The following is a 55472-nucleotide window of genomic DNA, read 5'->3' as shown; positions in this document are numbered from 1 at the left end:
TGAAGCCGATGCCGAGCATAGGCAGCAGCCAGCCGGCGAGGAATGCGCCGATGATGCCGACCACGATATTGCCGAGCAGGCCGAAGCCGAAGCCGCGCACGATCAGGCCGGCGAGCCAGCCGGCAATCGCGCCGATAAGCAGAAAGACGATCAGGCCGGATAAAGTCATCATGAACTCCCAGGTTTGCACAGGCGGTGCCGGACGGCGCCACATCGGGCCAAGCGTCCGTGTTCCGCTGTGCAGTGATCGTGATCGAATGGTGATCTGCCAGCTCATTGCCGTGCACGAGATGCCGTGATCGGGGATTACTGCCGTCACCACCCGGGCTATTGCAAGGTGCCGCATTACATGCGTTTCGTCGATCCGCGCTACCGCTCGAGGCGATCGTGATTGAGTGGATCCCTGCCCTCGCGCAACCGCATCAGGTCGTATTCGGACAGGCTGTCGCTGCGTGAACTGTCTGCAATGCGGGCCTGCGCGAATGCAAGTGTGGTGGCGATGACGCCGCTGAAGCCCGCCAGCAGCCAGAAGCCCCAGGCACCGGCACTGTGGCGGGTGAAGCACAATACGAAAGCGAACAAGGTAAGCACGAGTAACAGCCAGCGCATGATGAGCCCCTAACACGTGGAACACGCCGCCTGCCGCGGCCGGTCGGCCGCATCATAACGCCGTCGATGTGCGTCCGGCAGGCGCTTCATCACGTGGGTGAAAGATGTCGCGGCGGCTGAGACATCGTCGCGGCAAACTGTGGCGATGGATGATTCGCTACCGCCGCCAACCACACATGATCAGGCTCAAACGAGTCGGATGATCAAGGGCCGCGGTGCCGCCTCCAATCCCGAGGGTCGCTTCGAGAATATCCGCCACCAAGCCGAGGACGACGGCTGGCAGAGCGCGTTGCTGGACGAGGATGCACCACGCCCGCGCACCGAGGTCACCGAGGAACGCGCGCGCAGCGTGATCAGCCGCAACGACTCGCCGGACATCGCTTTCAGCCAGGCGATCAACCCCTATCGCGGATGCGAACATGGATGCGTTTATTGTTTTGCGCGGCCATCACACAGCTACCTCAACCTGTCGCCCGGTCTCGACTTCGAAACCAAGCTGCGCGCCAAGGGCAATTTCGCCGAGGTGTTGCGTGCGGAGCTGGCCAAGCCCGGTTATGTGATCAGCCCGATCAATATCGGCAGCAATACCGATCCCTACCAGCCGATCGAAAAACGCTGGCGGCTCACCCGCGCCGCGCTGGAGCTGCTCGCCGAATGCCATCACCCGTGCACCATCGTCACCAAGAACGCGCTGGTCGAACGTGACCTCGACATCCTGGAGCCGATGGCACGCGAACGGCTGGTGCAGGTATTCGTCTCGGTCAATTCGCTGGACAACCATCTGGCCGCGAAACTCGAACCGCGTGCCAGCGCGCCGCATCGCCGGATCAAGGCGATCCGAACGCTGGCCGACGCCGGCGTGCCGGTAGGCGTACTGGTGGCGCCGATCATTCCGGCACTCAACGACAAGGACATGGAGGTTGTCATGGCGCAAGCCGCTGATGCTGGCGCGCGCTGTGCCGGCTACACCACGCTGCGCCTGCCGTACGAGTTGAAACAGTTGTTCCGGGAATGGCTCGCGTTGCACGCACCGCAGCGCGCCGAACACGTGATGAGCCTGGTGCAGCAGATGAACGGCGGCCGTGATTACGACAGCAACTTCGCCACCCGCATGCGCGGGCAGGGCGTGTTCGCCGACCTGCTGCGCCGCCGCTTCGAGGTGGCCTGCCGCAAACACGGCTTCGGCCGTGCGCGCGAATTGCAGCTCGATACGTCGCATTTCGTGCCGCCACGCAAAGCTTCGCCGCAGGGTGAGCTGTTCTAACGGCTGCGCGGCTATCCGAACCGTCGGGTCAATACATCATTTCCCCGAGCGGAAACGCAGAGCGCCGAACAGGGTTCCCAGTGCGACACCGATACCTGCGCCGAGCGCGAGGTTGTGCAGCGCGACGCCGAGCGCACTGCCAATTGCCACACCAATGGCGATGCCGGAACCCATCGCGTGGCCACGCGAACTCTTGGGATCATTGGGTTGTTCGTCCATGGGTGATACCCAGTTGGTTTGATTTGATGGTTACGAAGAAATGCACTGGTGGCGCGTTTGCCGGCAGCATCAAGGATCGCATCATGTGCCAGTACCCGTAGCGCCACCATACCGGCGACGAGCACGAGGATGCCAGACAACCGCAAGAGTGCCGCGAGCCAGCGTTGATCGGGATCGATCAACGCCAGCAGGACAGATGGCAGCAATAGTCCAGTGATGGTGCAGATCGTGGGAAGTCAGTGACGCAGCCATAGCGAATGAGACTGCTCGCGAATCAGATTTTCTGCCTCGGCCCACGGCAGCCCGAACTCGTCCTGCAGCTTCTTCGACGTGATCCATTTCATGCGCTGGTATTTTCCCTGATGTCGATGCCAAGTCGCCACATCTTGGCTACAGCGGCTACCTGCAGCCGTCGGAAGTCATGCAGTCCATCGGCGATCGCTCAGATTGAAAGAAACGGATGCGGACGCAGCATCAATCCGCGCCAGCCGCGCCGGCCGAGCCAGCCCATGGCACCAGCCAGCAACAGCCAGCCCAGTACCAGCGGAGGCAACATGGCGCCGGCCCAGCCGACCGGATGATGGCCCCAAGCCATGGCCGGCAGCATCGCGCTTAGCACGGTGAGCACGAAGGCAGCAGCCAGAGTCAGTCCGGTGGCCCAGAGTGGCAGCGCAAGACCGCCAAACAGATTGAGAAGGGTGGTAGCGGTCACGGTGGCAGTGACCAGTTGTGCAAGCAACAGGAACGAAAGCGGCTGCGCATACTGACGCCAGTAGAGCATCGCCATCACCACAAGCAACGCGAGCAAGCCATGCATGAGCAGCGGCAGGCCAAGCCCAGCACGTAGCAGTTCACGTTTGGTGCGTGCGGAATCGCCAAGGCCAGGCATCAGCGCCAGCAAGGGAAGTTCGGCATTCGCCCGCTGCCAGCGTTTACTCAGCCACGCCAGACTGAAGATGCCGATCATCGGGCCGGCCATCACGGCAAGCGTGCCCAAGCCCCCGACGAGGGCTCCGGTCAACGTGCTGGATATTTCCTGGCTGTGCCGCCCGAACCTGGCGATCGCCACAAAGCCGAGAATCGGCAGCGCGAAGAGGCCAAGCATCATGCCAAGTTGCCTGGCATAGCTGCGCAGGGTCTGCGGCATGTACCAGCCGCCAAGCGCGACCCGCAGAGTCTTGCACGGCGTGGCCGGCCCGATACCGGCGAGACTGGCATCTGCCTGCAGCCATACCGGCCGCAGGCGGATCTGGCGGTTCTCGCCAATGCCGCTCCAGTGACCCCAGCTGCCGTTGCGCAACTGCAACACCATCGGCGAGGACCAGCCTTGCGGCTGGTTGGTGCCGGCTCGCACCAACTGCTGCCAGCGCCAGCTGATGAGCAGCACCAGCACAACAACAGCAAGCGAACCGGCGGTAGTGAAACGAGGGTCATCAGGACCGGGCAGGTGGAAGCGATACCACAGTGCGTTGATTAGCGATGGCGCTATTCCGAGCAGTGCGGCCAAGTAGCGCGGCATCAGTGCGAAGGCGATGCCCAGAATGCTTGCCAACGACAGCAGAATCACGACGGGTACCACTGGTTCACCCAACAAGCCAAGCAGCGCAGCCGGCACGCCGATGGAAAGCACGCTACACAGCAGCAAGCTGCGGATGATCTGTTGCTGGATGCCCGGTACGCGCAATTGCCGGGTGTCGATGGCCAGCAACAAAGTAGTCGAGAGAAAGAAGGCCCACAGGAAGAACAGGCCAAGACCAATCAGGCCAGCGATACCTTTCCATTGAGCGGGTCCGGGGGCAAATATGCCGATCGCGATGGCGCCCATGCAGCAGCACGCAAGCACGAACACCATCATCCAGCGCATCGAGCGATGCGTGGAAAACCAGGGAATCCGGAGCAACTGCAACGGGTTCATTCGGCGATCTCCACAAACAGATCCTCCAGTCCCAGCGCGTCGACGCGCGCGCCGGGCAGCTTTGCCGCTTCCGGCCACTGGCCGTGCGCATCGCGTTCCACCACCAAGCTCAGGCTGCCGTCGTCGTGGCGTCGTCGGCTCAACGCCGGCGCGGGCGCTGCGGCACTCATTCGTGCCGGCAGCCACAGTCGTGCGTAATGCTCCTTGGTCTCGTCGACGCTACAGCGCATAAGCAGTTTGCCCTGATGCAGGAAGGCAATCTCCGAGGCGACTCGCTCAAGGTCCGACACGATGTGGGTGGAGAACAGCACGGTGGTGCCGGACTCGCCGGCGCGCAGTGCCACTTCGCGCAGCAGCTCGCGGCGCGCGACCGGATCGAGCGCCGCGGCCGGCTCGTCCAGCACCAGCAGCTCCGGCTGCGAGGCGAGCGCGCGGATCAGGTCGACGCGCTGACGTTCGCCCGGCGACAGCTTGGCCAGCAACTTGTTCGGTGCGATCTGCCAACGTTCCAGCATGCGCCTGGCAAAGGCCGCATCCCAGCGGGGGTAGAAGCGTCCGACGAAGTCCAGCATCTGCTGAGCGGTAAGCCACGCCAGTGCCTCGGGTTGCTGCGGCACGTAGGCGATGCGCGCCTTGGCGGCATCGTCGAGCTTCAGGGCTGGTTTGCCGAATACGAGGGCTTCGCCGGCCAGCGGCTGTAGCAGGCCGAGCATGATGCGGAGCAGGGTGGATTTGCCGGCGCCGTTGCGGCCGATCAATCCGAGCACGCTGCCCGGCTCCAGCGTCAGGTCGACGCCGGTGAGCACGTTGCTGCCTTCGTAGCAGTGGACGAGTCCGCTCACGCTCAGCGGCGCGGTGGTGGCTTCCATTTCACGTAATACGGCGTTCATGCGTTTTCCCCTCGAAATTGTTGAAGCCCGGCGATGCAGCGGCAGTTGCTTTGGTGTTCCCGCACCGGTGGTGGCTGGGTTGTGCCGAGATGGCGCGGCGAAACAAAGCGGTTGCTCATGTCGTCGACCCTGCGGTGGCCGATGGAGCGGTCGGAATCAGCAAAGCGCGCAGATCGAGCAACGCATGCAGCAGCATCGGCAGCAGCAGGCTGCCGGTGGCCAGATACAGGCCGGCCATCAGTGCACCGATCAGGCCGGTTGCGAGCATGCCGACGAGACCCTGGTACAAATGCGCCCAGCCGAAGCTCACCGCCAGCAACACGATCAGCAGTGCCGTCGACGCATGCGGCAGCCACAGTTGCAGGGCACCCAGCCCAAAGCCGCGCCAAACCAGTTCTTCACCGATGCCGGCCGTGATCGCCAGTGCGGCAAACGCCCAGCGCTCGCGGCGTGTGCGCGGCAACATGCGCAGGACCTTGTCTCCACCGGCCACACGCGACGGAGCCTTGACCACGGGTGTGCTGGATGACTTGCGTGCCATCACCACACCGGTCAGCGCACCGGCCAGCAAGGCCGCGCATACGCCAGCGACCAAGCCGAATGGAAGTTGTGCGGCCAGCTGCGGCACGCGCAACCCCAGTTGTGCTGGTGTCCAGCGGCATACGCCAAGCGTCAGTGCGAGAGTGACCAGCACCAGCACCCAACCCTGCCAGGTCCAGCTGAGATAGAAGCGTCGGCGCGCATCGGCATCCCCGTTGTCCAGTGCGGTTAGCAGCCGGCGATGCGCGGCGCGCCCCAGCAAGGGCTCGGCAAGCAGCAGCCACATAGTCAGCGCAGCGATGGCGATCATTGCGATCATTCATTCCCCCAGCAGTTTGGTCAGCCGCCGCAGTACCGGTTCGGCGGGCAGTTCGAGTTCACGGGTCTGGCGCACCAGTGCCTGCAATTGTGGTTCCAGCAGGGCGAGCCGATGGCTGGCGGCCTGGGTGGTCTTGTGCGTGCCAGCCACCACCATGCCCTTGCCGCGCTGGCGCTCAAGCAGGCCCTCGCTTTCGGCGATGCCGTAGGCGCGCGACACGGTCATTGGATTGATTGCGTGGAAGCCGGCGACGTCGCGCACGGACGGCAGCGAGTCACCGGCGGCGAGCTGGCCGCCGGCAATCAGCCGACGCAGTTGCTCGACGATCTGCCGGTAGATCGGTTCCGGCGCGGCAGGTTGAACGGTAAGCAGAGAAGCATCCATGTGTATTAGTACAGCAATACACATGGATCTGTGTCAAGCATGACTGGTGGCAGCGAGCATGAATCATGGCTGTAGTGGCCATGGATCACGCCATCAGCAAGCTTTGCAGTGCAAACTATTTCGTTGCCGGCAAGTACTTCCCGAACCAGCCCAGCGCGCGTTGCAGCACGTCGCGTTGGTGGGCCGGATCGACGAAATGATGCCCCTCGTTCGGATACACCACCAGCGAGGTCGCTACGCCCTGTGCGCGCAACGCATGCCACATCTCGAATGATTGCGGCGCCGGGCATTCGGCGTCGCGGTCGCCGACCACGATCAACATCGGCGTCTTCACCTGCTTGATGAAGTTGATCGCCGAACTCTTGGCGTATACCGCCGGGTCGTCGTAGACGCTGGCACCGAAGAACGGCGGCATCCACTGGTCGATCAGGTTCTGGCCGTAATAGCTCTGCCAGTTGGAGATGCCGGCGCCGGCGACAACGGCGCGGAAGCGCTGGGTCTGGGTCGGCGCGAACATGCTCATGAAGCCGCCGTAGCTCCAGCCGGTGAGGCCGAGGCGCTTGTCGTCGACCGGGAATTTCTTCTCCACGGCGTCGATGCCGGCGAGTGTGTCACGCAGGTCGCCATAGCCGAAGTCACGGCGGTTCGCCTGCACGAACTTCTCGCCCTGGCCGTAGCTGCCGCGCGGGTTCGTCATCAACACGAAATAGCCCAGCGCCGACAGCGGTGCACCGCCGTAGCCTACGCTTGGCCAGCTCGGGATCACCGCGCTGGAAGGGCCACCGTGCACCACCACGATCATCGGATAGGTCTTCTTCGGGTCGTAGTTGGCCGGGTACAGCAACCAGCCCTGTACGTGGAAGCCTTCGTGGTTCCATTGCACCGACTCGGATTTGCCCCAGGCCGGTTTCAGTGCAGCATTGATCATGGTGACCGCCGGCGGCGGTGTGTTGTCGAGTGCGCCGGCATGCACTTCGGGCGCGGCAGCATAGGAACTCTGGATGAAGGCGATCTGCTGCTGGTCGCGCGACTGCGACAGCGCCAGTGCGGCCGTACCATCGCCGACGCTGGCCGGCAGGATAAACCACACTTTCTGCTGGGTCGCACGGTCGCCGTGCACGGCGTAGTCGGCGAGTTGTGTCTGGCCGTTGCTGATCTGGTTCACCCGCAGCGCTTGCGGACTGCTCCAGCTAAACCATGACGGCGTGACATGGATGCCGGGCGTAAGATTGCTGAGCATGCCGCCCGCGCTCGACACCGCATAGATGTCGCCGCCGGTGGCGCCCTGGTCGCTCATCAGGCCGCCGATGAAGGCGATCCGCAAACCGTCAGGCGACCAGCGTGGCAGCGCGATCTGCAGACCGTGCAGCGATCCGCTGTCGACATGGGTCGGGTCGACCAGCACGGTGGCAGCGGCATCCGGCTGCGCCGGCTGCACATACAGTTTGGCAATCCACCAGTTGTTGTCGCCCGGCGGCAACGCGGCGGTGTAGGCGATCCGTGTACCGTCCGGCGACCAATTGAATTCGTACGCGTACATGCCGACCGGGGTGAGTTCGTGCAGTGTGCCACTGGCGATGTCGATACTGGCCACGTGCTGCACTTCCACGCCGGTCACACCCACTTCACCGGCCGCCGGCTTCGCCGCCGCCAGCGCACTGGCATGGCGGGTGGCGCCGGGCACATACAAAAAGCCGAGCGACTTGCCGTCGGCAGTCCATTGCAGCGCGCGCGCATAACCCTGCAGCTGGGCCAGTCGTGTGGGCGGTGCATCGTTGCCGGTGGTGTCGTCCAGATAGATGTCGTTCTGCATCACCTTGGTGCTGGTCATGTCGATGCTGCAGTTGGACACGAACGCAAGATGACGCGAGTCCGGCGCCCATGCAATGCCGGATTCGGCGCAGCTGCCCGGTTTCGCCGCCGCACTCACCGCATGCACTTGGCTGCCATCGACCGCGGCCACCTCGATCGCCGACTTGCCTTGGCGCTCGATCACCCAGGCCAGTTGCTTGCCATCCGGCGAGATCGACACCGCCTCGATCGGTTGCGTCCTGGTCAGCTGGGTCAGCAATTGATCGATCCGTGGATCGACATTCGCCGGTTCCGCGAAAGCCACGGGCGCGAGCGCCATGATCATCAACAACATGGAGACTGGCAGGTGCGTGCATTTGATCATGGTTGGCTCCGGCGTAAACAGGGCCACACGCTACAACCCGACTTCACATGCGCCAAGTGCAGGAAGGCACGGCGTGTTCTTCCGACTGTGCGGAGTGCGAGTCAGTGCTGTGGCGGTGCCGACATGGCAGCGGCCTGACGTGCCGAGGTCATTGCTGCGAGCTTGGCGCGAATGGCCGGAATCGCCGCGAGCGCAGCCTTCTCGCCTTCGAGGATGGCCTGGTTCTTCTGCTCGAAATCGGTTGGGCCGATGCCGCCGATGTTCGGCCGGATCACCACATCGGCGCGTGCCATTTCCTGTGCGCCGAGTTGCTGGCCCATGATCGCAATGGTCTGGCCAACGATGTTGACCATGCCCTGCGGGTTGCCGCCATTGGGCTTGGTCGAGATGTCCACCGCGATGACGAAGTCGGCACCGAGCTGGCGTGCTGCGTCCACCGGTACCGGGCTCACCACGCCGCCGTCGACATAGTGCTTGCCGCTGATTTCGGCCGGCTCGAACACGCCGGGAATGCTGGATGAGGCACGCACTGCCTGACCGGTGTTGCCACGCACGAACACGGTGCGCTGGCCGGTTTCCAACTGAGTGGCAACCGCGGCGAACGGAATCTTCAAGTGCTCGATCGGCTGCTGGTGCACCAGCTGGTTGACGTAATCCTGCAGGGCCTGTCCTTGCACCAGGCCACCGGAGAACAGCCGCACGTCGCGGATCTTCGTTTCGTCCAGACCGAACGCGGTTTCCTGCAGTGTGAACGCATCCATGCCGCTGGCGTACAGCGCACCAACCACACTGCCCGCGCTGGTGCCGGCGACCACGTCCGGATGGATGCCGCTGGCTTCCAGCATCTTGATTACGCCGATATGTGCGAAGCCTTTCGCGGCACCACCGCCGAGCGCAAGGCCGATCTTGAGCTTCACGGGGGCCAGCGGCGGCACGATGACTGGCGGTGCTGGCACGGGTTTGCTGCCGCTGAAGCACGCACTCAGCGCGAGCGTGGCGAGCAGTGGCAGCAGGTAGCGGCGGAATGACATCGGCGGTGTCGCGCTGAGAGAGTGGATACGGAGGTAAGTCTATGGCTCGGTCATGGCGTAACCGGGGCATGGAACGGGCCGTGCGCTTGCGCCCTCTCCATGGGGAGAGGGCGCTGCTGTATCAGCCTTGCGCGCCGTCGGCTTCCAGGTGGTAATGCGTGGCCACCTCGACTTCCTTCCTCGAACCGAGGAACACCGGCACGCGCTGGTGCAGCCCGGTCGGCTGCAGTTCCATGATGCGCTCGCGTCCCGTGGTTGCCGCGCCGCCGGCCTGCTCGATGATGAAGGCCATCGGATTCGCTTCGTACATCAGGCGCAGCTTGCCGCCCTGCTTGAGGATCTTCGCGTCCAGCGGGTAATAGAACACGCCGCCGCGGGTGACGATGCGATGCACGTCGGCCACCATCGAGGCGACCCAGCGCATGTTGAAGTCCTTGCCGCGTGGACCGTCCTTGCCGGCCAGCAGCTCACCGACGTAACGCTGCATCGGCGCTTGCCAATGGCGCTGGTTCGACATGTTGATGGCGAACTCGGTGGCTTCCTCGGGTATCCGGATACCGCGCCGGCTCAGCATGAAGCTGCCGACCTCGCGTTCCAGCGTGAACTCGTGAGTGCCGTGGCCGAAGGTCAGCACCAGCACGGTGGCCGGGCCGTACACCACGTAGCCGGCGGCGAGCTGGGTGGTGCCGGGTTGCAGAAAGTGCTCGACCTTCGGTTCGGTGATGTCGTCCGGGCAACGCAGCACCGAGAAGATCGTGCCGACCGAGATGTTCACGTCGATGTTCGAGCTGCCGTCCAGCGGATCGAACAACAGCAGGTGGTTGCCCTTCGGATAGCCGTCCGGAATCTGCTGCGGGTCTTCCATCTCCTCCGACGCGCAGGCGGCGAGGTGGCCGCCCCAGGCGTTGGCTTCCAGCAGGATCTCGTTGGAGATCACGTCCAGCTTCTTCTGCGCCTCGCCCTGGATGTTCATGCTCAGCGCGTCGCCGCTGCCGGCCATGCCGAGCACGCCGCCAAGTGCGCCCTTGTTGGTGGCGACCGCGATGCGCTTGCAGGCGCGCGCAACCACTTCGATCAGCAGTGAAAGTTCGGCATTGATATGGCCGGCGCGGCGTTCCTCGATCAGGAACTGGATCAGCGAGATGGGCTTCATGTCGGGTCCGGGCAGAAGAATGGCGCATTGTCCCGGCTCCGGCCGAACAGCGCCAGCATGGGGCCGCTGGATGGCCCGAATCGTCATCAGGCCGACTGGTTGCTGACACTACGTTGGCAGCAGGGGCTATGCATGCTGTACCTCCACAGCGGAGGGATACGACATGCGCGATACGGTTTATTTCCTGGTGTTTGACGGCTTTGCCGACTGGCAGGCCGCGCTGGCCCTGTGCGAGATCCGTCGCCCCGGTGACTGGCGGGTACAGGCAGTGGGCTTTTCGCAGGCGCCGGTGGCGTCGATGGGAGGCCTCACCGTGCAGCCCGAGCTGGCGCTGGCGCAGCTCGATTTCCGGCGCGCCGCGCTGCTGATCGTGCCGGGTGGCCACCTCTGGCAACGTGGTGAAGGCGAGGCGGCAGTGGCCGCCATCCGCGAGCTGCATGCAGCCGGTTCACCAGTAGCCGCCATCGACAGTGGCGTGCTGGCACTGGCCCGCGCCGGCCTGCTCGACAACTGCCGCCATACCGGCAACTGGCCCGGCCAGATCGCCATCCAGGTGCCCGGCTATGCCGGTGCCGGGCAGTACGACAGCGAGGTGTTGGCGGTCAGCGACGGCGGCACGATCACGGCCAGCCATCTCGGCAGCGTGGAGTTCGCCCGTGAGGTGATCCACACGCTGGATCTGTACAGCCCCAGCGATCGTGAGCACTGGTACCGGCTGTTCAAGCACGCCCAGCTGCCGCCGTGGTGTGTGGGCGAAACCCTGGCTGCGGCATGAGGACATTTGCATGAATCCGATTCTGCAACGCACCCTGATGGCTTACCGGCCGCTTCATCTGCGCGGCCTGCTCATGGATGGACAGTACCGGTGGCCGGCCGCAGATGCTTCGAATGATCGGCAGGAATCGTCGCCTGCCGCGCGACCCCGCAGGCGCATGCTGCTGGCTGCACTGACGGGTCTGCATCACGGCAACTTCTTCAAGCGGAGCAAGTCATGAACAAGACCTATCGCGGCAGCTGCCATTGCGGCGCGGTGCGCCTCGAGGCGACGATCGACCTGGCTGCGGGCAGCGGCCGTTGCAATTGCTCGATCTGCACCAAGACGCGCTCGTGGGGCGTGATCGTGAAACCGGACGCGTTCCGCCTGCTGTCGGGAGAGGACGCGCTGTCCGATTACCAGTTCGGTTCGAACAGCATGCATCACCTGTTCTGCCGGCATTGCGGTGTGCGACCGTTTGGCCGCGGCCACCTGGATGTGCTCGGTGGTGACTTCTACAGCGTCAACCTGGCTTGCCTCGACGATGTCGAACCGCAGGAGCTGATCGATGCGCCACTGCACTACGCTGACGGTCGCGCCAACAACTGGCAGTCGCCGCCGGCGGAAACGCGGCATCTTTGATCGTCGCATCGCTGACAAGCATCGCGAGGAATCGCCATGAACCCGAAAGTCACGTTCTTCCACGCTCCGAACAGCCGCTCTCGCGGTGCCCGTGCACTGCTTGAGGAACTCGGCGTGCCGTTCGACCTGCACGTGTTGAACTTCAAGAAGGGCGAGCAGCGTGCACCGGCATACCTCGCGATCAATCCGATGGGCAAGGTACCGGCGATCCGGCATGGTGATGCGCTGATCACCGAACAGCCGGCGGTGTTCATGTACCTCGCCGACCTCTACCCCGAAGCGAAGCTGGCACCCCCGATCGGCGATCCCTTGCGCGGGCCCTACCTGCGCTGGCTGGTGTTCTACGGTTCGTGCTTCGAACCGGCCCTGATCGACAAGTCGATGCAGCGTGACCCGGCGTCACCGTCGACCTCTCCGTACGGCGATTTCGACACCATGCTGAAGACGCTCACCGATCAACTGGAGCAGGGGCCGTACATGCTCGGCGATACCTTCAGCGCGGCCGACGTGCTGTGGGGCACGGCGTTGAACTGGACCACGATGTTCAAGCTGGTGCCGGAGCTGCCGGTGATCCGCGCCTATATCGACCGGGTGCTTGCACGGCCGGCGATGCAGCGCGCCGCAACCGCGGATGCCGAACTGGCGGCTGCACAGGCGGCCTTATCTTGACGGGTTCGACGAGAGGAGTTCAATGTCATGAGCCGCGACAGGCGTGACGTTCGGCGCTGTTCGCAGTCGCCCGTCTCGGCGATGATGCACGGATGCGTCGTGCCGACCGCCTGTTCCTCATCATCCATGCCCTGCGCGGTCGTCGCACCGCGCTGCAGGCGCGTTCGCTGGCGCAGACGCTCGGTGTCTCATTGCGCACGGTATACCGCGACGTGGCGGATCTTCAGTTGTCCGGCGTCCCGATCGAGGGCGAGGCCGGCGTCGGCTACGTGTTGCGCAAGGGTTCGGACATCCCGCCGCTGATGTTCAGTGCGAACGAGCTCGAAGCCCTGGTGGTCGGTACGCGTTTCGTACGTGCCTTCGCCGGCAGCCAGCTGGCCGAAAGCGCGCAGTCCGCATTGCTGAAGATCGAGGCGGTGTTGCCGCCCGAATTGCGTGAGCGCTCGGCACGCACGCGCATCTACGCACCGATCTGGCGCGACCAGGGCAAGGCCGATTTTGCCGCGCGAATTGACCAGCTGCATGCGGCGATCGAGGCGCGTCACGTGCTGCAGATCGAATACAGCGACGAGGCCGGCAACACCAGCACGCGCGAGGTCGAACCGTTGTGCCTGGCGTTCTGGGGCGGCAAGTGGACGCTGGGCACGTGGTGCCGGTTGCGTGAGGGCTTTCGCAATTTCCGGCCCGACCGCATCGTTCTCTGCACGGTATCCGGCGAGTGCTTCGATGAGCATCCGGGCCGCAATCTGGATGCCTATCTGCAATCGGTGGGCGGCCACTTCGCCGGCATGGAATAGACCTGCGGTCGCAGGAAATTTCGCGTAGCCCATGACGCCATCATTGTGCTGGCTCGGGTACGCTCGGCAGCACTGTATCCGTCCTTGGGAGTCGTGCCATGTCAGGTGTGCGCCATCCGTTGCTGACGATTGCTCCGGCCAAGCTGCGGCCGACCCAGTTGACCGTGGGCAAGGCCGAGGTGGCGGCCAAGCGCGCGGGTTGGGAAAAGCTCGGCAAGAAGAAGCGCCAGGAGCTGCTTGCATCGCATTGCTTCCCCGGCGTGCTGGGTCCGAAGCACCGCGTCTACATCGTCGATCACCACCATCTCGGCCTCGCCTTGCTGGAGGAGGGTGTGAAGAGTGTGCCGGTGATGATCCAGCGCGATTTCTCCTGGCTGGAGCCGCCGGTGTTCTGGCATACGATGGAGTTCAACCGCTGGGCGCATCCGTATGACCAGCATGGCAACCGCACCGATTACGACGCGATTCCAACCAGCCTCACCGAGATGGCCGACGATCCCTACCGTACGCTCGCCGCACGGGTACGCATGGCCGGCGGTTGCGCCAAGGACGCGATACCGTTTGCGGAATTCCTGTGGGCTGATTTCTATCGCCGCAACCTGAAGCTGCCGGGTGGCAAGGTCACGGCGAAGGCACTGCAGCAGGCACTCCTGTTCGCACACAGCCATGACACGGCGTATCTGCCAGGTTGGAGCGGGACGATCGAATGAACGCCAACCCGGCACCTGCTTCCGCGCCGGGTTCCACCATCGGCGTGGATGTACTGGCCGGGTTGTCGATCGCCGGCCTGTTGCTGCCCGAGGCGGTGGCGTATTCGGGCATCGCCGGATTGCCGCCGCAAGCCGGTGTGATCGCGCTGTTCGTCGGTCTGGTCTGCTATGGCTTGCTGGGTCGCAGCCGTTACGCGATCGTCTCGGCCACTTCGTCCTCGGCGGCGGTGCTGGCGGCCGGCACGCTGGCACTGGCCGGCCCGGATGCGGTTTCACGCGCCGCAGTGGCAGCCACCCTGGTGCTGCTTACTGGCGGCTGTTTCCTGATTGCCGGCGCGGCGCGTCTCGGCGGTCTGTCGCACTTGATCGCGCGGCCGGTGCTGCGCGGTTTCACCTTCGGCCTGGCCTGCGTGATCGCGCTGAAGCAGGTCCCGAACCTGTTAGGTTTGCCGGGCCTGCACGGCGATTTCGTGCCGCTGTTGCTCACCACCCTGGTCAAATCCATCGGCCAGATCCAGCCGGCCACGATGGGTGCCGGTGTCGTTGCGTTGCTGTTGCTGTTTCTCTGTGAGCGGGTGCGGCGCCTTCCAGGCAGCCTGCTGGTGATCGTGCTTGGTGTCGCGGCTTCCGGCTGGTTGGCGCAGCGTGGTGTGACCCTGACCGGCGCGATCAATCTCACGCCGGACTGGGCGCTGCCGACGTGGCCGACGAGCAGTCAGTGGCTGCCCAGCATCGAGCTGGCCGCGGCCCTGCTGCTGGTGCTTTATGCGGAGTCATACGGAGCAATCCGCGCGTTTGCGCTGAAGCACGGCGATCCGGTCGAGGCGAACCGCGACCTGCTGGTGATCGGCATCGCCAATGCGCTGTCGGGACTGTTGCACGGTATGCCGCTTGGCGCCGGTTATTCCGGCACTTCGGCGAACGAGGCGGCCGGTGCGCGCTCGCGACTGGCCGGGCTGGTCGCGGCGGCGGCGATTCTGTTGATGGTGTTGCTGCTGCTGCGCTGGATCGAACGCATTCCCGAGCCGGTGCTGGCGGCGATCGTGATCCATGCGGTGAGCAAGTCGTGGCGTCTGTCGGTGTTCAAACCCTATCTGCAATGGAAGCGCGATCGGCTGGTGGCGCTCGCGGCCGTATTGGCAGTGCTGGCGCTGGGCATCCTCAACGGTCTGCTGGTGGCGATCGCCTTCAGCCTGGTGATGCTGTTGCGCCAGCTCGCCACGCCACGCCTCAGCGTGCTCGGCCAGCTGGCCGGCAGCCATGATTTTGTCGACATCGAGGAGCACCCGAGTGCGCAGCCGCTCAACGGCCTGCTGATCCTGCGACCGGAGGAACCGCTGTTTTTCGCCAATGCCGAATCGGTGCTGGCACTGGCACGGCAGCAGGTGGAAAGCCATCCCGACAGCCACACCGTGGTGCTCAGCCTGGAGGAGTCGCCCGATCTGGACAGCACCGCACTGGAGGCGCTGGCGGATTTCGCCGCGTGGCTTGGCGCTCGTGGCATCGCGCTGCGCGTGGCAAGATTGAAGGACGCCGTGCGTGCGTTGCTGCTGCGGGCCGCCTTGCCCCAGCTTATGCCACAGGCGCTCGACTTCTGGAGCGTGGAAGATGCCGCCAAGGCGGTCGTTCACGCACCGCCACCGACGGGGACATCTCAGCAGTGAAGATCATGATGGGCATGCAATGGCTGGCACTGGGCGCTTTTGTTCTGGCTGCTCCGGCATGGGCTGCGCAGGATGTCGATGCGCATTTCAAGCAGGTCTACAGCGCCGAATGGGCCTGGCGCACCGGCCACGCCGGGGTCAGCGCCTCGGGCGAGTCGCAGCCGAACAATGGTCGGCTCGACGATGTCGACGCGGCCAGCCAGCAGCAGCGGCTTGATTACTGGCAGCATGTGCTCAAGCAGCTCGACGGCATCGACGTGGCGCAGCTGTCGCCGGCCAACCAGGTCAATTACGCGGTGTACCGCGAGCAGATCGGCAACTTCGTCGCCGACCAGAAATTCATGAACTGGCAGATGCCGTTCAACAGCGACTCGGCGTTCTGGTCCGACATCGACTATGACCTGGGCGGCGACAAGCTGCGCACCGTCGACGATTACCGCAAGTACCTCGATCGCCTCGACCAGATCCCCGCCTATTTCGACCAGCAGATCGACAACATGCGTGCCGGCCTCAAGCGTGGCTTCAGCGTGCCGCGTGAAGTGCTGAAGGGGCGAGACGTGTCGATCGCCGCCGTGGCCGAGCTGAAGGATCCGACCCAGAGCAGCTTCTACGCACCGTTCAAGCAGCTGCCGGCATCGATTCCGGCAGATCAGGCGCAAGCGCTGCAGGGCCAGGCGCTGCAGCGCGTTCGCGATGTCGTGATTCCCGCCTATGCGAAGCTGCTGATCTTCTTCCGCAGCGAGTACGTACCGCAGGCGCGTACCACGCTGGCCGCCGAGGCGATGCCGGATGGCAAGGCGTTCTATCGCCAGCAGATCCACGAGTACACCACGCTGGACCTGAGTCCCGATGCGATCCACCAGATCGGTCTGGACCAGGTCGCGAAGATCCACGCGCAGATGCTGCAGGTGATGCAGGACTCGGGCTTCAAGGGCAGCTTCGCCGAGTTCCTGCAGTTCCTGCGCAGCGACCCGCAGTTCTACGCGAAGACGCCACAGGAGCTGCTCGACAAGAGCGCATGGGTGGCCAAGGAAGTGGATGGCCAGATGTCGAAGTTCTTCGGCCATCTGCCGCGCGAGCGCTTCACCATCGAGCCGGTGCCTGATGCCATTGCACCGTACTACACCTCCGGTCGCGGTGGTCCGGACGTCTATCTGGTCAACACCTACGACCTGCCGTCGCGCGGCCTCTACAACATGCCTGCGCTGACCTTGCACGAATCCTATCCCGGGCACTCGCTGCAACTGGAGCTGGCGGACGAGAGTCACGACCAGCCCGCATTCCGTCGCAACGGCTACATCTCCGCCTACGGCGAAGGCTGGGGCCTGTACTCGGAATATCTCGGCAACGAGATGGGCATTTACCAGACGCCGTACCAGAAGTTCGGCTTCCTCACCTACCAGATGTGGCGCGCCTGCCGACTGGTGGTCGACACCGGCATCCACCATCTGGGCTGGACTCGCCAGCAGGCCATCGATTACCTGACCGTCAACACGGCACTGTCCGCACGCGAGATCGCCAACGAGGTGGACCGCTACATCAGTTGGCCGGGCCAGGCGCTGTCGTACGAACTGGGCTACCTGAAGATCCTCGACCTGCGCGCCAAGGCGGAGAAGGCACTGGGATCGAAATTCGACCTGCGCCATTTCCACGACACCGTGCTATCCACCGGCTCGGTGCCGCTGCCGGTGCTGGAGCAGCGCATCGACCGCTTCATCGCCGAGGGTGGTCCGGAACCGGAGTACAGCTGCGACTGCGCGAAGGATGGCAAGGCGACCTCGCCCGGGCCCTGAGCACAGGCGCGGATGTGGTCAAGAATTGATCAAACTCTTCATATGAAGTAAGATTTACTCGAGCTTCATATGGAGAGTTTCGCATGCTGGCTCAATCGCTGCCTGAAACCACTCCCACCGGCGATCTCGGTGGCCCCGCGTTGCGCGCGTTCTTCCGTCTGGCCGAACACTGGAAGTTGCGCATGGCTGACCAGCGCAAGCTGCTTGGCGATCCGCCGGAATCGACGTTCTACAAATGGAAGCGCCAACGCGATGCGGCACTCGCTCGCGACACGATCGAGCGGATCAGCTATCTGCTCGGCATCTGGAAATCGCTGCAGATCCTGTTTCCCGATCCGGCACAGGCCGACGCGTGGCTGCACAAGCCGAATCAGGCGCCGCTGTTCGGCGGCCATTCCGCACTGGAGCGCATGTTGTCGGGCAACGTGGCCGACCTGTATGTGGTGCGCCAGTATCTGGATGCACAACGCGGTTGAGTGAAGTTGTGTGTCTTGTCGCGGTGGGCGAGACCGGAATGCCGCAGGCTTTGTTCCTCCCCTGCAGGCAGGGAAGAGAGCACATCACGGAGTCTTGATGCCAACCGAACTGCCACCGGTCAAACGCATCCGCTGGAGCCAGGCGTACCGCATCGTACCCAGCCGTTTTCCGCCGGTGGGCGTGTATGACCGCATCGCCGATCCGTCCGATCTCGATGCGGCATTCGCGATCGAGGCGCTGACCAATCCGCGCCTGCGTGAGGAGGCTGGAGCACTCAACCTGGTGCCGAAGGAGCATCGCATCAGCGGACCGGGTTCGACACCGGTGATGGCGGCGTTCACCCATATCAATCCGGAAGGCAGTCGTTTCTCCGACGGCACGTGGGGTGTGTTCTATGCCGCGCACAGCGTGGCCACCGCGGTGGAGGAAACCGTGTACCACCGCGAGCAGTTTCTAGCCGCTACTGACGAACCGGCGTGCGACATCGAGATGCGCTGCTACCGCACAAGCATTGCCGGCAAAGTCCACGACGTGCGTGATGGCTGGCCCGAAGTGCATGACCCGCACAGCTATGTCGCCAGCGTGGCGTTGGCAAAACAACTGCGTCAGGTGGGCTCCAACGGGATCGTCTACAACAGCGCCCGCCATGCGGGCGAATGCGTAGCCGTTTTCTATCCGGACCTGGTGGCGCCGTGCGTGCAATCCGAGCACATGATCTATCGCTGGAACGGACAGCGCATCGCGATGGTGCTCAAGGTGTCCGAACTCGCTCGTCCGCGCTAACCTCAGGGCTTGCCCCAGAAATCGAGGTGGAACGATGAAGCGACTGATCATCCTGCTGTTCGCATTGCTGCCGCTGCTGGCACATGCCCGCGACAACGACCACGCACAATGGAATCCGGCCATCGCAGCGTTCGAGGCGACCGACCGGGCGCATCCGCCGGCCGCGGGCTCCATCCTGTTCATCGGCAGCTCGTCGATCGAGCACTGGAAATCGTTGGCGGCGGATTTCCCGGAACTGAGCGTCATCAATCGCGGCTTCGGCGGTTCCGTGATCAGCGACTCGACGTTCTTCGCCGATCGCATCGTGGCGCCGTACCACGCACGCGCCATCGTCATGTATGCCGGCGACAACGACCTGCAAGAAGGCAGCACTCCGGAACAGGTGCGCGATGATTTCGCCGCCTTCGTGCGCAAGGCGCGCGCAGTCGATCCCGGCGTGCCGATCGCCTTCATTGCGATCAAACCCAGCGTGGCACGCGCGGTATTGCTGCCCAAGATTCGCCGGGCGAATGCACTGGTCCGTGCGTATGCCGCGACACAGAAGGGCGTAACTTATCTCGATGCCTTTACACCGCTTCTCGGCAAGGACGGTCGACCACAGCCCGAGCTGTTCGGCGCGGACGGCTTGCACATGAACCGCAAGGGCTATCTATTGTGGATCAGCATCATCAAGCCTTGGGTGGATGCTGTGCCACGCTGAGCCGCTGCGCTCGCTCGCCGCAAACGAGCGTCGAGCATGGCAACATCAATCGCGACTTCGACCCGGCGTCGCGATAGTGATCGCGCCGGCGCCCTCGATGGCCCGGCACGCATCGACAATTTCGGTGAGCTTGCTGAGGGCGATCGCCGTCGCGAAGCGTACGTCCAGGCTGTCATGGCCGTCCTGCTGGCGCCGCAGGAGCATGTATCGAACCGGCGCGTGGAAGTTGTCGAGCACGCGCTCGACGGCCGACAGGGCCGAACCGGTGCTGAGTTCGATCAGTAGCGAGGTGTACTGGCGACGTGGCCTGACAAAGCGCCTTTCGAGTGGCTTGAGCAACGCAAGAATCACCCACAGGATGGTGGTGGCCGCGACAGCTGGGATATACAGACCGGTTCCAGCGGCCAAGCCGACGGCGGCCACAGCCCAGAGTCCGGCGGCAGTGGTCAGGCCCTTGATGACCTGTTCCTTCTGCAGGAACAGGATCGTGCCTGCGCCGAGAAAGCCGATCCCGCTGATGACCTGCGCGGCGATGCGTGAAGGATCGAGTACCACATGGTCGTACGTCAGCGCATGCTGAAAACCGTAGGCCGAGACGATGACGGCCAGCGCGGCACCCACGCTGACCAGCATGTGCGTGCGCAAGCCTGCCGCCCACTCAAGGCGTCCCCGGTTCACTCCGATCACGGCACCAAGCACGGCCGCCGTGAGTAGGCGCATCACCACATCGACAGTACTGATCACGTCCACACTCCCGGTTATCAAAGAAGAACAGCCATGGCAGGCGCGCCGCGAGACGGGAATGCACCTGGCGAGATTTTCCTGCTATCGGCTGGAAGATGACGACAACGACCTGACAGCACCTTTCCATCATTTGCTCGATGGCGAGTGAAGTGAGTGCGAACGATCCGCTGTTGTTCCAGCCAGGAAATGCCCTGAGGGAGCTTGTCGCCAGTGACCATGGAGCACCGCTTGATGTGGGCTTCCTTTCGAACGAATTTGCGATAATAATAATGATTCGCATTTACAATCAAAAGGGAAATCCATGGTCGGCAACCGTCAGCACCTCCAACGGGTACCGCACGAATGGCGGCAAACCGGGCTTGGCAGATCTATGCTGTGGGCCATCTGCGCGGCAACTGCCGTGGTTACCGCCTACCCGGCAGCGGCCGTGATGGCTGTAACGCCATCCGCTTCGCACATTTACTCGATTCCGGCCGGATCCATGCGCGAGGCCCTCGGACGCTTCATCCATGAGGCAGGCATTTCACTCGACTACGACAAGCGGCTGGTGGCGGACAAGACCAGCTCAGGCCTGCATGGCAACTACACGACCCAGGAGGGATTGAAGACTCTGCTCGCTGACAGCGGCTTGCAGACGATCGCGGAGGCGGATAACCGCTTCATGATCTTCGCTGCATCCTCAGGTGCATCCGGGGACTTGAATGCCAAGACGCTGGCCAGCGTGACCGTGCTGGGGCAGGCCAGCACGGTGGGATATGTGGCGAGTGCCGGCGTGGCGGGCACCAAGACGGATACGCCGATCATCGAAACGCCGCAGTCGATCTCGGTGGTGACGCGCCAGCAGCTGGACGATCAACAGCCACAAAGCCTCAACGAAGCCGTGCGTTATTCGCCCGGCATCGTCGCGGAAACCCGGGGAACCGTTTCCAACTTCTGGGGCTCAAGTAGTTTGCAACTGCGCGGATTCACACCCGGCGTGTATCTGGATGGCTTGCAGGACGACACCAGCAGCAACGCCATGGTCGACCCGTATTTCTACCAAAGCGTGGAAGTACTGAGCGGCCCGGCCTCGGTGTTGTATGGTCAAGCCAGCCCAGGCGGTGTCGTCAATGTGGTCAGCAAGCAGCCGGTCGACACACCACTGCACGAGGTCACCTTCGGCATCGGCAACTACGACCGCAACCAGATGGGCTTCGATTTCGGCGGGCCGCTCGACCAGGATGGAAAGTGGCTGTACCGGTTGACCGGTGTCGGCCTCACCCAAGACACGCAGACCGACTGGATCGAACACAAGCGCTACGACATCGCGCCGGCGATCACCTGGCGCCCGAACGAGAACACGAGCCTCACCCTGCTCAGCAACTTCACGTATAGCCCCGCCATGGGCGACTACTCGAGTGTGCCGGCGGTGGGTACCGTGCTGTACAGCCCATTGGGCAAGGTGTCCTCCGACTTCAGTTCCGGCGACCCCAACTTCAACAAGGCCGTGCAGCGACTGGGCATGGTCGGCTATCAGTTCGAGCACCGTTTGAACGACAGCTGGACGTTCGAGCAGAACGCGCGCTTCACCGACAACCGCAACGAAGCCAACATGATCTGGCCGGACGGGTTGGAAGCGGATGGCGCCACGCTCGATCGCTACGCCTTCGTCCGACACATGAGTTCGCGTTCGCTCCTGCTCGACAACCGGTTCAAGACCGAATTCGACCTGGGCGCGCTCAAGAACGCCGTACTCGTGGGTGCGCAATACTCGCGCTACAACGAGAACTGGTCTTGGGGCAGCAGCGACGTGCCCTCGATCAACATCTTCCATCCCGTCTACGGCGTGCCGATCCAGGGTCCCGAGCCCGCAAGCTTCAGTGCGGAAGACAACCACGCCACACAAATGGGCGTCTATCTGCAGGACCAGATCAGCCTGGATCGCTGGCGCTTCCTGCTCGGCGTGCGTCAGGACTGGACCAAGGAAGACCAGACCAGCAACACGCCCAGCATGGTCATTCCCAGCCAGCCCGATCACAAATTCACCTGGCGTACCGGCCTAGTTTACCTGTTCGATAACGGCCTGGCGCCTTATTTCAGCTACTCCACTTCGTTCCAGCCGCAGTTTGGTTCGCTCACCACCAGTGGCACAGCGGCACTACCGACCTCAGGCCAGCAGTACGAGGCAGGCCTCAAATATCAGCCGGCTGGTTCCAATAGCCTGATCACCATGGCGGTCTACAACCTCACCGAACAGAATGTGCCGGAGGCAGATCCGCAAAACCCGGGCTTCGTGACCCAGGTGGGCGAAATCCGTTCGCGTGGCGTGGAGCTGTCCAGTCGCACCAGCCTTACCGATGACCTGAATCTGATCGCCAGCTACGCCTACACCGATTCGCGCTATACCAAGACGCCCGCGTTCGACACCGGCTACAACGCTGTCACGGCGCCGGTGCAAGGCAATTACCAATACGCGGTACCGCGCCAGAGCGCCTCGCTGTGGGCTGACTACACCTTGCACGATACGGCTCTGCAAGGACTGGGCTTCTCTGGCGGTGTGCGTTACATCGGCTCGTCATACGGTGATGACGTCAACTCGTTCAAGGTGCCGGCGTTCACCCTGCTCGACGCTGCGCTTCACTACGACCTGGGCATGGCCAATCCGGCATTGCGTGGCCTCAAGTTGCGACTCAACCTCGCCAATCTGCTGGACAAGTCCTACGTCGCCGCATGCACCAGCAGCACCTCCTGCAATTTCGGTGTGCGCCGCACGATATATCTCAGCGCCAGCTACGACTGGTAAAGCGCGATGATCGCTTCCCACTCGCTCAAACGCTGGTACCTCGTCCACAAGTGGACGAGTCTGGTATGCACAGCCTTTCTGCTGCTGATCTGTCTGACTGGCCTGCCGCTGATCTTCCACGAGGAGATCGATCGTTGGCTGGAGCCGCATGACTATGTGACGCTGCCGAAAGATACGGCGCGGGCGAGCTACGACCGCCTGGCGACGATCAGTCGCCGAATGTATCCCGACCAGGTGATTGCCTCGATGTTTGCCGACGACGAGGAGCCACAGGTCTATGTGTGGATGGTGCCTTCATTCGCGACGATGAAGGCCGATATCGACTCCATGCATTTCATCCGCTTCGACGCCCGCACTGCCGAGGTGCTGGAGACTTCCAGGCCAGCGTCGCAGCAACCCAAGACCTTCATGGACATCATGCTTGCCCTGCACACCGACCTGTTCGCCGGTCTGCCGGGCGAGCTTTTCCTCGGCCTGATGGCGCTGCTGTTCGTGATCGCCATCGTGTCGGGCGTGGTGCTGTACGGGCCTTTCATGAAGAAGCTGGACTTCGGCACCGTACGCCATGGTCGCTCCAGCCGGTTGAAATGGCTGGACCTGCACAACTTGCTCGGCATCGTGGTGTTGGCGTGGACCCTCGTGGTCGGCGTCACCGGCGTGATCAACGAGTTGTCCACCCCGCTGTTTGCGTTGTGGCAGCAGACCGACGTCAAGACCATGCTGGCCTCTTACAAGGATGAGCCGATGTCTGCACAGGACGCGTTGCCCTCAGTGCAGGCGGCGTTCGAGACGGCCCAGCGTGCGGTACCGGGCACCGCGGTAACCAGCATCGTCTATCCCGGCAATCCGTTTGGCAGTCCGTATCACTATCTGTTCTGGGCCAAGGGTGAGAGTACCCTGACCTCGCGCCTGCTCACGCCGGTGTTGGTGGACGCACGCAGCGGTGCGCTGAGTGCGGTGGTGCGCATGCCCTGGTACCTGCGTGCACTCGAAGTGTCCAGGCCACTGCATTTCGGCGACTACGGCGGCCTGGCGCTCAAGATCCTGTGGGCGCTGCTGGACCTCATCACGATCGTGGTTCTGGGCAGCGGCTTGTACTTGTGGATCGCACGGCGGCAAACACAGGCGGCACGGCTGGCGCGTGTAGTCGCGGCCCATGAGGCGGCGGAATTGCCTTCGTCGGCGATCGTGCAGGCTCGCCCATGAGCAAGACATCCCATTTCCGAAAGATCTGGTCCATGCCGCTTCTGCTGGCGGTGCTCAGCCTCGTTGGCTTGTTGTCGGCCTTGCTCGGCGAGCAATTGGCCTGGAAGGCGCTGGCCTGGATCACGCTTGCCGTGCCGATCGTCGTGGGGCTCTGGTACGCCTGCCTGCGACAGCGGGCCAAAGTAAGGAAAATGTTCTCGTCCGCTTCTCGATTCATTCAAGACAGCTGAGCCCGCGTAAGACCGAGTGCAACGCATACGGACGATCACGGTTCGTGGATAAGCGCTGCCTTATGGCTTGAGGTGGACGTTCAGGTATCCGCGTTGGTCGCCCAGCCGTCGCGGGTGCCGCGGGTGAACACGCGATCACCATCAAGCACGTCACCGGCAGCGTGCACAGGCAATTCATGCAGCTTCGCGTAGATCGGCGTGAAGTCGGGGTGCGTCGCATCGAACAATTGCTCGAAGCTGTCGATCACGAAGTAGGTCTGCTGATAGGTATCGATGCGGTAGCGCGTGCTCATCACGCGTTCGAGGCCGAAGCCGATGCGGTTCGGTGACGGAGAATCCAGCGAGTAGATCGACTCGCCCTTGGAGCTGACGATGCCGGCGCCGTAGATGCGCATGCCTTCGTCGGTGTTGATCAGGCCGAACTCCACCGTGTACCAGTACAGGCGGGTGAGGTTCATCAACGCTTCGGGGCCGATCGCGAAGGCCTTCATGCCGCCGCGGCCGTACGCCTGCATGTAGTCGGCGAACACCGGGTTGAGCAGTAGCGGCACGTGGCCGAACAGGTCGTGGAACAGGTCCGGTTCGCTGAGGTAGTCGAGTTGGTCGGGCTTGCGGATCCACCAGCTGACCGGGAAGCGGCGATTGGCCAGGTGATCGAAGAACACCTCGTCCGGCAGCAGGCCTTCCACTGCGACCACTTCCCAGCCGGTGGCGGCGCCGAGGACCTTGTTGAGCTCGGCAAATTTCGGGATGCCGCCGTCGCCGAGACCGAAGCGTTCGACGCCGGCCATGAACTCCTTGCACGCGCGACCGGGCAGCATCTCGCGCTGGCGCTTGAACAGGGTGTCCCATACCTCGTGGTCGGTCCTGCTGTAACTGGCCCACGGCTGCTCGACCACGCCGGTGGCGTAGACCGGCACATAGCCGCGATCGGTCTGTTGATGTTCGACCTTGCGGGGCGTGGTGTTTTCCATGGTGTCGGGTTCCGGCGTGACAGGGGTGATCCGCTTCACAGCATACGGGGGATCCGGCGCATGAAGCTTGTTTTGTTGCCAAGGCAACGCTATTAATTGCATCATCCTTGCGCAACATATGGCATGAATGGAGTTTTATTGCACATGACGTCACTCGACCGTACTGACCTGCGTCTGCTCGCGGTGCTGCAAAGCGAAGGCCGCATTACCAATGCGGAGTTGGCCGAGCGGGTCAGCCTGTCGGCATCGGCCTGTTTGCGCCGGCTGCAACGGCTGGAAGCGGACGGCATCATCACCGGCTATGCCGCGCAGATCGATCCGCAGGCGGTCGGCCTGGGTCTGCAGGCGTTCGTGCGCGTACAGCTGGCCCGGCACGAGGCCGGCGCGATCGAGCATTTCGTCGAGCACGTCAACGGTTGGGATGAGGTTGTCGCATGTCACGCGCTGACCGGTGACATGGACTACCTGCTGCATGTCTATGTGGCCGATTTGCAGGATTTCTCGCGTTTCCTGCTCGACCATTTGTTGAACGCCGCTGGCGTGGCCGATGTCAATTCCAGCTTCGTGCTGCGCACGGTGAAGCGTTCGCCGTCGCTGCCGCTGAGCCAGCTGGAACGTTGAGTACCCGTGGCCATGCCGAGTGACGTTAAACTAATCGACTGATGAGCATCGACACCGCAACGACTCCCAAACGCGACCTGCTGCGCCCGCTGCGTTACCTGTGGCGCGTACCGCTGCTGCTGCTGCACATTGTGCTGGGCGTCCTGCTGTGCGCCTTCATCATGAGCTGGAACCGGCACCGCGTGATGCGAAACGGTCGCGAGCCGTTCGCCCACCGCATGATCCGCTGGTGGTCGGTCGCGCTGCTGCGTATCTTCGGGTTGCGCTCGGTACGGATTGGCCAGCCATTGGCCGATCCGGTGCTGTTCGTCGCCAACCACACCTCGTGGATCGACATCGAGATGCTGCACAGCCAGCGTGCCGCCTGTTTCGTGGCCAAGGCCGAGATCGCCAGCTGGCCGTTGGTCGGCTGGCTCGCTGCGAACGGCGGCACCATCTTCCATCGCCGCGGCAGCAACCATTCGCTGTCGGCCGTGATGCAGGTGATGGTCGAGCGGCTGCACGAGGGCCGTTCGGTGGCGGTATTCCCCGAAGGCGGCACCGGTTACAACGGCGTGCTCAAGGTATTCCATGCGCGCATCTTCCAGGCCGCGCTGGATGCCGAGGTACCGGTGCAGCCAGTGGCGCTGCGCTTTGCGCGAGGTGGCCGTCGCGTCATTGATGCCGGTTTCCGCGAAGACGAGAGTTTCATGGGCAATATCGTGCGTCTGCTGGGTGAAGCGCCGATGGATGCCGAAGTGCATTTCCTCGCGCCGGTACCGGCCAGTCCGGATGCACGCCGTCGCATGGCCGAACAGTCGCGCGAGCGCATCGACGCAGCGTTGCAGGATGTCGTGCCGGACATCCAGCGCGCATGAGCCTGCCGAGCGGAAAGGATTTCCGTCCGCCCTGGCCGCTGCGCAGCGGTCACATCCAGACCATGCTGTCCTCCAGCGGCGTACGTCGCATGCTGCTGCCGCGTGCGGCGCAGACGGTGATGGAAGGTGCAGAGGCAGTTGTGGTTGATGGCGGCGGCGGCGTACGTCTGACCGGCGCCTATACAGCGCAGAAGGTCCAGCCGAAGTCGCGCGGTCTTGCCGTGCTGTTCCACGGCTGGGAGGGCAGCGTCGATTCCACCTATGTGCTGCAGACCGGCAGCCGCCTGCTCGCCGACGGCTGGGATATCTTCCGGCTGAATTTCCGCGACCACGGCGACAGCCACGGGCTCAACGAGGCGCTGTTCCACTCCTGCCGCATTGACGAAGTGGTGCATGCGCTGGGAGATATCGCGCAGCGCTGGCCGGCACGCCCGATCGCGCTGGCCGGCTTCTCGCTGGGCGGCAACTTCGCACTGCGCGCCGCGCTGCAGACCTCGCGCGTGGGCATTCCATTGAGCTACGTGCTGGCGGTGTGCCCGATCATCGATCCCGGCGAGGGTCTGTTCTCGCTGGAGGAATCCGCGCCGTGGTTCTACCAGGCCTACTTCATGCGCAAGTGGCGCCACTCGTTGCAGGCCAAGCAGGCCGCGTTTCCTCAGCATCAGTATTTCGAGATGTCCGAGCTGAAGCAGAACCTGCGCGGGCTGACCGAGGCAATGGTGCTGCGGCATACCGACTTCAAGACACTGCAACAGTATCTGGACGGTTATTCGGTAGCCGGCGATGCCATGCTGGCGATGCAGATTCCCGCCACCATCCTCACCGCGCGCGACGACCCGGTGATCCCGGTCGACGCCTTCGAGAAGCTCCAGCTGCCATCGAACGTGGAGCTCGACATTGCCGACTTCGGCGGCCACTGCGGCTTCATTCGCGGCTACGGCATGACCAGCTTCACCGACGACTACATCGCCGCGCGCTTCAACGCGATCGCCGACCGACATTGAGCCGCGTAGCCGGCTTTATGTCGCACTGCGGTTTGACAGCGTAAATTTAGATCGAGTCAAATCGGATATTCCGGTCAACTTGAGGCCGGCAACCGCCACCATGCCGTTGCTCGCCAGACTTGGCGACGGCTTCAGAGGCCCGGTCATGAAGACTTCGACATGGCGTCGCACCCTGTATCTGGGCATGGCGGCAGTGATGGGAGCCGCCGCTGTCCATGCAGCTGCGCCGCATGGCGAGATCCCGGCTGTATCGAGTCCGGGCCTGTTCCAGACCTCGTTTGAACCCGGCGAACCCACGCCCCTGCCGGCGGCGCCGCATGCCGCATTCGCGGCGCAGGTGGCGGGCGGTCCCGCCAAGGCGTTTGCGCTTGATGCCAAACCGGACGCCGGCTTCACGGGGCTGCATTCGCTGCACTACCAGGGCACGGCGGCCGGCCCTCAGCAGCAGCGCCTGTTCGATGTCGACCTGCCGATACGGGCCGATACGCAACTGTCCTATGTGATTTTTCCCCAACGCGTCGAAGGCGACCTGCGCAACCCGGCCAACTACGTCGCGGTGGATCTGGTTTTCGACGACGGCACGCGCCTGTCCACGCATGGTGCGCGGGATCAGCATCGCATCGCCGCCACGGCACGTGGGCAGGGTGAGGGCCGTACGCTGTATCCGGATCAGTGGAATGTCGTATCGATCGATCTTGGCCACGTTGCCGCGGGACGACGCATCCGCCAGATCGTGCTCGACCACGATGGCCCTGCGGCTGCGTTCGAGGGTTACCTGGACGACCTGCGCATCGGCACCAAACCAGCCGATGCGCGTCAGGGACCGAGCGACTTCGTCGATACGCGTCGCGGCAGCAACGCCAACGCCCGCTTCTCGCGCGGCAATACCTTTCCCGCACTGGCGGTGCCGCACGGTTTCAATTTCTGGACGCCGGTGACCGACGCCAGCGGCAACTGGCTGTATCAGTACCAGGATCACAACGGCCCGGACAACCGGCCACGGCTGCAGGCGTTCGCGCTGTCGCACGAGCCGAGTCCGTGGATGGGCGATCGTCAGACCCTGCAGATGATGCCCGAGGCACAGGCCGATGGCGTGCCGTTGCTCGATCGCATGGCGCGCTCGCTCAGCTTCAGCCATGCCAACGAGACGGCGCATGCGCACGATTACCGCGTGGCGTTCGACAGCGGCATCGTCACCGAGATCGCGCCAACCGACCACGCAGCAATGTTCCGCTTCACTTTCGCCGGGCCGCAGGCGCAACTGTTGTTCGACAACATCAACGACCATGGCAGCATCGCGCTGGACCCCGCCGGGCGCAGCTTCAGCGGCTGGTCCGATGTCAAAAGCCGGCTTTCCACCGGCGCCACGCGGCTGTTCTTCTACGGCACGGTTGATCAGCCGGTGCAGCGCAGCGGCCGGCTGACCGGTGCCGGTCGCGACCATGTCGCCGCATGGCTCGGCTTCGACACGCGTACGCAAAAAGTCGTGAACCTGCGCATCGCAACCTCGCTGATCAGCCTCGACCAGGCCAGGCACAATCTCGCGCTGGAGATCGCGCCTGATGACACGCTGGAAGGCGTGAGTGAGCGTGCGCAGCAGCAATGGGACAGCGTGCTCGGCGCGGTACAGGTACAGGGCGCCAGTCGCGACGAACTCACCACGCTGTATTCCAATCTCTATCGCCTGTTCCTGTATCCGAACGAGGCGTACGAGAACACCGGCAGTGCAGCGCAGCCGCATTACCAGTACGCCAGCCCATTCTCCGTGCCGACCGGCAGCGATACCGACACGCAGACCGGCGCGCGCATCGTCGATGGCAAGCCCTACGTCAACAACGGCTTCTGGGATACCTACCGTACCGCGTGGCCGGCTTACAGCTTGTTCACGCCGACGCAGGCCGGCGAGATGATCGACGGCTTCGTGCAGCAGTATCGCGACGGCGGCTGGATCGCGCGCTGGTCGTCGCCCGGCTACGCCGACCTGATGGTCGGCACCAGCGCCGACGTGGCGTTCAGCGATGCCTGGCTGAAGGGTGTGCACAACTTCGACGTGCGTTCGTTCTACCAGTCCGCGCTGAAGGACGCCACGGTGGTCAGTCCACTCGCCGGCACCGGCCGCAAGGGCCTGCAGCGTTCGATCTTCAACGGCTACACCGACACCGGCGTGGATGAAGGATTGTCGTGGTCGATGGACGGCTATATCAACGACTTCGCGATCGGTAACCTGGCTGCTGCGCTGGCGCAGCGACCCGCGGCGGACGATCCGTATGCAGAGCATTACGCTGACGATGCGACGTACTTCCACAACCGCGCGCTCGACTACGTCAACCTGCTCGATCCCGCAGTGGGCTTCTTCGTCGGCCGCGATGCTGCCGGCCGCTGGCGCTACGACGCCAAGGATTTCGATCCGATCCGCTGGGGCGGGGACTACACCGAAACCGACGCATGGAACATGGCCTTCCACGCCCCGCAGGACGGTGCCGGCCTCGCCGCGTTGTATGGCGGTCGCGCAGGACTGGCCGCCAAGCTCGATGCGTTCTTTGCCATGCCGGGCAACTTCCACGTCGGCAGCTACGGCGAGCCGATCCACGAGATGCTGGAGGCACGTGCGGTACGCATGGGTCAGTACGGCCACAGCAACCAGCCCTCGCACCACATCATCTACATGTACGACCTCGCCGGGCAGCCCTGGAAGGCACAGGACAAGGTGCGCGACGTGCTGTCGCGCCTCTACGTCGGCAGCGAGATCGGCCAGGGCTATCTCGGCGACGAGGACAACGGCGAGATGTCCGGCTGGTATCTGTTCAGCGCCGCCGGTTTCTATCCGCTGCGCATGGGCACGCCCGACTACGTGATCGGCGCGCCGTATTTTCCGCACATGGATATCCGGCTGGAGAACGGCAAACACATCGTGATCAATGCACCCGCGGTCAGCGACAGCAACCGCTATATCCAGAGCCTGCGCGTCAACGGCCAGCCGTGGAACCGGCTGATCCTGCCGCACGCGCTGCTGGCGCAGGGTGCCACGCTGGATTTCACGATGGGGCCGCAGCCTTCGACGTGGGGCAGCGACGAAGCTGCGTTGCCGCCGTCACTGACCGCACACGGCAAGCCGCAACCGTTGCGCGATCTCACCGATGGCGGCCGGGGTGAAGTCAGCAGCTCACCAGCCATCCCGCAGTTGGCGGCGCTGTCCGACAACGACAGCAGCACCGAAGCCGTGCTGCCCTCGGTAGCGACCACGATCAGCTGGCACTTCGCACAACCACGTGAGGTCGCGATGCTCACGCTCACCTCTGGCGCCCGCGCCGCGGCACCCTCGGGCTGGCAGCTGCAGGCATCCGGCGATGGCCAGCATTGGCACACGCTGGATGCGCGCCGACACGAGCGTTTTGCATGGCCGCAGCAGACACGTGCCTTTGCCGTGCATGAACCGGGCAGCTATGCGTATTACCGGCTGCGTTTTGAACCGAATAGCACGAAGCAGGCTCTCGCTGAAATCGAATTGCTCGGAGCGACGCTGTAGGAGCGCACCCTGTGCGCGATGCTCTTTCTGCAATCGCCGGCAAAAGCATCGCGCACAGGGTGCGCTCCAACACGGGTCAGCCGATCGCGCCGAAGGTCCGCTGCCGCATCCAGCAGGCGATGCTCATGCGGTCGCGCGTGGCCGGCAGCACCTCGTGCTCGAACTGCGCGGAGAGAAACAGCAGCAGGGTGCCTGCGTGCGGATAGATGTCGCGATGCGAACCGCCGTCCAGATACAGCCGCACCGCACCGCCATCGGCGTCCTGCCAGTTTTCGTTGAGGTAGAACACCGCCGACACCACGCGCGCATCGTTGTCGCGCAGGCGGTCGATATGCCGCGTGTAACCGGCGCCCGGCGGATACACCGCATAGTGCGATTCGCATTCGACCAGGCCGAGCATCAGCTCGCGGTTGAGTGCAAGGCGAAGCGCGTCGAGGCGATCAGTAAACATCTGCTGTGCCGCGCTCATCGCCCCGGCCTGAAACCAGTGCGTGCTATCGCCGCGCAGTGGTGTAGCAGTGCGTGCGGCACCGACCCGCGCCGGTGTCAGCTGCCGCGCCTCGTGCATGACGCGGCATTCGGCTGCCAACGCCTGCGTCTGCGCGGTCGACAGCAGATCAGCCATCATGCACCAGCCATCGGTGGCCAGCGCGTTCGTCACGCTGCTGAATTCATGGGAGTCGGTATTCATCGGGCGCCAGTGTAACCACGCGCGGCCGTGCTAACGCTTGCGCAGCGGATCAAGCAGCGACGACAACCCGTTGTGATCCAGCTCCAGCATCAATGCCAGCAGCCGACCCAGCTCGCCGTTCGGAAAGCCCTTGCGCGCAAACCACGCGAGATACGCGCCGGGCAGATCGGCGATCAGCCGCCCCTGATACTTGCCATACGGCATGCGCACGCTCACCAGCTTCGGCAGGTCTTCCGTATCCATTACTGTCGCTCCTGCCGTACTACTTCGCGAACAACTGCGCGCGATCCGCGAATGCCTTGAACTCCAGCGCATTGCCGCAGGGATCGAGCAGAAACATCGTGGCCTGCTCGCCGGGCTGGCCCTTGAAGCGGATATGCGGCTCCACCACGAAACGCGTGCCTGCTGCTTGCAGCCGCTCGGCCAGCGCCTGCCACGCATCCATCGACAGCACTACGCCGAAGTGACGCACCGGCACGTTGTCGCCATCCACGTCGTGCGCCGTCACGACACGGGCTTCCTCCGGTGCCAGATGCGCCACGATCTGGTGACCATGGAAATCGAAGTCGACCCAGCTTTCGCTGGAGCGGCCCTCGGGGCAGCCGAGCAGATCGCCGTAGAACGCGCGGGCGTTGGTCAGCGATGTTACGGGGAAGGCGAGGTGGAAGGGTGGAAGATTGCGCATTAGATTCGTCACCGCTTTTTCAACGGTACATCTTCAAGGAACCAAGTCAACGCGAAGGCCAGCACGATGCTGCCGGCGGCCACCAGGTAGACCATGTGCAGCGATCCGCCGAACGCCTGCAGGTAATCCTCCCGCAACACAGGCGGCAACTGGTGAACCGTCGTCGGCCCGAGTGTACGGGGCAATTCGGTCCCGGCGGGAATGAGCTGATCAAGCCGCGCATGCAAGCCGTTGGTGAAGATCGCGCCGAACGCCGCCACGCCGATCGAGCCGCCGATCGAGCGGAACAGCGTCGCGCCGGAGGTCGCCACGCCCATATGCTTGAAATGCACGCTGTTCTGCACGGCGAGGATGAGTACCTGCATCACCATGCCCAGCCCGAGGCCGAGCATGCCGACATACACGTACAGCACCTCGACCGGCGTCGAGTTCTTCAGTGTGCTGAGCAGCGCCATCGCGACAAACGCCAGTCCGGTCCCCGCGATCGGGAAGAAACGATATTTGCCGATCCTGCTGATGATCCGGCCGCTGATGATCGAGCTCACCATGACGCCGCCCATCAGCGGCAGCAGCTGCATGCCGGCCTGCGAAGGCGTGGAGCCCTTGACCACCTGCAGGTAGAGCGGCAGGAAAGTCACCGAACCGAACAGCGACATGCCGATCACCAGCCCGATCAGGCAGCTCAGCAGAAAGGTGCGTTCGCGGAAAAGTTCGAGCGGAATGATCGGTTCGGCCGCGATGCTTTCCTCGTAGATGAAGCCCACGATCGAGATCGCGCCGAATGCGAACGTGCACCAGAGCTGCGCCGATGACCACGGCAGGATCGTGCCGCCCTGGGTCGTGAACAGCACGATGCAGGTCAGCGCCAGAGCGAGGTACGCGGCACCCGGGTAGTCGATCTTGTGCTTCACGTGGGCGACGTGCGGCTTGAAGACCGCCCCGATCACCGCCAGCGCGATGATGCCGAGCGGCAGGTTGATGTAGAAGATCCAGCGCCACGAGAAGTGTTCGACCAGGAAGCCGCCGATCAGCGGCCCGATCACCGTGGCCACCCCGAACACGCCACCGAACATGCCCTGGTAGCGGCCACGCTCGGCCGGCGGTATCACATCGCCGATCGCCGCCATGGTTACCACCAGCAGGCCGCCGCCGCCCAGGCCCTGCAGGGCGCGCATGAAGATGAGCTCGGCCATGTTCTGCGCCAGCCCGCACAGCGCCGAGCCGAGCAGGAACAGCGCAATCGCCACCTGCAGGACGATCTTGCGGCCGAACAGGTCACCCAGCTTGCCGTACAGCGGCACCACGATCGTCGATGCCAGCAGGTAGGACGTGACAACCCACGACAGACTTTCCAGGCCACCCAGCTCACCGACGATCGTCGGCAACGCGGTGGACACGATCGTCTGGTCGAGCGCGGCAAGCAGCATCACCAGCAGCAAGGCCGAGAACAGCAGCCGGATCGGCGGGTGCTCGCGTGTCGGTGCCTGCGGCGAAGCCGTAGCCGTGTCTGCGGCCTCGACGGGTGCGGAAATATCGGCGCTCATGGATGTGCCCGGTCTTGATATTAATTAACTAGGTAATTAATATACGGGGAAGTATCCCAACCAGTCAACAGGCCAGCCCAAGATGGCAGCGCGAAATCCCGACAAGCCGGCGGCACGCGCATCGAAAGCAGCGAAGAAACGCAGCGCCGCCCCGCGCCGGCCCGGTCGACCTAGCGGTAGCGCCAGCGCCATCGATCAGCGCAACCGGCTGATTGACACCGCCCTGACCCTGTTTGCGCAGCAAGGCATCGCCGATACCACGCTCGCCGCGATTGCCAAGGCAGCCGGGGTGACGCCGGCGATGCTGCACTATTACTTCAAGACGCGCGAGCAGTTGCTCGATGTGCTGATCGACGAGCGCTTCCTGCCGGTCCGAAAATCCATCGAGGAGGTGTTCGAGGCCAACGCGGACGATCCGGCGGTGGCGATCATCAAGCTGGTGCAACGCTTCATGAGCATCGCCGAGGAATATCCATGGTTTGCCTCGATATGGATGCGCGGCGTGCTCAGCGAACGCAGCTTGCTCAAGGATCGGATCCGCGAACGTTTCGGCGATGCCCACCAGAAGTCCGCGTTTCAGTGCATCGTGCGCTGGCAGGCCGAAGGACGCTTGAACGCGGATCTCGAACCTTCGCTGGTGTTCATGTCCCTGCTCGGGCTGACCATGCTGCCCCTCACCGCGGTGAAGATGTGGCGCGATGACCCGCTGCGCCGCGAGCTGGGTGCCAAGGAGATCGCGCGGCATGCGCTCGCGTTGCTGATGCATGGCGTGGTGTCGCCGCGGCCTGCCAAGAAGAAGCTTGAGAAACAGGTTCCCTGAGCGAAGATCAGGTCCTTGATCGGGTTGTCGCTCAACCGGCGCTACTCAATCCGCCGCCACGCATCGTCCCTGTGCCCACGCCCGTAGCGCGTCCACCTGCTCGCGCATCAGCACCGACAGCGGCCGCGTCTGCTTCAGCGCACGGAGCAGGGTCGCCTGATCCGGCGGCATGCCGTTGCCGGCCGCGTCGTACAAGGCACTGACGATGGTCTGTTCGATTTCCGCACCGGAATAACCCTTACTGCTTTCGGCAAGTGCAGGCAGGTCGAAGCCGGCGACGTCGAGTTTGCGACGGGCGAGGTGCATCGCGAAGATCTCGCTGCGCACGGAGGCCTGCGGCAAGTCGACGAAAAAGATCTCGTCGAAGCGGCCCTTGCGCAGCAGTTCGGCGGGCAGTTCGTCGACCGCATTCGCGGTGGCGACCACGAAGACCTTCGCTTTGCGCTCGGCCATCCAGGTCAGCAGGTAGCCGAGCACGCGGCGCGATACGCCGCCGTCATCACCGCCACCGGCGAGGCCTTTCTCGATTTCGTCGATCCACAGCACGCACGGCGCCAGCAGCTCGGTGCTGCCGAGTGCCTCGCGCAGGTTCTTCTCGGTCTCGCCTTGGTATTTGTTGTACAGCGTGCCGAAGTCCAAACGCACTAGTGGCACGCCGAAGCCGCCGGCGATCGCCTTCGCCGCCAAGCTCTTGCCGCAACCCTGCACGCCAAGCAGCAGCACGCCCTTCGGTGGATCGAGCATCGGCGTGGCGGAGGGATCGAGGAATACCGTGCGGCGACGCTGTACCCATTCACGCACACGGCTGACGCCGGCGATGTCGGCGAAGCTGGCGGTGGCGTATTCGTAATGCAGCAGGCCGGAGCGGTTGAGCAGGTCGAACTTGGCCTGCATCAGTTCGGGCAGGTCGGCGTGGTTGAGTGCGCCGTCGTTGTAGATCAGCTTGCGCACGATGCGCCGCGCATCCGGCGCGGACAGGCCGAGCAGGTTGCGCACGATGGTGCGTGCGGCATCGTTGTCCACTTCGACCTTGCGGCCCTGTTCGCGTTGCCAGGCCACCGCTTCGCCGCGCAGGATGCCGGCCAGTTCCTTGATGTCCGGCAGCGACAGCGGCACGCGCAGGGCCAGCGCTTCCAGTTCCTCGGGCAGCTCGACCCTGGCGCCGACCAGCACGATGGTGTGCGCGGCGGAGCGTTGTCGCTGCACGATCTCGCGCAGCTGTCGCAAGCTCATCGCATAGCGCAGCAGGGTGTGGAAATCGAACATCAGATAGATGCCGCGTTCGCCTTGCGCACGAATCGCATCCAGCGTGGCGGTGGCATCCGGCGCCACCTCGCCGTCGGTCTGGGCGAAGTCGAGCCGGCTGAGCCCGTCGGTCAGCGTCCAGCGCCACAGCGGATGCAACGCCTGCGCGATGACGTGGCGGAAGCACTCGATCACCCGCTGTTCGTCCACCGTCTCGATCACCAGCAATGGTGTGGCCGCGCGTACCAGCGTGGTCAGATCCTGCAGTTCGCTCATGCAGCCTCCCTATGAAGTACGCCACGTTAGCAGAGCATCACGTGGTTCCTGCGGCGAGGCATGACTTCCTGCACGGCATGACTTCCCTCATGGGGCGCCACCGCGCAAACCTCGTAGGCTGCGGCATCCGCCCGTCGGGCCTGATCGAGCGACAAGCGATGAACAGCCGCAAGCGTTGGTGCAGGATTTCCCCGGTCGCCGTGCTGACGGCGTTGAGTCTGGTCGCTACCGCAGCAGCGCATGCGTCGGCATCGCCCGGGCCGGATGGCTCCCACGAAGGCGTCGCTGGCCAGCCCGGTTGCGAGCGGCTAGATGCACGTGCCTGCCTCGACCTGGCGCTTACCGCGATGGGCGGTCGCGACAAGTTGGCGAGCATCCACAACGTGCAACTCGATGTGATCGGGCACACCGCACTTACCGAGCAGTCGTACCGGCAGGCGCCGTTCATCACCAGCTATGAGCGCGACCAGCTCACGGTGGATTTCGACAAGGGCCGGCTGCAGCAGCATGCCCGCGCCGTATGGCCGGAGTCCGACCCGCATCAGGCAGACATCGAGCAGACCCTGGTGGCCACCGCCCAGGGTGGCGTGTATCGCGGAAAGGATGGCGACTCGCCGTGCGGGTTGTCCGATCTGGAGGACACCCGTGCCACGCTGGCGCTGGGGCCGGAGCGTTTGCTGCTCACCGCGGCGGCCGCGCCTGACCTGCATTACGCCAGCGGCGAATGGCTGCGCTCCACCCCGCACAGCGTGCTGGAGTTCAGCTGGAACGGGCAGCCGGTGCGCGTGCTGCTGAATGCCTTCAACCACCTGCCGGATGCGTTCGAGCGCACGGCGACGTTCCAGGATTTCTGGTTTGCCTGGGGCGACGTCGAGCAGCGCGTCTATTACGACAACTGGAAGCTGCTGGGTGGCATGGTGCTGCCGACCAATCGCATCGAGCAGCGCAACGGCGTGCCGTGGCAGTCGATGCAGATCCTCGATGCCAGCTTTAATGCGACGCTGGACGACAAGACCTTCGCAATGGATGCGGCGGTGGCGACGAAGAGTGCGCAGTCGAAGGGCTGGAACCGTGAATTCAGCGACAAGCACCGCGTCGAGCTGGCGCCGGGCATCGAGCTGTACAGCGGTGCGTGGAATACGACCCTGATCAGGCAGGACGACGGCGTGCTGGTGCTGGAGGCGCCTATCTCGCCGCATTACGTCACCGGCGTGCTGGCCAAGGCGCGCAGCACGTTTGCCGGTATGCCGGTGAAGGCGGTGCTGTCCAGCTCCGATTCGTGGCCGCATATGGCCGGCGTGCGCGAGGCGGTAGCCGAGGACTTGCCGGTGTACATCCTCGACCTGAACCAGCCGCTGCTGGAACGGCTGGTCGCGGCCCCGCATCACTTGCAGCCGGACCATCTGCAAGCCGCGCCCAAAGCCCCGCAATGGCATGTGGTCTCGGGCCGGCAGGAAATCGGCAGCGGGGCGAATCGGGTGGTGATTTACCCGTTGCGCGGGGCCTCCACCGAGCGCCAGTACATGGTGTATTTCCCGCAGCACAAGCTGCTGTATGCCAGCGACACGCTGGCGCTCAATGCCGACCACACACTCTACGATCCGGAACTGATGCACGAGGTGGTGCAGGCGGTGGCGCGCGAGCATCTGGAGGTAACCACGGTCTACGCGATGCACGAGGGCCCGACGCCCTGGTCCGAGGTGGTCCGCCTGGTCGACGCGGCGACGAAATAGCCGCGTCGACCGATATTTCATGCTGGCGGCGTTAGCATCACGGTCTGCCCTTGATGTGAAGGCTGACCGATGCGCACGAAACTGTGGTGGTTGCTCTACCTGCTGGCGGTGCCGGCCTTCGCCGCGCCGCAACTGGACAAGCTGACCCTGCCGAAGGGTTTCCATATCGCGGTGTATTCGGACCAGGTGCCGAATGCGCGCGAGATCACGCTGGGCGCGAAAGGCACCGTGTTCGTGGGCTCGAACAGCGCAGGTAAGGTCTACGCGCTTACCGACACAAAAGGCGACGGTGTGGCCGACAAGGTACGCGTGATCGCCAGCGGGCTGCAGCTGCCGGTCGGCGTGGCGTTCAAGAACGGTGACTTGTATATCTCCGCGGTGAGCCGGATCTACGTGCTGCGCGATATCGAGAACCATCTGGACGATCCGCCGAAACCGGTCGTGGTCACTGACAAGTTTCCCACCGAGACGCACCACGGCTGGAAGTTCATCGCGTTCGGCCCGGACGGCAAGCTGTATGTGCCGATCGGTGCGCCGTGCAACATCTGCGATCCGGGTCCGGATCACGCCAAGCTGACCCGCATGAACGCGGACGGCTCCGACATCGAGGACGTGGCGCACGGCATCCGCAACACGGTCGGTTTCGACTGGCAGCCCGGCAGCGGGCGTCTGTGGTTCACCGACAACGGTCGCGACATGATGGGCGACGACATGCCCAGCGACAAGTTGAACGAGATCACCCGCCCCGGCGAGCACTTCGGCTATCCGTACTGCCATCAGGGCGACACGCTCGATCCCGAATTCGGCAAGGGCAAGAGCTGCAAGGATTACGTGCCGCCGGTGTTGAATCTCGGTGCACACGTGGCCTCGCTAGGCATGCGCTTCTACGAGGGCAAGCAGTTTCCGGCCAGCTACAAGGGCGCGATTCTCATCGCCGAGCACGGCTCGTGGAACCGCAGCAAGAAATCCGGCTACCGGGTGATGACGGTACGTCTGAACGGCAACAAGGTGCTGTCGTACGAGCCGCTGATCAACGGCTTCGAACAGAACGAAAGCGCCTGGGGGCGCCCGGTCGACGTGCAGCCGCTGCCGGATGGCAGTGTGTTGGTGAGTGATGATCTGGCGGGGGCGGTGTATCGGGTAACGTATGAGAAACCATAAGTACCTCGTCATTCCGGCGAAGGCAGGAATGACGAGATTCGAAGTCAGACGGAGAGATTCATGCAGTTACGCAGTGACAATTTCGGGAATGGCCAGCCGATTCCTGCCGAATTCGCCTTCGGCAAGCGTGCCGATCCGTTCGCGCTGTCGGACAACCTGAGCCCGCACCTGGCGTGGCGGGATGCGCCGGCCCCCACCCGCTCGTTCGTGCTCACTTGCATCGATCGCGATGTGCCAAGCCGTGGCGACGATGTGAACAAGGAAGGCCGCACGGTACCGGCTGACCTGCCGCGCGTGGAGTTCGTGCATTGGCTGATGGCCAACATTCCGGCCGAATGCGGCGAGCTCGCGGCCGCCGCGTGCAGTGATGAGATCACTCCACGCGGCAAGCGCGAGCCATTCGGGCCGCCCGGCAGTGTGCAGGGCGTGAATGACTACACCGGCTGGTTCGCCAGCGATGCCGAAATGAGCGGCGAGTATCTCGGTTACGACGGCCCGTGCCCGCCATGGAACGATGCGCTGCTGCATCACTATCACTTCACGGTGTATGCACTCGACGTGGCTGCTTTGCCACTCATCCAGGGCTTTTCGCTGGCCGAGCTGCGTGCGGCGATGGTCGGCCATGTGCTGGCCGAGGCCGAATTGGTCGGTACTTACAGCCTGAATCCGGCGGTGACGGGCTGAGCAAACGTCGGCGTCGCGTGTACGGCGACGCCGGCTACCTTCACACCCGCATGGCACGGGCTGTGTGTGAATGGCGACACGCGGCCACGTTGACCGCAGCCGGCTTTCATTCAAGAGGACACTGCCATGCTTCATTACGCCCTGGTTTTTCTGGTCATCGCCATCATTGCCGCCGTGCTCGGTTTTGGCGGTATTGCGGGTGCCGCGGCCGGGATTGCGAAGATCCTTTTCATCATTTTTCTGATCCTGGCGGTCATCGCGTTTTTCCGGCGCGCGAGTTGAATGGCCGTCCGTTGCAACGTGTTTGCGTCACACTGAAGCCTTTACGGAGCATGCAATGAACAAGCAGGTACAAAACCCCGAGCCGAATGGCAGCCGCATCGACGAGCGCGCCGAACGGGTCAAGCAGGCCACCTCGAATGCCGTGGCGAGTACCAAGGAAGCGGTGGATCGCACGGCCGATCATGTCGAGGAAAGCCTGCATCGCGCCACCGACAAGGCCGCCGATGCGGCGCATCGGGCCAGCGACAAGGCGGCGCACGTCAGTGAACGTAGCCGCGAGGTCTATGACGAGACGATGGATCGCGCGGACGCATGGCTGGAGCAGGCACGCGAATACGTGCGCGAGAAGCCGGTGCAGTCGGTCGCCATCGCGCTAGGCGCGGGCTGGCTGCTTGGCCGTATCCTGCGACGTTGAGCCACGCGACAGCGGAGTCAGGGAATGCACAACGAGGGTGAGTCACCCCGCGAAACGACGGCGCCGGATTCGGCGCCGTCGTCGTCTGGGCTGTTGAACGACATCGGCCAGTTCGGGCGTGCGGTCAGGCGATTGTTCGGCGCGCAGCTGCATCTGCTGGCGGCGGAACTGGGGCTGGCGCGCAGTGCGGTTTCATGGATGCTGCTGGCCGGTCTGGCCGCCACCGTCGCCGGCGTGGGCCTGGGCCTGACCGTGCTGGGTCTGCTGGGGGTAGTACTGGCGACGTGGCTGGGGTCGTGGATCTGGGCGCTGCTGGTGCTGGCGGTGCTGCAGGTGCTGTTCCTGCTGGGCGCGATCGCGCTGTTCCGCCGTTGCATGCACTGGATGAGCCTGCCGGCCACGCGCAACGAATGGAGTGCGATGATGCGTGACACCTTGCAGCAGGCAGAGACCGGGATCCGGACCGGCGCCGTGCCGGGTGATGGGAAGGAGGAGCAGCCGTGAACGTCTTCGATCACCTTGCCAGGGTGCAAATGGCGCAGCTACGCATGAGCGCAGCCCGGCAGGATGTGAGCACGCCCGCTGCGGCGCTGCTGACGCGCGGTCATCAGCATCCGCTGACCACGGTCGGCGTGGCGGCTGGCGCCGGCTTCGTGCTGGGCAGCCTCAACGTGCATCCGTTACGGGTACCGGGGCTGGGGCCGCTGGTTGGTGGTGGGTTGGCCGAGGTGGTTGCCCATGGCACTCGCCTGCTGGCGGAGCTTGGCATGGCCGGATTCGAGGCAGCAAACCGCCGAGCGGATGAAGACGGCCAGGATGCGGCGGCTGGCGAGTCGCCATGAACGAGCCCGAACAACTGCCGTCCCCGCTGGATGAAGGCCCATGTGACGATCTTGCGTTGCAGTTACCGCCGGATCAGCCACCGCGTCCGCGCCAACGGATGACACGCAGCCTGCAGACGATGCGCGGGGTGCGCCGGCACCTGCGCGCAATCCGCATGATATTGAATGCGTTGCTGCTGCTTGCATTGATGTACACCGTCACCCTGACCAAGGCGCTGCTGATTCCGTTGCTGCTGGCTGCCTTCATCGGGCTGGCGCTGAATCCGCTCGTCGCCGCTGGCACACGTATCCACCTGCCGCGTTGGCTTACCGCAAGCGTGCTGATGATCGGCCTGATCGTCGGCATCGGCACCGGCGTCGGTCTGCTGGCACAGCCTGCAGTCGGCTGGTTCCACGGTGCACCGCAGGCGATCAGAAGCTTCGTGCCGAAGCTGAAACATCTGACCCAGCCACTTGAGGCGGCGAACCGCGCCACGCAGACCCTGGTCAATGCCAACACCGGCACCGGCCACGCGCAGGCCACGCCAGCCATGCCGATGACGATCAGCGCGTGGGACGTGGTCACCACCACGCCCAAGGTGCTGGCCGCGGTACTCAGCGTGGTGCTGCTGGTGTTCTTCTTCCTGGTGTATGGCGACACCATGCTGCGCCGGCTGGTGGAGATCACCCCGAGCTTTGGCTACAAGCGCCATGCGGTGGTGATCGTGCGCGGCATCCAGACCGAGGTATCGCGCTACCTGCTGACCGCGTTGCTGATCAATGCGGGTCTTGGTGCGGTCACTGCCGGCATGCTGTGGTTGTACAAGGTGCCCGATCCGCTGCTGTGGGGTGCCGTGGCGATGTTCGCCAACTTCATTCCCTACGTCGGTGCGATCGTCACTACGGCGGTGCTGGCGGTGGTGTGCATGCTCTATGCGAACGAGATGAGCCTGCATGTGTTCCTGCCGGTGCTGACCTTCGCCGGCATCACCGCGTTGGAAGGCAACCTGGTCACGCCGATGATCCAGGGTCGCAGCATGCGGCTGAGCCCGATCGCGATCCTGATCTGGCTGCTGGTATGGGGCTGGCTGTGGGGCATTCCCGGCGCCCTGCTGGCAGTGCCGATGCTGACCTGTACCAAGCTGATCGCCGAGCGCGTGCGCAGCTGGCACTGGTTCGCGGTGATCGTGCAGCGCTGAGGCCGTTACCGCTTTGCCATGTCCGCTGAGTGCTTCAGCCACCCGGCCAGCGAAAGTCGCCAGATGCCCGACTGTCCGGTGACATAGACCGTTTCGCCGTCGGTCGAGACATGCGCTCCCCACGGCATATCCTTGTTGACGACATCGCCCAGGTCGATGGGCCGGCTCCAGTGATCCCCTTGCCTGAAGGCGATGCACAGGCGGCCGAGCCCGCCCTTGGTCTTGCCGTAGTCGAACACGATGAACGACTGGTCGGGCGCGATCGCGGGATCATGCGTGGAGACGTCGGGATCGCCGAGTCCGACGCGCACGGCAGGCAGGTAGCTGCCGTTGCGGTACAGCGAGCGCCAGATATGCATCGCCCGCGCTTTCTTGTCCCAGCGGATGAAATACAAGGTTTCGTCGGCGGCGATGCTTGCAAAATCGACGAAGGGATCGTCATTGATGATCGGCCCGAGCCACACCGGAGTCCCCCAGGCCTCACCCTTGCGCTCCACTTTCCAGATATTGCTGCCTGGCGCCTTGCCGCCGACGAAGTAGTCCTGCGTCAGCGGCTGGCCGTCCGGCGCTGTCGGTCGGTCGGAATTGAACAGCAGGTACGAACCGTCAGGTGAGACGACCGGATCCTGGTCGAACCAGTGGCCTGAAAAACCCGCGATTTGCGGCTTCGCCCAGTGACCTTTGACCTTGTGCGAGACCATGATGGTCTTGTGCGGCCCGTTGCTGCGGTCGAAGAACACCGTGTTGCCATCAGGAGTGAAGGCGAGGGTGTCGTCGCTGTCCGGATGGATGATGCCGTCGAGCGTGATCGGCACGGGTGCTGCGATCGACGCCGTGTCGGGGGACGCATGCGACGCGGCGAAGCAGGGCGCAACGACCGCAAGGCAGAGCGAACAGGCGATGGCGGGAATGCGACTCATGGGGCATGACTTCTCAAGTGGCGTACCGAATGGGGTTTTGCCAGATGCCAAAGCGCAAGGCATGGCGATCCGTCGAGCGGTTGTTTTGGCTGGCATGGACCAGGCTCGACAGCCGCGACAGCGATACTTCCGGACGGTTCGAACCTGGCATGGAGCTACTCCGGCTGGCGTGTCATGAGCAAGGCGTGATCACGTTTTCCGTGTAGCGATGGCCGGCAACGATCAGATCGCGTCTTGCGACAGGTTGAGCAAGGTATAGGAGCGCTGCTCGCCCTCGAATTTGTCGCCGCTCTTGGACACCAGCGTCACGTGTCGCTGCACCATGATTTCATCGCTGACGATGACGCCCTTGCATATCGTGGTGTAGCCGTGCCAGGTGGTCTGGCCCGGGATCACCGACACGTCGATGGTCTTTCCGGCCGTGGTGGTGATCTGCGTCGGCGTTCCACTCTGCTGGCGGTACTGGTCGTCGGATGACGGGCCGCTGCCACTGCCATAGCGGGTCAGCGCGACGACATCATTGAGCGGGTCGACGCGAACCACCCGCACCTGCTCGATGCCGGCTGGTCCGATTTCCCAAGGCTTGGGGATGGTGACCGTCCAGGTGGTTCCCGCGCGGATGTCATCCGGCGCGCTGCCCCACAACAAAGAATTGAAGGTCAGCCCGCTGGTCTCGTCGTCGACGGCACACTTGCCCTTGTAGCAATTGGTGATGCCGTCCTGAAGTATCTTGATATCGTGGGTCACGCCATGGGTTGGATGTCCGTCATAACGACCTTCCTCATCGAAGATGAAGGCCTCCGGGGTGACACCGGTCACCGTATAGTCGGCGCTGCCGCTTATGCGATCGACCTTTTCATTGAATCCCGTTCCCTTTATCGAGACGGTTTTCGAAAACACATCGGACAGACGCTCCCCCACCTTGAGCTTGGGGCTCAGATACGCCGCGGTCGACTCGGCATAGGCCGATGAACCACCCAGGCAAAAGATCGAAGCGAAAAATGCGGCAGTAGCGACAACACGGGAACGGGGATTCATCACGGTCTCCATGGAATGTTCGTTGCCAACAGGCTCCAGGAAGCCTGCAGCCGATCGAGGTTCGCCGCGCCGGCTTTGTGATGTTCGGTGTATCGGGCGTGACGAGTGGTCGGCAGTGATGCTCGAACGGTCAATGACGTCGGCCGACGGATCAGGCCATGCCGAGCGCGCGTCGCGCATCGATACGGAAGCGCCGACTGAGATGGAGTCGCGTGCCGTCGCGCAGCACCACCTCGGCATTGCCCTGGAACAGCGGATGGACTTCGGCCACGCGATCGAGGTTGACCATGATGCCGCGATGGATGCGCAGGAACCGCGCCGGGTCCAGCGTCGCCAGCAGGTGGCGCAGCGTGTCGCGGTGCAGGAAGCGGGCGCTGCCGACATGGAGGTGCACGTAGTTGCCATCGGCACGGATCCAGTCGATGTCGGCCGTGCTGATCACCCGGATATGTTCGCCATGGCGCACGCTGATCCGCTGCGCGTAATCGTCCACGCCCGTCAACGCGGCGGGGTCGGGCTGTGCATGTGACGTGTGCAACCCCTGCCAGTGCTGGTTGATGCGTGCCATCGCCTGGTCGAAACGTGCCTGTTCGATCGGCTTGAGCACATAGTCCACGGCCCTGGCGTCGAAGGCCCGCAGCGCGTGTTCGGCAAACGCAGTGGCGAACACCACCAGTGGCAGGCAATCGGGTGCCAGTTCGTGCAGCAACTCGAAGCCGTCCATGCCCGGCATCTGGATGTCCAGGAACAGCAGGTCCGGGTGTAGTGCACGCACCGCCTGCATCGCCTCGTCGGCATTGCCGCATTCGCCGACGATCTCCACTTCGGCGTGCGAAGCGAGTGCCTGGCGTACCGCGAGACGTGCCAGTACCTCATCGTCGACCAGTACGGCGCGCAGGCGTGGCGTCATGATGCGATGTGCTCGACAAAGGGCAGGTGCACCTCGGCGCGTACGCCGCCACCGGCCAGCGGTGTGAGTTCGAGTCGCGCCGCGTCGCCGAACAGCACGTGCAGGCGCGAACGCGTATTGCCCAGGCCGATACCTTCCGGCGCGCCTGCCGGCGGCAGGCCAAGACCATCGTCGTCCACGCGCAGCTGCAGCTCGTCGCCGGCACGTCGCGTGGAAATGCGCAGGATGCCGGCACCGGGCTTGTTCTGCAGGCCGTGGCGCAGCGCGTTCTCCACCAGCGGCTGCAGGATCAGGTTGGGTACCGCCGCATCGAGGGTGTCGTCGTCCACGTCCAGCTGTGTGCTCAGCCGGTCCTGAAAGCGCACCTGCTGGATGCCGAGGTAGCACGCGAGGAATTCCAGCTCGCGCGACAGCGGTACCTGCGGTGCGTGAGACTCCTCCAGCGTGAGGCGCAGAAAATCGCTGAGTCGCGCGATCATCAGTCGTGCCTGTAGCGGATCGGCCAGTGCCAGCGCCGAGATCGCGTTGAGCGTGTTGAACAGGAAGTGGGGTTGCAACTGCATGCGCAACGCCTGCAGTTGCGACTGCACCAATTGCGTCTCCAGCTGCGTACGCCGCAGGCGCTCGTCACGCAGGTGCCGGCGCGATTCCATTCCGCGCAGCACCACCAGGATCACCCAGTAGGTCACCAGCCCTTGCTGGAACTTGTAGGCGAACTCCATATGGATAAAGCCGCCGAACGTATCCACCGGCATCTTGCCCGGGCCGCACAGGGTCCAGAAGACCAGCAACTGCAGCAGGGTCTGCGCCAGCGCGATGCCGAGGCTGAGGGGCACGTGCACAGCCAGCAGGCGCGGCCAGCCGAAGGCCGCCGTACGTCGCCCGAACCAGCCGATCGCGGCCGCCAGCAGCATCCATAGCCAGAAATCGGCGAGGTTCCATGTCAGTCCACGCAACCAGGCGGCATCGCGCCCTTCGCTGAGCGAGGACAGTCCTGAGGTAAGCGCGTAGGACAACGCCAGCAGCGTCCAGAAACCGAAGGCCAGCGCCCAGTCCCGGAGTCGCTGCGTTCGGCTGTCGGCAGGTGTCTGATCTTCGCCGATGGTGGTCGTCACTTGCGCCACGTTCATGCCCGCAGTGTGCCAGCGCCAGCCGATCGACGGATGTGCCGGAAGATACGCCGGCACGACACGGCGTTCGCGCATCCGCAGCTTCAAGCTGGCGGTCCCGCATCGCGGTGGCAGGAGAGTTCGTCGCCAAGCTGCCATTCCCCACGGCCACCGAGGTGCGCATAGCTGACTCGGTATTTGGCATCGCTGCTGCGTCGGAACACGAAGCGATCGATGTAGCCGCTGGTTGCAGTATTGCGCAGGCTCAGCGTGGTATCGGTCCAACCGGAAGAAACGTAGTGGCGTACGCCACCGCTGTTGTCGAACACGATCATCACGAATTGCCTGGTGGCGCGGTCGTAGCCCCACCATTCGTCCGCGGCGTAGCGATCCGGCGGTGCGTCCGCGTGTTGCATGCGTAACCAGCGACCGTCCATTTCAGCGCTGAAGATTTCGCGGGAATGGATCGGCCTGCCGTTGGAGAACTGGCCAATGCATTGCCATGCACCGACAAACCAGGACAGCGGTGCCAGCTCATTCGTCAGCCCGGTCGGTGCCGGCGTACCGTCCGGGGTGAACGCGGCTTCGCCATCGCCGGAGATACTGGCAATGCTGTCCGGCGCGAAGGTCGCGCGGGCTGCGTCTTTGCTGTCCGTCGCGTGGGTAGCTGGTACGGAAGCCAGAAGGATGGCGAGTGTCGTCGACAAACGCATGTTTGCCCCTCCCTGCGCCGTGCATCCGGCACGTGGATTACCGGACGGGCAACGGCATCGATATGGATGATCTGGCCAGGCTGACATGCGCAAACACTGTCGTCGCCAATCTTGTGACAAGTGGCGTGCCGGCGATGACGAGCGGTGCATCGGCCAGTGCGGGAGGTTGGCGTGCCTTGGGATCGAGGCTGACCTGGCGTTCCGGTATCGGCAGGAGTGGGCGATTGCCGCTGCTGCATCGTCAGCCTGCCGCTTGGCAGCGCATTCCAGCCGCTTGTCACCTTCCCGAATGCGCTTGTCACCGAAGCGAGGCGGCTCGCCGTGCTGCCGTGCAGGCTGATCCGGCGGCAATTCCGCCGTGGACGAGGACAACAGCATGCAAAGGCAACGTCTCTTTCAAATCGGCATGGCATGCGCCGCCGTGCTGGTGCTGGGAACCGAAGCGATGATCGCGGCGAGTCCCGCCGCGGTCGCGGCCGGCATCGACGAGGCCGCCAGGAACGAGTCAGCGGTGATCGCGGTGGACCAGCATTGGCTGGAGGCCGAACTCGGCGGCGACACCGCGTATCTGGACGACCTGCTGCTGCCAGAATACCGTTCGGTCGGTGCCGATGGCGTGGCCCATCCGAAGGCGGCCATCGTGGCGCACGCCGCGAAGAACCGTGGTTCGGATGAGGAGCGGAACAAGGTCGAGGCATGGCTCAAGACGCACCCTTCGGGCAAGTCCGTGGTCATCCATGGCGATACCGCGATTCTTTCGTTCTATGACCCCATGCTGGGTCTCGCGAAGGGGGTGCGCTCCTCGGATATCTTCGTCTATGTCGACGGGCACTGGCACGCGCTGTACTCACAGCATAGCGGGGCGATCAAAGGCTAGCCGTCGACAGGAACAGCGAGCGCGGGTTCACCACGGAATCGTTGCGCCGTCGCGGAAGAAGCGCCCGGTGGGTGCCGGGACCGCCAGGTCGGCGGCCCATACGATCCCGGCCGCGCCACGCGCCACCGGTCGCCCACCAGACCCGCCGAGTTCGGTGGCGACCCAGCCCGGGCACACCGCGTTGACCACGATGCCACTGCCTTCCAGCTCCGTTGCCAGCGTGCGCGTATACGCGTTGAGTGCAGCCTTGGAGGTGCGATAGGCCACGCAACCGGCGCTACTCGAGCCGCTGGCACCGCAACTGCTGGAGACATTGACGATGCGACCGTAGCCATGTCGGCGCATCAGCGGCAGCAGCGCGCTGGTCAGGCGCCAGCTGCCGAATAGATGGGTGTCCAGCGCTGCCTGAGCCGAGGCGAGGTCGGCGTTGCTGGCACTGGCGTCATGGTCGTAGTGACCGCCAGCATTGTTGACCAGCACGTCGAGCCGGCCGTAGGTGATCTCGATCCAGCGCGCCAGCGTGTCGACTTCGTCCTGGCGGGTCACGTCGAGCTGCACGGCGATCACCTCGCCGGGTGCGCCGGCCAGCTTGCGCGCGGCGTGCAAGCCTTTGTCCAGGTCGCGCGCGCCGAGCAGCACGGTCATGCCGCGTTCGCTGAGCTGGCGTGCCACCTCGAAACCGAGACCGCGATTGGCGCCGGTGACGAGCGCCACGCGATAGATCGGTGTGATCGCCGGCGTCACCACCGGTATGCGCCGGGCAGGGCGGCTCATGGCGCGGCAGCGGAGTCGGCCTTGGCAACGGCGCTGCAATGCTCGTCACCGCAGGCCTGCCAGCCGCCACCGAGTGCCTTGTACAACGCCACGGCGCGGGTGTTGATCGACGCTTCGGCCTGGGCCAGATCGTCCTCGGCGGACAGCTGGGTGCGTTCGGCATCGAGCAGTTCGAGGAAGCTGGTGGCACCTTCCTGGTAACGCACCTGCGCCAGTTCCTCGGCACGCTTGCTCTGCGTGCTCTGTTCGATCAGGTGATCGACGCGCACGCGCTGCTGGTTGAAACCGGTGACGGCGTTGTCGATATCCTCGATCGCCAACAGTACGGTCTGCTGGTAGTTCGCCTGTGCTGCATCGGCGCGTGCTTCACTGGCATGCAGGTTGGCGCGCACGCGCTGCACGTTCAGGCCGGGCCAGCTGATGCTCGGTGCCAGCGACCACGCGCGTGTCGACGGACTGCCGAAATCGTTGCTGCGTCCGGCCAGGAAACCGAGGAAACCACCGAGCGTGATGTGCGGGAAGAAATCCGCCTTGGCCACGCCGATGCGCGCGGTGGCGGCGGCGTATTCGCGCTCGGCGACATGCACATCGGGCCGGTGCGCCAGCACGTCGCCGGCGTCGCCGATCGGCAGGTTGATCGCGATCGGCGTGAAGCTCTTCGGCGAGACGTCGATGTCGAGTTCGCCCGGTCGCTCGCCCAGCAGCACGGCAAGGCGGAATTCGCTGGCACTGACTTGCGTCTGCAGTACCGGCAGCTGTGCCTGCACCGCGCTCAGCCGTGCCTTGGCGCTCGCGACATCCTGCTCTGAACCGGAGCCGAGCTGATTGCGTACTTCGGTCAGGTGCACCGTCTGCTGCTGATTGTCGATATCGCGCTGGGCGATATCGAGCCGCAGCTGGCTGCCGCGCAATTCGAAATAGTTGCGCGCGACTTCGGCCAGCAGGCTGACCTGGGCATCGTGCAACGCGGCCTCGCTGGCGCCGAGGTCGGCGTGCGAGGCTTCGACCGAACGCCGCACGCCACCGAACAGATCCAGCTCCCACGACGCATCGAAACCGGCCTGATAGGTGGTCACGGTAGTGCGTTGACTGGTGAAGCCGGGCTCCTGCTCGCGACTTCGCGTGTAATTCAGATCGGTGTCCACGGTCGGCAATTGATCGGACTTGGCGCTGCTCAGCAGCGCCCGCGATTCATGCAATCGCGCCACCGCCATGCGCAGGTCAAGATTGTTCGCGGCGGCACGCTGGATCAACGCATCCAGCGTGGGGTCGTTGAACTGCTTCCACCACGCGGCCTGGAATTGCGCATTGCTTTCCTGCGTGGCATCGAGTCCCTGCAGCTGTGGCGCGACGGGTTTCACTTCGTGATAGTTCGGGCCCACGCTGGCACAGCCGGCGAGGATCAGGGCCGCGCTGAGCGCGGCGATCTTGAGGAGCGTTTTCATCTCAATGGTTCTCCAACCCCATAGCGTGCGCGCGTGACTCGCGGCGCTCCGCCAAGGCGTGAATGACGACGTAGACCAACGGCGTGTAGATCAGCCCGGACAGGGTCACGCCGAGCATGTCCGAGGCCATGGCGACACCGACGGCAGCGATCCTGAGCAGCGGTTTCATCTCAATGATTCTCCAGCGCCGGCTGGGCGTGCGCGGCGGCGCGTTCATGCGCCCACGCCTCGCGACGCTCGACCAGGGCGCGAATGACGACATAGAACAGCGGCGTGTAGATCAAGCCGAAGATGGTCACGCCGAGCATGCCGGAGAACACCGCCACGCCCATCGCATGCCGCATCTCGGCGCCGGCACCGTGCGAGGTGACCAGTGGCACTACACCCATGATGAAGGCGAACGAGGTCATCAGGATCGGGCGCAGTCGCAGCTTCGCCGCTTCGAGCACCGCTTCATGGCGACTCATACCTTCGTGCTGGCGTTCGCGCGCAAACTCGACGATCAGGATCGCGTTCTTGCACGCCAGTCCGACCAATACGATCAAGCCGATCTGGGTGAAGATGTTGTTGTCGCCGCCGGAGAGCCACACGCCGGCGATCGCGGACAGCAGCACCATCGGCACGATCAGGATCACCGCCAGCGGCAACGACCAGCTTTCGTACAGCGACGACAGCACCAGGAACACCAGCAGCACGCACAACGGGAACACCAGGATCGCGGTGTTGCCGGCAAGGATCTGCTGATAGGTCAGCTCGGTCCATTCGAAGCTCATGCCGTCCGGCAGGTTCTCCTTCGCCAGTTTTTCCATCGCCGCCTGCGCCTGGCCGGAACTGAAGCCGGGCGCGGGTCCGCCATTGATCTCGGCGGTGGGATAGCCGTTGTAATGCTGCACGCGATCCGGACCGGCGCCCTGCTGCACGGTGACGAACGAACCCAGCGGAACCATCTGGCCCTGCGCGTTGCGCGTCTTCAGCTGCAGGATGTCCTGCGCCGAATGGCGGAACGCCGGGTCGGCCGAGACATTGACCTGATAGGTGCGGCCGAAGCGGTTGAAGTCGTTGACGTAGAGCGAGCCCATATAGGCCTGCATGGTCTGGTACACGTCGGCCAGGTTCACGCCCTCGGCCTTGGCCTTCTCGCGATCCACGTCGGCATCGACCTGCGGCACGCTGACCTGGAAGCTGGAGAACAGTCCGGCCAGTGCCGGCACTTTCTGGCTCGCCGCGATCAGGCCCTGGGTCTGCTTGTACAGCTCGTCGAAACCACGGTCGCTGCGGTCCTCGATCTGCAGGCGGAAGCCGCCGATCGTGCCCAGCCCCATCACCGGCGGCGGCGGGAACACCGCGATATAGGCGTCCTGGATCGCCGCGAATTTCTGGTTCAGCGCACCGGCAATCGCACCGGCCGACAGCTCCGCGCTGCGGCGTTCCTCGAACGGCTTCAGCGTGACGAACACGATGCCCGAGTTGGTCGAGTTGGTGAAGCCATTGATCGACAGGCCGGGGAAGGACACGGCGTGCTCCACGCCCGGCTGCTTCAGGGCGATCTCGTCCATGCGCCGGATCACATCCTCGGATCGGTCGAGCGAAGCGGCGTCGGGCAGTTGCGCGAATGCCACCAGGTACTGCTTGTCCTGGCCCGGCACGAAACCAGTCGGCACGTGCGAGAAGCCGAACCAGGTCAGGCCGATCAGGCCGGCATACACCACCAGCGCCAGCTTGCCCTTGCCGACGATGCGCTTCACGCCACCAACGTAGCTTTCCGCGCCGCGATGGAATACGCGGTTGAACGGGCGGAACAGCCAGCCGAACGCGCGATCGATCCCGCGCGTCAGACGATCCTTCGGCGCGTCATGGCCTTTCAGCAATACGGCCGCCAGCGCGGGGCTCAGGGTCAGCGAGTTGAACGCCGAGATCACCGTGGAGATCGCGATGGTCAACGCGAACTGGCGATAGAACTGGCCGGTAAGACCGCTGACGAAGGCGGTCGGGATGAACACCGCGCACAACACCAGCGCAGTGGCCACGATCGGGCCGGTGACTTCATGCATCGCCTTGCGCGTGGCTTCCTTCGGCGACTGCCCGAGCTCGATATGCCGCTCGACGTTTTCCACCACCACGATCGCGTCATCGACCACGATGCCGATCGCCAGCACCAGCCCGAACAGCGACAGCGCGTTGAGCGAGAAGCCGGCCAGGTACATCACCGCGAACGTGCCGATCAGCGACACCGGCACCGCCACCAGCGGAATGATCGAGGCGCGCCAGGTCTGCAGGAACAGGATCACCACCAGCACCACCAGCAGGATCGCTTCCAGCAGCGTATGCGCCACCGCCTCGATCGAGCCGCGTACGAACACGGTCGGGTCGTAAACGATGCTGTAGTCGACACCCTGCGGGAAATCCTTCTTCAGCTGCGCCATGGTGGCGCGCACCTCGTTGGAAATCTGGATCGCATTGGAGCCGGGCCGCGCGAAGATCGGCAGGGCCACCGCCGGCTTGTTGTCGAGCAGGCTGCGCAGCGCGTAGTTGTTCGAGCCGAGGTCGACGCGGGCGACGTCGCCCAGGTGGATGACGCCGCCACCGGCATCGGTACGCACGATAATGTTGCGGAAATCATCCTCGCTGACCAGCCGGCCACGCGTGTTGATGTTGAGCTGGAACGCCGAATTGCTCGGACCGGGTGGCGCATTCAGCGCACCCGCGGCGACCTGCACGTTCTGCTCCTGGATCGCGTTGATCACGTCGCCGGTGGTGAGCGAGCGCTGGGCCAGCTTTTGAGGATCCAACCACACGCGCATCGAGTATTCACCGGCGCCGAAGATCTGCACGTCGCCGACGCCGTCGAGCCGGCCGAGCACATCCTTCACGTGCAGGCGCGCGTAGTTCGACAGGTACAGCATGTCGTAGCGCTGGTCGGGCGAGGTGAGGTGCACCACCATGGTCAGGTCGGGCGAACTCTTCTGTGTGGTCACGCCGAGCCGCTGCACTTCCTCCGGCAGTTTCGGCAACGCCTGCGCCACGCGGTTCTGCACGTCGACCTGGGCGGTCTGCAGATCGGTGCCCAGCGCGAAGGTCACGGTCAGCGTGAGCGCGCCGTCGCTGGTCGCCTGCGAAGAGGTATAGAGCATGCCTTCCGCGCCGTTGATCTGTTCCTCCAGCGGCGTGGCGACGGTCTCGGCGATCACCTTGGGATTGGCGCCGGGATAGCTGGCGTGCACCACCACGGTGGGCGGCACGACTTCGGGGTATTCGCTGATCGGCAACTGGAACACCGCGATGCTGCCGGTGATCACGAACAGCAGCGACAGCACGGCGGCCATGATCGGCCGGTCGACGAAAAACTGGGCAATGTTTTTCATGGCGTGGGAATCAGTCCTGCGCGCGCTTGCCGGTGGCCGTGCTGGCCAGCGCGGTCTGCGCGTCATGGTTCAAAGTGGGCGTGGCCGGGTTGGCGTCGACGAAGGCCTTGTCGCTGGCGTCGAGGCGGTACTGCATCGCCACCTTCTGCGGGTTGACCTCGGCGCCGGGGCGCACGTGCTGCAGGCCGTTGACGATGACCACGTCGCTGGCGTCGAGCCCGCTGTCGACGATCCGCAGGCCATGGAACAACGCGCCAGTGCTGACCTTGCGGTATTCCACCTTACGGTCCTTGTCGACCACGTAGACGAACTGGTTGCCCAAGTCGGTGCCGATCGCGCGGTCGTCCACCAACAGACGCGGGCGGGCCTGGCCACTCTGCAATTGCACGCGGGCATACAGGCCCGGCGTGTACAGGCCGTCACGGTTGTCGAACACCGCGCGCAGACGCATCGTGCCGGACTCGATATGCAGCTGGTTGTCGACGAAGTCGAGGCGGCCGTCATGCGGATAGCCCGCTTCGTCGGCCAGACCCATCGTTGCCTCGATCCGCGCATCACGGCCGGCCTGCGCCGCGCGTGCGCGCAGATGATCGAGTTTGAGCCAGGTCTGTTCGTCCACGTCGAAGTAGACATAGACCGGATTCACCGTGACCACGCTGGTCAGCACGTCGCTGCTGGTGACCAGGTTGCCTGGAGTGATGCGGATATTGCTGACGCGACCGTCGATCGGCGAACGCACCTGGGTGAAATCCAGGTTCAAGCGTGCCGCGGCCAGTGCGGCCGTACTGGCTTCCAGTTGTGCGCGTGCACTCTGTTCGGCGGTGTCCTGACTATCGGCTTCCTGTTGTGCCACGGCGTGCTGGGCCAGCAGCATCGCGGCGCGTCGCTGATTGGTTTCGGCCAGGCTCAGGGCGGCCTTGGCCTGCGCCTGGTTGGCGCTGAGCCGGTCGACCTCGGCCTGGTACGGGCGCGGATCGAGCTGGAACAGCACATCGCCCTTGTGCACCAGGGCACCTTCCTGGAAATGCACCGAGTCCACGAAGCCGCCGACCCGCGGCTGCACCTGCACGGTGTTGACCGCCTGCAGGCGGCCGGTGAATTCGGCGCTGTCGCTGACCTCGCGGGTCAAGGCCTGCGCCACCGTCACTTCAGGGGGCGGGCCGCCGGGCGCGCTCTGGGCCTGGCTGCTATTGCCATGCAGGAGAATCCAGCTGCCCAGTACACCGGCGGCAACCAGGGGTGCCAGCATCCATTGTTTTTTCATCTTGCGCTCCCAGAACCTTGTAGGCCGGGCGCATATTCCCGGCGAGGGGCGAGAGAATAGGTGTACTTTCC

At 64.1% G+C, this 55472-nt stretch carries 57 protein-coding genes (1 of these 57 running past the window's edge); 29 read left to right on the top strand and 28 right to left on the bottom strand.

What is annotated here, in order from left to right; genetic code table 11:
- Both B0E50_RS09165 and B0E50_RS09160 read right to left on the bottom strand, forming a co-directional pair.
- Positions 1-169, bottom strand: the 5' portion of a protein-coding gene (locus tag B0E50_RS09165) for a GlsB/YeaQ/YmgE family stress response membrane protein (protein ID WP_077440920.1). The gene continues 92 nt to the left of window position 1, outside the view; only the first 169 of its 261 coding nucleotides appear in the window; it begins with the start codon at positions 167-169; its stop codon lies beyond the left edge, outside the window.
- Positions 170-369: 200 nt separating this feature from the next.
- On the bottom strand, positions 370-609 hold the full coding sequence (locus tag B0E50_RS09160) for a hypothetical protein (protein WP_077440867.1): 240 nt from the start codon (positions 607-609) through the stop codon (positions 370-372).
- 199 nt (positions 610-808) lie between these two features.
- Here B0E50_RS09160 and B0E50_RS09155 point away from each other — a divergent pair, with 199 nt between their 5' ends.
- Entirely contained in the window at positions 809-1873 is a 1065-nt protein-coding gene (locus tag B0E50_RS09155) for a PA0069 family radical SAM protein (protein WP_139350813.1), read from the top strand.
- Between the two features lie 36 nt (positions 1874-1909).
- Here the strand turns inward: B0E50_RS09155 and B0E50_RS09150 are convergent, their stop codons facing one another.
- From B0E50_RS09150 to B0E50_RS09115, 8 genes are all read right to left on the bottom strand, one after another.
- Positions 1910-2092: a hypothetical protein gene (locus tag B0E50_RS09150; protein ID WP_077440865.1), complete on the bottom strand. Its 183-nt coding sequence runs from the start codon at positions 2090-2092 to the stop codon at positions 1910-1912.
- A 442-nt stretch (positions 2093-2534) separates the two neighbouring features.
- Entirely contained in the window at positions 2535-4007 is a 1473-nt protein-coding gene (locus B0E50_RS09145; protein ID WP_077440864.1) for a hypothetical protein, read from the bottom strand.
- Positions 4004-4897, bottom strand: a complete 894-nt coding sequence (locus B0E50_RS09140; RefSeq protein WP_077440863.1) for an ABC transporter ATP-binding protein — start codon at positions 4895-4897, stop codon at positions 4004-4006. Before B0E50_RS09140 ends, B0E50_RS09145 begins: the two co-directional genes overlap by 4 nt.
- 115 nt (positions 4898-5012) lie before the next feature.
- Positions 5013-5747, bottom strand: coding sequence for a CPBP family intramembrane glutamic endopeptidase (locus tag B0E50_RS09135; RefSeq protein ID WP_168170853.1), 735 nt, complete (start codon positions 5745-5747; stop codon positions 5013-5015).
- 9 nt (positions 5748-5756) lie between these two features.
- Complete coding sequence (locus tag B0E50_RS09130) at positions 5757-6140, bottom strand: GntR family transcriptional regulator (protein ID WP_077440861.1); 384 nt, start codon at positions 6138-6140, stop codon at positions 5757-5759.
- A gap of 115 nt (positions 6141-6255) precedes the next feature.
- Positions 6256-8316 (bottom strand): S9 family peptidase, encoded by a 2061-nt coding sequence (locus tag B0E50_RS09125; protein WP_077440919.1) that lies wholly within the window; start codon positions 8314-8316, stop codon positions 6256-6258.
- Between the two features lie 101 nt (positions 8317-8417).
- Positions 8418-9347 (bottom strand): patatin-like phospholipase family protein, encoded by a 930-nt coding sequence (locus tag B0E50_RS09120; protein ID WP_077440860.1) that lies wholly within the window; start codon positions 9345-9347, stop codon positions 8418-8420.
- A 121-nt stretch (positions 9348-9468) separates the two neighbouring features.
- Positions 9469-10500, bottom strand: a complete 1032-nt coding sequence (locus B0E50_RS09115) for a class 1 fructose-bisphosphatase (protein ID WP_077440859.1) — start codon at positions 10498-10500, stop codon at positions 9469-9471.
- 163 nt (positions 10501-10663) lie between these two features.
- On the opposite strand from B0E50_RS09115, the gene B0E50_RS09110 reads away from it, so the two are divergent.
- The 11 genes from B0E50_RS09110 to B0E50_RS09060 all read left to right on the top strand — a co-directional run bounded on the left by B0E50_RS09110 (position 10664) and on the right by B0E50_RS09060 (position 19489).
- Positions 10664-11275 carry a DJ-1/PfpI family protein gene (locus tag B0E50_RS09110; protein ID WP_077440858.1) on the top strand — a complete coding sequence of 204 codons (612 nt, stop codon included), beginning with the start codon at positions 10664-10666 and terminating at the stop codon, positions 11273-11275.
- 10 nt (positions 11276-11285) lie between these two features.
- Positions 11286-11495 (top strand): hypothetical protein, encoded by a 210-nt coding sequence (locus tag B0E50_RS09105; RefSeq protein WP_077440857.1) that lies wholly within the window; start codon positions 11286-11288, stop codon positions 11493-11495.
- Entirely contained in the window at positions 11492-11896 is a 405-nt protein-coding gene (locus tag B0E50_RS09100; RefSeq protein ID WP_077440856.1) for a GFA family protein, read from the top strand. Before B0E50_RS09105 ends, B0E50_RS09100 begins: the two co-directional genes overlap by 4 nt.
- A 36-nt stretch (positions 11897-11932) precedes the next feature.
- Positions 11933-12565 (top strand): glutathione S-transferase family protein, encoded by a 633-nt coding sequence (locus B0E50_RS09095; RefSeq protein WP_077440855.1) that lies wholly within the window; start codon positions 11933-11935, stop codon positions 12563-12565.
- A gap of 92 nt (positions 12566-12657) precedes the next feature.
- Positions 12658-13362, top strand: a complete 705-nt coding sequence (locus B0E50_RS09090) for a YafY family protein (protein ID WP_077440854.1) — start codon at positions 12658-12660, stop codon at positions 13360-13362.
- 98 nt (positions 13363-13460) lie between these two features.
- Positions 13461-14072, top strand: a complete 612-nt coding sequence (locus B0E50_RS09085; protein WP_077440853.1) for a ParB/Srx family N-terminal domain-containing protein — start codon at positions 13461-13463, stop codon at positions 14070-14072.
- Positions 14069-15736, top strand: a complete 1668-nt coding sequence (locus tag B0E50_RS09080; protein ID WP_077440852.1) for a SulP family inorganic anion transporter — start codon at positions 14069-14071, stop codon at positions 15734-15736. The genes B0E50_RS09085 and B0E50_RS09080 overlap by 4 nt, the downstream gene beginning before the upstream one ends.
- 5 nt (positions 15737-15741) lie before the next feature.
- Positions 15742-17529 carry a DUF885 family protein gene (locus tag B0E50_RS09075; RefSeq protein ID WP_077440918.1) on the top strand — a complete coding sequence of 596 codons (1788 nt, stop codon included), beginning with the start codon at positions 15742-15744 and terminating at the stop codon, positions 17527-17529.
- An 83-nt stretch (positions 17530-17612) separates the two neighbouring features.
- Complete coding sequence (locus B0E50_RS09070; RefSeq protein ID WP_077440851.1) at positions 17613-18005, top strand: MbcA/ParS/Xre antitoxin family protein; 393 nt, start codon at positions 17613-17615, stop codon at positions 18003-18005.
- Between the two features lie 97 nt (positions 18006-18102).
- Positions 18103-18789, top strand: coding sequence for an RES family NAD+ phosphorylase (locus tag B0E50_RS09065; protein WP_077440850.1), 687 nt, complete (start codon positions 18103-18105; stop codon positions 18787-18789).
- 34 nt (positions 18790-18823) lie between these two features.
- Positions 18824-19489, top strand: coding sequence for an SGNH/GDSL hydrolase family protein (locus B0E50_RS09060; RefSeq protein WP_077440849.1), 666 nt, complete (start codon positions 18824-18826; stop codon positions 19487-19489).
- 45 nt (positions 19490-19534) lie between these two features.
- Here B0E50_RS09060 and B0E50_RS09055 read toward each other — a convergent pair whose 3' ends face one another.
- Positions 19535-20233 (bottom strand): MgtC/SapB family protein, encoded by a 699-nt coding sequence (locus B0E50_RS09055; RefSeq protein ID WP_077440917.1) that lies wholly within the window; start codon positions 20231-20233, stop codon positions 19535-19537.
- A gap of 481 nt (positions 20234-20714) precedes the next feature.
- Here B0E50_RS09055 and B0E50_RS09050 point away from each other — a divergent pair, with 481 nt between their 5' ends.
- From B0E50_RS09050 to B0E50_RS09040, 3 genes are read left to right on the top strand one after another with little or no spacing between them, the layout of a single operon-like run.
- Entirely contained in the window at positions 20715-23015 is a 2301-nt protein-coding gene (locus tag B0E50_RS09050; RefSeq protein ID WP_168170852.1) for a TonB-dependent siderophore receptor, read from the top strand.
- 6 nt (positions 23016-23021) lie between these two features.
- Complete coding sequence (locus tag B0E50_RS09045; protein ID WP_077440847.1) at positions 23022-24221, top strand: PepSY-associated TM helix domain-containing protein; 1200 nt, start codon at positions 23022-23024, stop codon at positions 24219-24221.
- Positions 24218-24451 (top strand): hypothetical protein, encoded by a 234-nt coding sequence (locus B0E50_RS09040; protein WP_077440846.1) that lies wholly within the window; start codon positions 24218-24220, stop codon positions 24449-24451. Before B0E50_RS09045 ends, B0E50_RS09040 begins: the two co-directional genes overlap by 4 nt.
- Before the next feature lie 80 nt (positions 24452-24531).
- Here the strand turns inward: B0E50_RS09040 and phhA are convergent, their stop codons facing one another.
- Positions 24532-25425, bottom strand: a complete 894-nt coding sequence (gene phhA, locus B0E50_RS09035; protein WP_077440845.1) for a phenylalanine 4-monooxygenase — start codon at positions 25423-25425, stop codon at positions 24532-24534.
- Positions 25426-25569: 144 nt separating this feature from the next.
- Between phhA and B0E50_RS09030 the strand changes: the two genes are divergently transcribed.
- The 4 genes from B0E50_RS09030 to B0E50_RS09015 all read left to right on the top strand — a co-directional run bounded on the left by B0E50_RS09030 (position 25570) and on the right by B0E50_RS09015 (position 31433).
- On the top strand, positions 25570-26046 hold the full coding sequence (locus tag B0E50_RS09030) for an Lrp/AsnC family transcriptional regulator (RefSeq protein ID WP_077440844.1): 477 nt from the start codon (positions 25570-25572) through the stop codon (positions 26044-26046).
- 41 nt (positions 26047-26087) lie between these two features.
- Positions 26088-26903, top strand: coding sequence for a lysophospholipid acyltransferase family protein (locus B0E50_RS09025; RefSeq protein ID WP_077440843.1), 816 nt, complete (start codon positions 26088-26090; stop codon positions 26901-26903).
- On the top strand, positions 26900-27907 hold the full coding sequence (locus B0E50_RS09020) for an alpha/beta fold hydrolase (protein WP_077440842.1): 1008 nt from the start codon (positions 26900-26902) through the stop codon (positions 27905-27907). Before B0E50_RS09025 ends, B0E50_RS09020 begins: the two co-directional genes overlap by 4 nt.
- A gap of 145 nt (positions 27908-28052) precedes the next feature.
- Positions 28053-31433, top strand: a complete 3381-nt coding sequence (locus B0E50_RS09015) for a GH92 family glycosyl hydrolase (protein ID WP_254427226.1) — start codon at positions 28053-28055, stop codon at positions 31431-31433.
- 76 nt (positions 31434-31509) lie between these two features.
- On the opposite strand, the gene B0E50_RS09010 is transcribed toward B0E50_RS09015, so the two are convergent.
- The 4 genes from B0E50_RS09010 to B0E50_RS08995 are packed head-to-tail and all read right to left on the bottom strand — an operon-like array spanning position 31510 to position 34353.
- Positions 31510-32124, bottom strand: coding sequence for a 2OG-Fe(II) oxygenase (locus tag B0E50_RS09010; RefSeq protein WP_077440841.1), 615 nt, complete (start codon positions 32122-32124; stop codon positions 31510-31512).
- Positions 32125-32154: 30 nt separating this feature from the next.
- The gene (locus B0E50_RS09005) at positions 32155-32367 is read right to left on the bottom strand and encodes a DUF3820 family protein (protein WP_077440840.1); all 213 of its coding nucleotides are present in this window, start codon (positions 32365-32367) and stop codon (positions 32155-32157) included.
- A 19-nt stretch (positions 32368-32386) separates the two neighbouring features.
- The gene (locus tag B0E50_RS09000; protein WP_077440839.1) at positions 32387-32809 is read right to left on the bottom strand and encodes a VOC family protein; all 423 of its coding nucleotides are present in this window, start codon (positions 32807-32809) and stop codon (positions 32387-32389) included.
- A gap of 8 nt (positions 32810-32817) precedes the next feature.
- Positions 32818-34353, bottom strand: coding sequence for an MDR family MFS transporter (locus B0E50_RS08995; RefSeq protein WP_077440838.1), 1536 nt, complete (start codon positions 34351-34353; stop codon positions 32818-32820).
- Positions 34354-34435: 82 nt separating this feature from the next.
- Here B0E50_RS08995 and B0E50_RS08990 point away from each other — a divergent pair, with 82 nt between their 5' ends.
- Positions 34436-35173 (top strand): TetR/AcrR family transcriptional regulator, encoded by a 738-nt coding sequence (locus B0E50_RS08990; protein ID WP_077440837.1) that lies wholly within the window; start codon positions 34436-34438, stop codon positions 35171-35173.
- A gap of 45 nt (positions 35174-35218) precedes the next feature.
- Here B0E50_RS08990 and B0E50_RS08985 read toward each other — a convergent pair whose 3' ends face one another.
- On the bottom strand, positions 35219-36694 hold the full coding sequence (locus tag B0E50_RS08985) for an AAA family ATPase (RefSeq protein WP_077440836.1): 1476 nt from the start codon (positions 36692-36694) through the stop codon (positions 35219-35221).
- 158 nt (positions 36695-36852) lie between these two features.
- Between B0E50_RS08985 and B0E50_RS08980 the strand changes: the two genes are divergently transcribed.
- The 8 genes from B0E50_RS08980 (at position 36853) to B0E50_RS08945 (ending at position 42989) form a co-directional block, all read left to right on the top strand.
- Positions 36853-38427 carry an MBL fold metallo-hydrolase gene (locus B0E50_RS08980; RefSeq protein WP_139350811.1) on the top strand — a complete coding sequence of 525 codons (1575 nt, stop codon included), beginning with the start codon at positions 36853-36855 and terminating at the stop codon, positions 38425-38427.
- A gap of 69 nt (positions 38428-38496) precedes the next feature.
- The gene (locus B0E50_RS08975) at positions 38497-39588 is read left to right on the top strand and encodes a PQQ-dependent sugar dehydrogenase (protein WP_077440834.1); all 1092 of its coding nucleotides are present in this window, start codon (positions 38497-38499) and stop codon (positions 39586-39588) included.
- Positions 39589-39648: 60 nt separating this feature from the next.
- Positions 39649-40272 carry a YbhB/YbcL family Raf kinase inhibitor-like protein gene (locus B0E50_RS08970; RefSeq protein ID WP_077440833.1) on the top strand — a complete coding sequence of 208 codons (624 nt, stop codon included), beginning with the start codon at positions 39649-39651 and terminating at the stop codon, positions 40270-40272.
- A 126-nt stretch (positions 40273-40398) separates the two neighbouring features.
- Positions 40399-40554 carry a DUF1328 domain-containing protein gene (locus B0E50_RS08965; RefSeq protein WP_077440832.1) on the top strand — a complete coding sequence of 52 codons (156 nt, stop codon included), beginning with the start codon at positions 40399-40401 and terminating at the stop codon, positions 40552-40554.
- Between the two features lie 55 nt (positions 40555-40609).
- Positions 40610-40969, top strand: coding sequence for a DUF883 family protein (locus B0E50_RS08960; protein ID WP_077440831.1), 360 nt, complete (start codon positions 40610-40612; stop codon positions 40967-40969).
- Positions 40970-40993: 24 nt separating this feature from the next.
- Entirely contained in the window at positions 40994-41473 is a 480-nt protein-coding gene (locus B0E50_RS08955; protein WP_077440830.1) for a hypothetical protein, read from the top strand.
- Positions 41470-41811: a DUF883 C-terminal domain-containing protein gene (locus B0E50_RS08950; protein ID WP_077440829.1), complete on the top strand. Its 342-nt coding sequence runs from the start codon at positions 41470-41472 to the stop codon at positions 41809-41811. The genes B0E50_RS08955 and B0E50_RS08950 overlap by 4 nt, the downstream gene beginning before the upstream one ends.
- A 98-nt stretch (positions 41812-41909) precedes the next feature.
- Entirely contained in the window at positions 41910-42989 is a 1080-nt protein-coding gene (locus tag B0E50_RS08945) for an AI-2E family transporter (protein WP_254427236.1), read from the top strand.
- 5 nt (positions 42990-42994) lie between these two features.
- Here the strand turns inward: B0E50_RS08945 and B0E50_RS08940 are convergent, their stop codons facing one another.
- The 6 genes from B0E50_RS08940 to B0E50_RS18185 all read right to left on the bottom strand — a co-directional run bounded on the left by B0E50_RS08940 (position 42995) and on the right by B0E50_RS18185 (position 47679).
- Positions 42995-43909: a PD40 domain-containing protein gene (locus B0E50_RS08940; RefSeq protein WP_168170851.1), complete on the bottom strand. Its 915-nt coding sequence runs from the start codon at positions 43907-43909 to the stop codon at positions 42995-42997.
- Between the two features lie 13 nt (positions 43910-43922).
- Positions 43923-44060: a hypothetical protein gene (locus B0E50_RS18190; protein WP_168170850.1), complete on the bottom strand. Its 138-nt coding sequence runs from the start codon at positions 44058-44060 to the stop codon at positions 43923-43925.
- 71 nt (positions 44061-44131) lie between these two features.
- Positions 44132-45127 carry a hypothetical protein gene (locus B0E50_RS08935; RefSeq protein ID WP_139350810.1) on the bottom strand — a complete coding sequence of 332 codons (996 nt, stop codon included), beginning with the start codon at positions 45125-45127 and terminating at the stop codon, positions 44132-44134.
- The gene (locus tag B0E50_RS08930; RefSeq protein ID WP_254427225.1) at positions 45099-45857 is read right to left on the bottom strand and encodes a response regulator; all 759 of its coding nucleotides are present in this window, start codon (positions 45855-45857) and stop codon (positions 45099-45101) included. The genes B0E50_RS08935 and B0E50_RS08930 overlap by 29 nt, the downstream gene beginning before the upstream one ends.
- Positions 45854-47062 (bottom strand): histidine kinase, encoded by a 1209-nt coding sequence (locus tag B0E50_RS08925; RefSeq protein ID WP_254427224.1) that lies wholly within the window; start codon positions 47060-47062, stop codon positions 45854-45856. Before B0E50_RS08925 ends, B0E50_RS08930 begins: the two co-directional genes overlap by 4 nt.
- Positions 47063-47070: 8 nt before the next feature.
- On the bottom strand, positions 47071-47679 hold the full coding sequence (locus B0E50_RS18185; RefSeq protein ID WP_077440825.1) for a DUF1579 family protein: 609 nt from the start codon (positions 47677-47679) through the stop codon (positions 47071-47073).
- A 358-nt stretch (positions 47680-48037) separates the two neighbouring features.
- On the opposite strand from B0E50_RS18185, the gene B0E50_RS08915 reads away from it, so the two are divergent.
- On the top strand, positions 48038-48556 hold the full coding sequence (locus B0E50_RS08915; protein ID WP_254427223.1) for a nuclear transport factor 2 family protein: 519 nt from the start codon (positions 48038-48040) through the stop codon (positions 48554-48556).
- A gap of 27 nt (positions 48557-48583) precedes the next feature.
- Here B0E50_RS08915 and B0E50_RS08910 read toward each other — a convergent pair whose 3' ends face one another.
- The 5 genes from B0E50_RS08910 to B0E50_RS08895 are packed head-to-tail and all read right to left on the bottom strand — an operon-like array spanning position 48584 to position 55401.
- Complete coding sequence (locus tag B0E50_RS08910) at positions 48584-49330, bottom strand: SDR family NAD(P)-dependent oxidoreductase (RefSeq protein ID WP_077440824.1); 747 nt, start codon at positions 49328-49330, stop codon at positions 48584-48586.
- Positions 49327-50775, bottom strand: coding sequence for an efflux transporter outer membrane subunit (locus B0E50_RS08905; protein ID WP_077440823.1), 1449 nt, complete (start codon positions 50773-50775; stop codon positions 49327-49329). The genes B0E50_RS08910 and B0E50_RS08905 overlap by 4 nt, the downstream gene beginning before the upstream one ends.
- A gap of 1 nt (position 50776) precedes the next feature.
- Positions 50777-50944, bottom strand: coding sequence for a hypothetical protein (locus tag B0E50_RS18180; RefSeq protein ID WP_168170849.1), 168 nt, complete (start codon positions 50942-50944; stop codon positions 50777-50779).
- 1 nt (position 50945) lies between these two features.
- The gene (locus tag B0E50_RS08900) at positions 50946-54137 is read right to left on the bottom strand and encodes an efflux RND transporter permease subunit (RefSeq protein WP_077440822.1); all 3192 of its coding nucleotides are present in this window, start codon (positions 54135-54137) and stop codon (positions 50946-50948) included.
- A 10-nt stretch (positions 54138-54147) separates the two neighbouring features.
- Positions 54148-55401, bottom strand: coding sequence for an efflux RND transporter periplasmic adaptor subunit (locus B0E50_RS08895; RefSeq protein ID WP_139350808.1), 1254 nt, complete (start codon positions 55399-55401; stop codon positions 54148-54150).
- Positions 55402-55472 lie beyond the last annotated feature (71 nt).

The organism is Rhodanobacter sp. C01, from assembly GCF_002001045.1.
In the GTDB taxonomy this organism is placed as follows: domain Bacteria; phylum Pseudomonadota; class Gammaproteobacteria; order Xanthomonadales; family Rhodanobacteraceae; genus Rhodanobacter.
The sequence above is the reverse complement of the archived record's forward strand: the minus strand, read 5'-3'. Positions and strand labels throughout refer to the sequence as shown.

Excerpts from the sequence above, each read along its gene's own strand:
- B0E50_RS09020 (WP_077440842.1), top strand. The coding sequence starts at position 26,900 with ATGAGCCTGCCGAGCGGAAAGGATTTCCGTCCGCCCTGGCCGCTGCGC.
- B0E50_RS09160 (WP_077440867.1), bottom strand. The coding sequence starts at position 609 with ATGCGCTGGCTGTTACTCGTGCTTACCTTGTTCGCTTTCGTATTGTGC.
- B0E50_RS08940 (WP_168170851.1), bottom strand. The coding sequence starts at position 43,909 with ATGAGTCGCATTCCCGCCATCGCCTGTTCGCTCTGCCTTGCGGTCGTT.
- B0E50_RS09085 (WP_077440853.1), top strand. The coding sequence starts at position 13,461 with ATGTCAGGTGTGCGCCATCCGTTGCTGACGATTGCTCCGGCCAAGCTG.
- B0E50_RS09115 (WP_077440859.1), bottom strand. The coding sequence starts at position 10,500 with ATGAAGCCCATCTCGCTGATCCAGTTCCTGATCGAGGAACGCCGCGCC.
- B0E50_RS08990 (WP_077440837.1), top strand. The coding sequence starts at position 34,436 with ATGGCAGCGCGAAATCCCGACAAGCCGGCGGCACGCGCATCGAAAGCA.
- B0E50_RS09015 (WP_254427226.1), top strand. The coding sequence starts at position 28,053 with ATGAAGACTTCGACATGGCGTCGCACCCTGTATCTGGGCATGGCGGCA.
- B0E50_RS08900 (WP_077440822.1), bottom strand. The coding sequence starts at position 54,137 with ATGAAAAACATTGCCCAGTTTTTCGTCGACCGGCCGATCATGGCCGCC.
- B0E50_RS09075 (WP_077440918.1), top strand. The coding sequence starts at position 15,742 with ATGATGGGCATGCAATGGCTGGCACTGGGCGCTTTTGTTCTGGCTGCT.
- B0E50_RS08965 (WP_077440832.1), top strand. The coding sequence starts at position 40,399 with ATGCTTCATTACGCCCTGGTTTTTCTGGTCATCGCCATCATTGCCGCC.
- B0E50_RS09045 (WP_077440847.1), top strand. The coding sequence starts at position 23,022 with ATGATCGCTTCCCACTCGCTCAAACGCTGGTACCTCGTCCACAAGTGG.
- phhA (WP_077440845.1), bottom strand. The coding sequence starts at position 25,425 with ATGGAAAACACCACGCCCCGCAAGGTCGAACATCAACAGACCGATCGC.
- B0E50_RS08935 (WP_139350810.1), bottom strand. The coding sequence starts at position 45,127 with ATGCGCGACGCGCGCTCGGCATGGCCTGATCCGTCGGCCGACGTCATT.
- B0E50_RS09005 (WP_077440840.1), bottom strand. The coding sequence starts at position 32,367 with ATGGATACGGAAGACCTGCCGAAGCTGGTGAGCGTGCGCATGCCGTAT.
- B0E50_RS09060 (WP_077440849.1), top strand. The coding sequence starts at position 18,824 with ATGAAGCGACTGATCATCCTGCTGTTCGCATTGCTGCCGCTGCTGGCA.
- B0E50_RS09120 (WP_077440860.1), bottom strand. The coding sequence starts at position 9,347 with ATGTCATTCCGCCGCTACCTGCTGCCACTGCTCGCCACGCTCGCGCTG.
- B0E50_RS09130 (WP_077440861.1), bottom strand. The coding sequence starts at position 6,140 with ATGGATGCTTCTCTGCTTACCGTTCAACCTGCCGCGCCGGAACCGATC.
- B0E50_RS09090 (WP_077440854.1), top strand. The coding sequence starts at position 12,658 with ATGCGTCGTGCCGACCGCCTGTTCCTCATCATCCATGCCCTGCGCGGT.
- B0E50_RS18185 (WP_077440825.1), bottom strand. The coding sequence starts at position 47,679 with ATGCGTTTGTCGACGACACTCGCCATCCTTCTGGCTTCCGTACCAGCT.
- B0E50_RS09070 (WP_077440851.1), top strand. The coding sequence starts at position 17,613 with ATGCTGGCTCAATCGCTGCCTGAAACCACTCCCACCGGCGATCTCGGT.
- B0E50_RS08985 (WP_077440836.1), bottom strand. The coding sequence starts at position 36,694 with ATGAGCGAACTGCAGGATCTGACCACGCTGGTACGCGCGGCCACACCA.
- B0E50_RS08980 (WP_139350811.1), top strand. The coding sequence starts at position 36,853 with ATGAACAGCCGCAAGCGTTGGTGCAGGATTTCCCCGGTCGCCGTGCTG.
- B0E50_RS08945 (WP_254427236.1), top strand. The coding sequence starts at position 41,910 with ATGACACGCAGCCTGCAGACGATGCGCGGGGTGCGCCGGCACCTGCGC.
- B0E50_RS08975 (WP_077440834.1), top strand. The coding sequence starts at position 38,497 with ATGCGCACGAAACTGTGGTGGTTGCTCTACCTGCTGGCGGTGCCGGCC.
- B0E50_RS18180 (WP_168170849.1), bottom strand. The coding sequence starts at position 50,944 with ATGAAACCGCTGCTCAGGATCGCTGCCGTCGGTGTCGCCATGGCCTCG.
- B0E50_RS09040 (WP_077440846.1), top strand. The coding sequence starts at position 24,218 with ATGAGCAAGACATCCCATTTCCGAAAGATCTGGTCCATGCCGCTTCTG.
- B0E50_RS09105 (WP_077440857.1), top strand. The coding sequence starts at position 11,286 with ATGAATCCGATTCTGCAACGCACCCTGATGGCTTACCGGCCGCTTCAT.
- B0E50_RS08905 (WP_077440823.1), bottom strand. The coding sequence starts at position 50,775 with ATGAAAACGCTCCTCAAGATCGCCGCGCTCAGCGCGGCCCTGATCCTC.
- B0E50_RS09000 (WP_077440839.1), bottom strand. The coding sequence starts at position 32,809 with ATGCGCAATCTTCCACCCTTCCACCTCGCCTTCCCCGTAACATCGCTG.
- B0E50_RS09030 (WP_077440844.1), top strand. The coding sequence starts at position 25,570 with ATGACGTCACTCGACCGTACTGACCTGCGTCTGCTCGCGGTGCTGCAA.
- B0E50_RS09010 (WP_077440841.1), bottom strand. The coding sequence starts at position 32,124 with ATGAATACCGACTCCCATGAATTCAGCAGCGTGACGAACGCGCTGGCC.
- B0E50_RS09155 (WP_139350813.1), top strand. The coding sequence starts at position 809 with ATGATCAAGGGCCGCGGTGCCGCCTCCAATCCCGAGGGTCGCTTCGAG.
- B0E50_RS08960 (WP_077440831.1), top strand. The coding sequence starts at position 40,610 with ATGAACAAGCAGGTACAAAACCCCGAGCCGAATGGCAGCCGCATCGAC.
- B0E50_RS09100 (WP_077440856.1), top strand. The coding sequence starts at position 11,492 with ATGAACAAGACCTATCGCGGCAGCTGCCATTGCGGCGCGGTGCGCCTC.
- B0E50_RS09080 (WP_077440852.1), top strand. The coding sequence starts at position 14,069 with ATGAACGCCAACCCGGCACCTGCTTCCGCGCCGGGTTCCACCATCGGC.
- B0E50_RS09095 (WP_077440855.1), top strand. The coding sequence starts at position 11,933 with ATGAACCCGAAAGTCACGTTCTTCCACGCTCCGAACAGCCGCTCTCGC.
- B0E50_RS09140 (WP_077440863.1), bottom strand. The coding sequence starts at position 4,897 with ATGAACGCCGTATTACGTGAAATGGAAGCCACCACCGCGCCGCTGAGC.
- B0E50_RS08995 (WP_077440838.1), bottom strand. The coding sequence starts at position 34,353 with ATGAGCGCCGATATTTCCGCACCCGTCGAGGCCGCAGACACGGCTACG.
- B0E50_RS09135 (WP_168170853.1), bottom strand. The coding sequence starts at position 5,747 with ATGATCGCCATCGCTGCGCTGACTATGTGGCTGCTGCTTGCCGAGCCC.
- B0E50_RS08910 (WP_077440824.1), bottom strand. The coding sequence starts at position 49,330 with ATGAGCCGCCCTGCCCGGCGCATACCGGTGGTGACGCCGGCGATCACA.
- B0E50_RS08925 (WP_254427224.1), bottom strand. The coding sequence starts at position 47,062 with ATGCGCGAACGCCGTGTCGTGCCGGCGTATCTTCCGGCACATCCGTCG.
- B0E50_RS08895 (WP_139350808.1), bottom strand. The coding sequence starts at position 55,401 with ATGAAAAAACAATGGATGCTGGCACCCCTGGTTGCCGCCGGTGTACTG.
- B0E50_RS09110 (WP_077440858.1), top strand. The coding sequence starts at position 10,664 with ATGCGCGATACGGTTTATTTCCTGGTGTTTGACGGCTTTGCCGACTGG.
- B0E50_RS09050 (WP_168170852.1), top strand. The coding sequence starts at position 20,715 with ATGCGCGAGGCCCTCGGACGCTTCATCCATGAGGCAGGCATTTCACTC.
- B0E50_RS09150 (WP_077440865.1), bottom strand. The coding sequence starts at position 2,092 with ATGGACGAACAACCCAATGATCCCAAGAGTTCGCGTGGCCACGCGATG.
- B0E50_RS08955 (WP_077440830.1), top strand. The coding sequence starts at position 40,994 with ATGCACAACGAGGGTGAGTCACCCCGCGAAACGACGGCGCCGGATTCG.
- B0E50_RS08930 (WP_254427225.1), bottom strand. The coding sequence starts at position 45,857 with ATGACGCCACGCCTGCGCGCCGTACTGGTCGACGATGAGGTACTGGCA.
- B0E50_RS08970 (WP_077440833.1), top strand. The coding sequence starts at position 39,649 with ATGCAGTTACGCAGTGACAATTTCGGGAATGGCCAGCCGATTCCTGCC.
- B0E50_RS18190 (WP_168170850.1), bottom strand. The coding sequence starts at position 44,060 with ATGCCAGGTTCGAACCGTCCGGAAGTATCGCTGTCGCGGCTGTCGAGC.
- B0E50_RS09025 (WP_077440843.1), top strand. The coding sequence starts at position 26,088 with ATGAGCATCGACACCGCAACGACTCCCAAACGCGACCTGCTGCGCCCG.
- B0E50_RS09145 (WP_077440864.1), bottom strand. The coding sequence starts at position 4,007 with ATGAACCCGTTGCAGTTGCTCCGGATTCCCTGGTTTTCCACGCATCGC.
- B0E50_RS09125 (WP_077440919.1), bottom strand. The coding sequence starts at position 8,316 with ATGATCAAATGCACGCACCTGCCAGTCTCCATGTTGTTGATGATCATG.
- B0E50_RS09065 (WP_077440850.1), top strand. The coding sequence starts at position 18,103 with ATGCCAACCGAACTGCCACCGGTCAAACGCATCCGCTGGAGCCAGGCG.